50 protein-coding genes and 3 pseudogenes (2 of these 53 running past the window's edge) are annotated in these 57,671 nt (G+C 61.4%); 22 read left to right on the plus strand and 31 right to left on the minus strand.

Annotated features, from left to right (window positions below):
• The 13 genes in view from EI969_RS28235 to EI969_RS28295 are tightly spaced (each overlapping or abutting the next) and all read left to right on the plus strand, a layout consistent with a single transcriptional unit that may run on beyond the window.
• A protein-coding gene (locus tag EI969_RS28235) for a glycosyl transferase (RefSeq protein ID WP_160390594.1) crosses the window boundary here: on the plus strand, positions 1-227 show its end. It extends 718 nt beyond the left edge of the window; the window shows 227 of its 945 coding nt (coding positions 719-945); its start codon lies off the left edge, out of view; the stop codon is at positions 225-227.
• Entirely contained in the window at positions 208-1,752 is a 1,545-nt protein-coding gene (hutH, locus tag EI969_RS28240; protein ID WP_160390595.1) for a histidine ammonia-lyase, read from the plus strand. Before EI969_RS28235 ends, hutH begins: the two co-directional genes overlap by 20 nt.
• Complete coding sequence (locus EI969_RS28245; protein ID WP_160390596.1) at positions 1,745-2,170, plus strand: thioesterase family protein; 426 nt, start codon at positions 1,745-1,747, stop codon at positions 2,168-2,170. The genes hutH and EI969_RS28245 overlap by 8 nt, the downstream gene beginning before the upstream one ends.
• A complete protein-coding gene (locus EI969_RS28250) occupies positions 2,170-2,862 on the plus strand; it encodes an outer membrane lipoprotein carrier protein LolA (protein WP_371926043.1) in 693 nt (230 codons plus the stop codon). Before EI969_RS28245 ends, EI969_RS28250 begins: the two co-directional genes overlap by 1 nt.
• On the plus strand, positions 2,846-5,185 hold the full coding sequence (locus EI969_RS28255) for an MMPL family transporter (protein WP_160390598.1): 2,340 nt from the start codon (positions 2,846-2,848) through the stop codon (positions 5,183-5,185). The genes EI969_RS28250 and EI969_RS28255 overlap by 17 nt, the downstream gene beginning before the upstream one ends.
• Positions 5,182-6,342 carry a sodium:proton antiporter gene (locus tag EI969_RS28260; protein WP_256678375.1) on the plus strand — a complete coding sequence of 387 codons (1,161 nt, stop codon included), beginning with the start codon at positions 5,182-5,184 and terminating at the stop codon, positions 6,340-6,342. The genes EI969_RS28255 and EI969_RS28260 overlap by 4 nt, the downstream gene beginning before the upstream one ends.
• Entirely contained in the window at positions 6,329-7,576 is a 1,248-nt protein-coding gene (locus EI969_RS28265) for an NAD(P)/FAD-dependent oxidoreductase (protein ID WP_160390599.1), read from the plus strand. Before EI969_RS28260 ends, EI969_RS28265 begins: the two co-directional genes overlap by 14 nt.
• Positions 7,573-8,298 carry a class I SAM-dependent methyltransferase gene (locus EI969_RS28270; protein WP_160390600.1) on the plus strand — a complete coding sequence of 242 codons (726 nt, stop codon included), beginning with the start codon at positions 7,573-7,575 and terminating at the stop codon, positions 8,296-8,298. Before EI969_RS28265 ends, EI969_RS28270 begins: the two co-directional genes overlap by 4 nt.
• A complete protein-coding gene (locus EI969_RS28275; RefSeq protein ID WP_160390601.1) occupies positions 8,298-8,828 on the plus strand; it encodes a DUF3261 domain-containing protein in 531 nt (176 codons plus the stop codon). Before EI969_RS28270 ends, EI969_RS28275 begins: the two co-directional genes overlap by 1 nt.
• A complete protein-coding gene (locus tag EI969_RS28280) occupies positions 8,825-10,021 on the plus strand; it encodes a beta-ketoacyl-[acyl-carrier-protein] synthase family protein (protein ID WP_160390602.1) in 1,197 nt (398 codons plus the stop codon). The genes EI969_RS28275 and EI969_RS28280 overlap by 4 nt, the downstream gene beginning before the upstream one ends.
• Complete coding sequence (locus EI969_RS28285; protein WP_160390603.1) at positions 10,018-10,476, plus strand: hotdog family protein; 459 nt, start codon at positions 10,018-10,020, stop codon at positions 10,474-10,476. Before EI969_RS28280 ends, EI969_RS28285 begins: the two co-directional genes overlap by 4 nt.
• Positions 10,476-11,204: a 3-oxoacyl-ACP reductase FabG gene (gene fabG / locus EI969_RS28290; protein ID WP_160390604.1), complete on the plus strand. Its 729-nt coding sequence runs from the start codon at positions 10,476-10,478 to the stop codon at positions 11,202-11,204. Before EI969_RS28285 ends, fabG begins: the two co-directional genes overlap by 1 nt.
• Complete coding sequence (locus tag EI969_RS28295; RefSeq protein WP_160390605.1) at positions 11,204-12,460, plus strand: beta-ketoacyl-ACP synthase; 1,257 nt, start codon at positions 11,204-11,206, stop codon at positions 12,458-12,460. Before fabG ends, EI969_RS28295 begins: the two co-directional genes overlap by 1 nt.
• 420 nt (positions 12,461-12,880) lie before the next feature.
• On the opposite strand, the gene EI969_RS28300 is transcribed toward EI969_RS28295, so the two are convergent.
• Positions 12,881-13,600 carry a DUF4225 domain-containing protein gene (locus tag EI969_RS28300; protein ID WP_160390606.1) on the minus strand — a complete coding sequence of 240 codons (720 nt, stop codon included), beginning with the start codon at positions 13,598-13,600 and terminating at the stop codon, positions 12,881-12,883.
• Positions 13,593-14,093 (minus strand): Hcp family type VI secretion system effector, encoded by a 501-nt coding sequence (locus EI969_RS28305; RefSeq protein ID WP_160390607.1) that lies wholly within the window; start codon positions 14,091-14,093, stop codon positions 13,593-13,595. The genes EI969_RS28300 and EI969_RS28305 overlap by 8 nt, the downstream gene beginning before the upstream one ends.
• Positions 14,094-14,431: 338 nt before the next feature.
• On the opposite strand from EI969_RS28305, the pseudogene EI969_RS28310 reads away from it, so the two are divergent.
• Positions 14,432-14,588: pseudogene (locus EI969_RS28310) on the plus strand (beta-ketoacyl-ACP synthase); the annotation flags it as partial.
• A 64-nt stretch (positions 14,589-14,652) separates the two neighbouring features.
• Here EI969_RS28310 and EI969_RS28315 read toward each other — a convergent pair.
• Together EI969_RS28315 and EI969_RS28320 are read right to left on the minus strand one after the other, a co-directional pair.
• Entirely contained in the window at positions 14,653-14,892 is a 240-nt protein-coding gene (locus EI969_RS28315) for a DNA-binding protein (protein ID WP_160390608.1), read from the minus strand.
• Between the two features lie 67 nt (positions 14,893-14,959).
• A complete protein-coding gene (locus EI969_RS28320; RefSeq protein ID WP_160390609.1) occupies positions 14,960-15,214 on the minus strand; it encodes a DUF6124 family protein in 255 nt (84 codons plus the stop codon).
• 559 nt (positions 15,215-15,773) lie between these two features.
• On the opposite strand from EI969_RS28320, the gene EI969_RS28325 reads away from it, so the two are divergent.
• The gene (locus tag EI969_RS28325) at positions 15,774-16,211 is read left to right on the plus strand and encodes an excinuclease (protein ID WP_160390610.1); all 438 of its coding nucleotides are present in this window, start codon (positions 15,774-15,776) and stop codon (positions 16,209-16,211) included.
• 142 nt (positions 16,212-16,353) lie between these two features.
• Here EI969_RS28325 and EI969_RS28330 read toward each other — a convergent pair whose 3' ends face one another.
• Positions 16,354-17,256 (minus strand): LysR family transcriptional regulator, encoded by a 903-nt coding sequence (locus EI969_RS28330; RefSeq protein WP_160390611.1) that lies wholly within the window; start codon positions 17,254-17,256, stop codon positions 16,354-16,356.
• Between the two features lie 118 nt (positions 17,257-17,374).
• Here EI969_RS28330 and EI969_RS28335 point away from each other — a divergent pair, with 118 nt between their 5' ends.
• Complete coding sequence (locus tag EI969_RS28335) at positions 17,375-18,655, plus strand: MFS transporter (protein ID WP_160390612.1); 1,281 nt, start codon at positions 17,375-17,377, stop codon at positions 18,653-18,655.
• Here EI969_RS28335 and gspM read toward each other — a convergent pair.
• From gspM to EI969_RS28450, 23 genes and pseudogenes are all read right to left on the minus strand, one after another.
• Entirely contained in the window at positions 18,648-19,079 is a 432-nt protein-coding gene (gene gspM / locus EI969_RS28340; protein ID WP_160390613.1) for a type II secretion system protein GspM, read from the minus strand. The two genes, EI969_RS28335 and gspM, sit on opposite strands and share 8 nt — an antisense overlap.
• On the minus strand, positions 19,076-20,182 hold the full coding sequence (gspL, locus tag EI969_RS28345) for a type II secretion system protein GspL (RefSeq protein WP_160390614.1): 1,107 nt from the start codon (positions 20,180-20,182) through the stop codon (positions 19,076-19,078). The genes gspM and gspL overlap by 4 nt, the downstream gene beginning before the upstream one ends.
• Positions 20,179-21,029: pseudogene (locus EI969_RS28350) on the minus strand (type II secretion system protein GspK). Before EI969_RS28350 ends, gspL begins: the two are co-directional and overlap by 4 nt.
• Positions 21,026-21,568, minus strand: a complete 543-nt coding sequence (locus EI969_RS28355) for a type II secretion system protein GspJ (RefSeq protein ID WP_160390615.1) — start codon at positions 21,566-21,568, stop codon at positions 21,026-21,028. The pseudogene EI969_RS28350 and the gene EI969_RS28355 overlap by 4 nt, the downstream one beginning before the upstream one ends.
• Complete coding sequence (gspI, locus tag EI969_RS28360; protein WP_160390616.1) at positions 21,561-21,944, minus strand: type II secretion system minor pseudopilin GspI; 384 nt, start codon at positions 21,942-21,944, stop codon at positions 21,561-21,563. The genes EI969_RS28355 and gspI overlap by 8 nt, the downstream gene beginning before the upstream one ends.
• A complete protein-coding gene (gspH, locus tag EI969_RS28365; RefSeq protein ID WP_160390617.1) occupies positions 21,937-22,404 on the minus strand; it encodes a type II secretion system minor pseudopilin GspH in 468 nt (155 codons plus the stop codon). The genes gspI and gspH overlap by 8 nt, the downstream gene beginning before the upstream one ends.
• A gap of 3 nt (positions 22,405-22,407) precedes the next feature.
• Positions 22,408-22,863, minus strand: a complete 456-nt coding sequence (gspG, locus tag EI969_RS28370; RefSeq protein ID WP_160390618.1) for a type II secretion system major pseudopilin GspG — start codon at positions 22,861-22,863, stop codon at positions 22,408-22,410.
• A gap of 3 nt (positions 22,864-22,866) precedes the next feature.
• Positions 22,867-24,075, minus strand: coding sequence for a type II secretion system inner membrane protein GspF (gene gspF / locus EI969_RS28375; protein ID WP_160390619.1), 1,209 nt, complete (start codon positions 24,073-24,075; stop codon positions 22,867-22,869).
• A 3-nt stretch (positions 24,076-24,078) separates the two neighbouring features.
• Positions 24,079-25,551 (minus strand): type II secretion system ATPase GspE, encoded by a 1,473-nt coding sequence (gene gspE, locus EI969_RS28380; RefSeq protein WP_160390620.1) that lies wholly within the window; start codon positions 25,549-25,551, stop codon positions 24,079-24,081.
• A gap of 4 nt (positions 25,552-25,555) precedes the next feature.
• Entirely contained in the window at positions 25,556-27,475 is a 1,920-nt protein-coding gene (gene gspD, locus EI969_RS28385; protein WP_160390621.1) for a type II secretion system secretin GspD, read from the minus strand.
• 8 nt (positions 27,476-27,483) lie between these two features.
• The gene (locus EI969_RS28390) at positions 27,484-28,020 is read right to left on the minus strand and encodes a type II secretion system protein N (RefSeq protein WP_160390622.1); all 537 of its coding nucleotides are present in this window, start codon (positions 28,018-28,020) and stop codon (positions 27,484-27,486) included.
• Positions 28,021-28,089: 69 nt separating this feature from the next.
• The gene (gene gbpA, locus EI969_RS28395) at positions 28,090-29,556 is read right to left on the minus strand and encodes an N-acetylglucosamine-binding protein GbpA (RefSeq protein WP_160390623.1); all 1,467 of its coding nucleotides are present in this window, start codon (positions 29,554-29,556) and stop codon (positions 28,090-28,092) included.
• A gap of 290 nt (positions 29,557-29,846) precedes the next feature.
• Positions 29,847-30,914, minus strand: coding sequence for a uroporphyrinogen decarboxylase (gene hemE, locus EI969_RS28400; RefSeq protein WP_160390624.1), 1,068 nt, complete (start codon positions 30,912-30,914; stop codon positions 29,847-29,849).
• Positions 30,915-31,161: 247 nt separating this feature from the next.
• Positions 31,162-32,580, minus strand: coding sequence for an FAD-dependent oxidoreductase (locus EI969_RS28405; protein WP_108216250.1), 1,419 nt, complete (start codon positions 32,578-32,580; stop codon positions 31,162-31,164).
• A 32-nt stretch (positions 32,581-32,612) separates the two neighbouring features.
• A complete protein-coding gene (gene gltB, locus EI969_RS28410) occupies positions 32,613-37,058 on the minus strand; it encodes a glutamate synthase large subunit (RefSeq protein ID WP_160390625.1) in 4,446 nt (1,481 codons plus the stop codon).
• 349 nt (positions 37,059-37,407) lie between these two features.
• Positions 37,408-38,994: an AAA family ATPase gene (locus EI969_RS28415; protein ID WP_160390626.1), complete on the minus strand. Its 1,587-nt coding sequence runs from the start codon at positions 38,992-38,994 to the stop codon at positions 37,408-37,410.
• Positions 38,995-39,004: 10 nt separating this feature from the next.
• The gene (gene aroB, locus EI969_RS28420; RefSeq protein ID WP_160390627.1) at positions 39,005-40,105 is read right to left on the minus strand and encodes a 3-dehydroquinate synthase; all 1,101 of its coding nucleotides are present in this window, start codon (positions 40,103-40,105) and stop codon (positions 39,005-39,007) included.
• A gap of 150 nt (positions 40,106-40,255) precedes the next feature.
• Complete coding sequence (gene aroK, locus EI969_RS28425) at positions 40,256-40,774, minus strand: shikimate kinase AroK (RefSeq protein ID WP_015093141.1); 519 nt, start codon at positions 40,772-40,774, stop codon at positions 40,256-40,258.
• A gap of 4 nt (positions 40,775-40,778) precedes the next feature.
• The gene (gene pilQ, locus EI969_RS28430) at positions 40,779-42,848 is read right to left on the minus strand and encodes a type IV pilus secretin PilQ (RefSeq protein ID WP_160390628.1); all 2,070 of its coding nucleotides are present in this window, start codon (positions 42,846-42,848) and stop codon (positions 40,779-40,781) included.
• Between the two features lie 13 nt (positions 42,849-42,861).
• Positions 42,862-43,389, minus strand: coding sequence for a pilus assembly protein PilP (locus EI969_RS28435; RefSeq protein WP_160390629.1), 528 nt, complete (start codon positions 43,387-43,389; stop codon positions 42,862-42,864).
• The gene (locus tag EI969_RS28440) at positions 43,386-44,009 is read right to left on the minus strand and encodes a type 4a pilus biogenesis protein PilO (protein ID WP_160390630.1); all 624 of its coding nucleotides are present in this window, start codon (positions 44,007-44,009) and stop codon (positions 43,386-43,388) included. The genes EI969_RS28435 and EI969_RS28440 overlap by 4 nt, the downstream gene beginning before the upstream one ends.
• Positions 44,006-44,572 carry a PilN domain-containing protein gene (locus EI969_RS28445; RefSeq protein ID WP_160390631.1) on the minus strand — a complete coding sequence of 189 codons (567 nt, stop codon included), beginning with the start codon at positions 44,570-44,572 and terminating at the stop codon, positions 44,006-44,008. Before EI969_RS28445 ends, EI969_RS28440 begins: the two co-directional genes overlap by 4 nt.
• A pseudogene (locus EI969_RS28450) lies at positions 44,572-45,637 on the minus strand (pilus assembly protein PilM). The gene EI969_RS28445 and the pseudogene EI969_RS28450 overlap by 1 nt, the downstream one beginning before the upstream one ends.
• 217 nt (positions 45,638-45,854) lie before the next feature.
• Here EI969_RS28450 and EI969_RS28455 point away from each other — a divergent pair.
• Positions 45,855-48,293 (plus strand): penicillin-binding protein 1A, encoded by a 2,439-nt coding sequence (locus EI969_RS28455; protein WP_371926045.1) that lies wholly within the window; start codon positions 45,855-45,857, stop codon positions 48,291-48,293.
• Between the two features lie 266 nt (positions 48,294-48,559).
• Here the strand turns inward: EI969_RS28455 and EI969_RS28460 are convergent, their stop codons facing one another.
• The 3 genes from EI969_RS28460 to rpmE all read right to left on the minus strand — a co-directional run bounded on the left by EI969_RS28460 (position 48,560) and on the right by rpmE (position 51,062).
• Positions 48,560-49,828: a malic enzyme-like NAD(P)-binding protein gene (locus EI969_RS28460; RefSeq protein ID WP_160390633.1), complete on the minus strand. Its 1,269-nt coding sequence runs from the start codon at positions 49,826-49,828 to the stop codon at positions 48,560-48,562.
• A gap of 179 nt (positions 49,829-50,007) precedes the next feature.
• The gene (locus tag EI969_RS28465; RefSeq protein ID WP_160390634.1) at positions 50,008-50,811 is read right to left on the minus strand and encodes a thermonuclease family protein; all 804 of its coding nucleotides are present in this window, start codon (positions 50,809-50,811) and stop codon (positions 50,008-50,010) included.
• 14 nt (positions 50,812-50,825) lie between these two features.
• The gene (rpmE, locus tag EI969_RS28470) at positions 50,826-51,062 is read right to left on the minus strand and encodes a 50S ribosomal protein L31 (RefSeq protein WP_150714750.1); all 237 of its coding nucleotides are present in this window, start codon (positions 51,060-51,062) and stop codon (positions 50,826-50,828) included.
• A gap of 289 nt (positions 51,063-51,351) precedes the next feature.
• On the opposite strand from rpmE, the gene EI969_RS28475 reads away from it, so the two are divergent.
• From EI969_RS28475 to hslU, 5 genes are all read left to right on the plus strand, one after another.
• A complete protein-coding gene (locus EI969_RS28475; protein WP_160390635.1) occupies positions 51,352-53,571 on the plus strand; it encodes a primosomal protein N' in 2,220 nt (739 codons plus the stop codon).
• Positions 53,572-53,807: 236 nt separating this feature from the next.
• Positions 53,808-55,544 (plus strand): arginine--tRNA ligase, encoded by a 1,737-nt coding sequence (argS, locus tag EI969_RS28480; protein WP_160390636.1) that lies wholly within the window; start codon positions 53,808-53,810, stop codon positions 55,542-55,544.
• Between the two features lies 1 nt (position 55,545).
• Positions 55,546-56,253 (plus strand): SPOR domain-containing protein, encoded by a 708-nt coding sequence (locus tag EI969_RS28485; RefSeq protein ID WP_150714753.1) that lies wholly within the window; start codon positions 55,546-55,548, stop codon positions 56,251-56,253.
• A gap of 231 nt (positions 56,254-56,484) precedes the next feature.
• Positions 56,485-57,015, plus strand: coding sequence for an ATP-dependent protease subunit HslV (hslV, locus tag EI969_RS28490; RefSeq protein WP_007975582.1), 531 nt, complete (start codon positions 56,485-56,487; stop codon positions 57,013-57,015).
• Positions 57,016-57,070: 55 nt separating this feature from the next.
• Positions 57,071-57,671, plus strand: partial view of an HslU--HslV peptidase ATPase subunit gene (gene hslU, locus EI969_RS28495; RefSeq protein WP_160390637.1) — the start only. It continues 737 nt past the right edge of the window; the window shows 601 of its 1,338 coding nt (coding positions 1-601); the start codon lies at positions 57,071-57,073; its stop codon lies beyond the right edge, outside the window.

The raw sequence follows: 57,671 nt of genomic DNA on the forward strand, positions 1-57,671 counted from the left end.
GCCCGGTCAACCTGCTGCTGTGCCTGAAAAAGCCCGACGGCGACTATCGACTGACCATTGAGCCCTTCGCTGACGCCATCACCTGGAAGCGCAGCGACCGCGAACAGGTCATTCATCAGTGGGCCTCCCGCTACGCCGAACGCTTGGGTCACTATTGCCTCGAAGCACCCCGACAATGGTTCAACTTTTACCCTTTCTGGAAGACCGATGACGACGCCAACGCTTGAGCCGGTAACCTTCGGCGAACGCCCTTTGCGCATTGAAGACGTGCTGGCACTGGCCAACCGCAAGGTGCCGACGCAGTTGCAAAGCGATCCCGCCTACCGCGAGCGCATCGCCAAGGGCGCGCGTTTTCTCGACTCGCTGCTGGACAAGGAAGGCGTGATCTACGGCGTGACCACCGGTTACGGCGATTCCTGCGTAGTGGCTGTGCCGCTGCATCACGTCGAGGCGCTGCCCCGTCATCTGTACACCTTCCACGGCTGTGGCCTGGGCAAACTGCTCGACCCCCAGGCCACCCGCGCGGTGCTCGCGGCGCGTTTGCAGTCGCTGTGCCACGGCGTTTCCGGGGTGCGCGTTGAGCTGCTGGAGCGCCTGCAAGCGTTCCTCGAGCACGACATCCTGCCGCTGATCCCGGAGGAGGGTTCGGTGGGTGCCAGCGGGGACCTGACGCCGCTTTCGTACGTGGCCGCCACGCTGTCCGGCGAGCGCGAAGTGATGTTCCGCGGCGAGCGCCGGCAGGCTGCCGATGTACACCGCGAACTCGGTTGGCAGCCGCTGGTGTTGCGTCCGAAAGAAGCCCTGGCACTGATGAACGGCACCGCCGTGATGACCGGCCTGGCCTGCCTGGCCTATGCCCGCGCCGATTACCTGCTGCAACTGGCCACGCGCATCACCGCGCTGAACGTGGTCGCCCTGCAAGGCAACCCGGAGCACTTCGACGAGCGCCTGTTCGCCGCCAAGCCACACCCGGGGCAGATGCAGGTCGCCGCGTGGTTGCGCAAGGACCTGGCCATCGACGCCCCGACCGCGCCCTTGCATCGCCTGCAAGACCGCTATTCCCTGCGCTGCGCGCCCCATGTGCTGGGCGTGCTGGCCGACAGCCTGAACTGGCTGCGCTCGTTCATCGAGATCGAGCTCAACAGCGCCAACGACAACCCGATCATCGACGCCGAGGCCGAGCGCGTGCTGCACGGCGGGCACTTCTACGGCGGCCACATCGCGTTCGCCATGGACAGCCTGAAAAACCTCGTGGCCAATGTCGCCGACCTGCTCGACCGGCAACTCGCGCTGCTGGTGGATGAGCGCTATAACCATGGCTTGCCGAGCAATCTGTCCGGCGCCACGGCTGAGCGCGCCATGCTCAATCACGGCTTCAAGGCCGTGCAGATCGGCACCAGCGCCTGGACCGCCGAAGCGCTGAAGAACACCATGCCGGCCAGCGTTTTTTCACGCTCTACCGAATGCCACAACCAGGACAAAGTCAGCATGGGCACCATCGCCGCGCGAGATGCGATTCGCGTACTGGAGCTCACCGAACAAGTGGCGGCCGCCACCTTGCTGGCGGCCAATCAGGGTGTCTGGCTGCGCGGTCAGGCGGAAGATGCACGAGCATTGCCACCCGCACTGGCCGACATGCACGAAGCCTTGGCCAGGGACTTCCCGCCGGTCATCGAAGACCGCGCTCTGGAAGGCGAGTTGCGCCTGTGCCTGCAACGCATCGCCGAACAACACTGGAGGCTGCATGCGTAGCAAGGGATTCCTGCACACCGACACGGAAATCGTCGTCCCCTTCTTTGACGTCGACAGCATGCACGTGGTCTGGCACGGCCATTACGTCAAATACCTGGAAGTCGCCCGCTGTGCGCTGCTGGACAGGATCGGCCACAACTACACGGCGATGAACGAGTCAGGCTACGCGTGGCCGGTGATCGACCTGCAATTGCGCTACGTGCGCGGCGCGGTGTTCGGTCAAAAACTCAACGTGCGCGCCAACCTGGTGGAGTGGGAGAACCGCTTGAAGATCAACTACCTGATCAGCGACCTGCAAACCGGTGAACGCCTGACCCGGGCCATGACGGTACAGGTCGCCGTCGACCTCACCAGCCGCGAGATGCAACTGGCCTCGCCGAAGGTCTTCACCGACGCTGTCGAGAGGGCCCTGCCATGATGTCCCGTTCCCCTGTAGGAGCGGGCTTGCCCGCGATGGTCGTTAACGATGACGCTGGGCACCTGACACCCCGCGGCGCCCTCAGGTTTTTCGCGAGCAAGCTCGCTCCTACAGTGTTTTGCGTGCTGCTGGGTATTCCAGGGCTGGCCAGCGCCTTCGACCTGCAACAGCTCAGCGATCAACTGGCCAAGCCCGAAGTGGTCCACGGCAACTTCACCCAGGAAAAACACCTGCGCGCCCTGCCCCAGCCGCTGACCAGCAAGGGCACCTTCGTCCTGGCAAAAAACCACGGCCTGTTGTGGCTGCTGAAGTCGCCGTTGCAACAGGACTACCGCATCACCGCCAAAGGCATTGCCCGGCGTGACGGCAGTGTCTGGCAGATGCTGCCGGGCAAAAGTGCCGGTGCCGAGCAGAACCGCTTGTTCCTCGCCGTGCTGCAAGGCGACAGCAGTGGCCTGCAACGGGATTTCGAGTTGTCCCTGAGCGGCGACGCACAGAACTGGAAGCTCACGCTGGTGCCGCGCTCAATGTTGCTCAAGCAGGTGTTCAACCAGATCAACATTACCGGCGCAGGACTGGTGCAGAGCATCGAACTGCTCGAAACCCAAGGTGACAGTACCTTGCTGCGCATGCAGGACAGCACCGACAGCCAACCGTTGAGCGATGCGGAGCAACATGACTTTGCCGAGTGAACGGTGGATGCCGCGCCTGTTTCTGCTCCTGCTGCTGGCAGTACTGGCGCTCGCGGGCTGGCAATGGCGTGATGGTGCACCACTGTCGGCCAACCTGATGGAACTGGTGCCCGGCACGGCCCCCGATGCCCTGGAACTGCGCGCCGAACAACGCATGCAAGAGCCGCTGAATCGCGAAATGCTGGTGCTGGTCGGCCACTCCGATCGCCAGCAGGCCGTCGCCATGGCCCAGACACTCGGCGAGCAATGGCAAGCCAGCGGGCTGTTCGAAAAGGTCCAGTGGACCCTCCAAGCCGACTTGCCGGCGTTGCGCACGCAATTGCTGCAAGGTCGCCTGGCGATGCTCCAGGCGGCAGACCGGAAACTGCTGATCGATCACCCCGACACCTTCATCCAGCAACGGGTGCAGGCCCTGTTCGACCCGTTCAACGGTTACAGCCTGGTGCCGAGCCAGGACGACTGGCTGGGCCTGACCGGGCGTATCCAGAACAGTCAGCCGCAACGCGGTTCGGTGCAACTGGACATCGGCAGCGGCGCCCTGATCGCCGACGCCGACGGCAAGAGCTGGGTGCTGCTGCGCGCGCGCACCACCGGCAACGCCTTCGACATGAACCTGCCGCTGCAAGTGGCCGACCTGCTCAAGCACAGCCGCGAAGAGGCTGCCCGGCACGAGGTGCAACTGCTCGCTGCCAGCGGCTTGCTGTACGCAGCCAACGGGCAGCAGCAGGCCACCCGGGAAATGACCTGGGTCGGTGGTGGTGCCACCGTTGGCATTCTGTTGCTGCTGCTGTTGGCCTTCCGGCGCTGGCGTGTCTTGCTGGCGTTCGTGCCGGTACTGGTCGGGATGCTCTTCGGAGCGGTGGCCTGCGTGGCGTTGTTCGGCCATATGCACGTGATGACGCTGGTGCTGGGCTCGAGCCTGATCGGTGTCGCGGTCGACTACCCCCTGCACTACCTGTCCAAGAGCTGGAGCCTGAAACCCTGGCACAGCTGGCCGGCCCTGCGCCTGACCCTGCCCGGCCTGACCCTGAGCCTGATCACCAGCGCCATCGGTTATCTGGCCCTGGCCTGGACACCCTTCCCGGCGCTGACGCAGATTGCCGCGTTCTCTGCCGCCGGTTTGCTCGGTGCCTATCTGTCCGCCGTGTGCCTGCTGCCGGCCTTGCTCAAGCGTGTAGACCTGCGCCCGGCGCAATGGCCATTGCAGGTGTCCGAGTTTTTACTGGGCTGTCGTGACGCGCTGATCAAACAGGTGAAAACACCGGTGCTGCTGGCACTGCTGATCGCCTTTTGCGTAGGTGGCCTGTTACAGCTCGATAGCAAAAACGACATCCGCCAGTGGATCAGCGCGCCACAACAATTGACCGACGAAGCCCAGGCCATTGCCCGCATCACCGGCTATCAACCCACCAGCCAGTTCTTCCTGATACGCGCTGCCAACCAGCAGCAACTGCTCGAACGCCAGACAGCCCTGAGCGAGCGACTGGATCAATTGATCGGCCTGGAAAAGCTCCAGGGTTATCTGTCACTCAATCAGTTGGTCAGCTCGCCGAGCGAACAGCAGCAGGTGCGCGCAGCGTTGAACAAACTGCCATCTTTCTGGCAACCGTTGCTCGACATCGGCGTACCGGCCGAGGCGCTGCAAGCCGAGCTGACGAAGCTGCAGGCACTGCCGACCGTTGACATCGACGCAGCGCTCGGCGGCCCCTTGGCAGAGCCCTATCGGCCTCTGTGGCTGGGGCCGGCCGATGACGGCGTGGCGGCGATGGTCAGCCTGCAAGGCATCAACAACCCGTCCCTGCTGCGGCTCCAGGGTGAGGATTTGCCTGGCGTGACACTGGTCGATCGACTGGGCGAGTTGAACAACGTCTTCGCGGCCACCCAAATCAGTGCCGCCGAACTGAAACTCGCCTCTTGCGTGTTGATCGTGCTGGTGCTGATCCTGCCGTTCGGCCTCGGCGGCGCGTTGCGAATCGTGTTCCTGCCGCTGCTGGCGGCATTGTGCAGCCTGGCCAGCCTCGGCTGGCTGGGGCAGCCATTGACCCTGTTCAGCCTGTTCGGCCTGCTGCTGGTGACGGCGATCAGCGTCGATTACGCGATCCTGATGCGCGAACAGGTCGGCGGCGCGGCCGTGAGCCTGCTCGGCACCCTGCTGGCGGCATTGACCACCTGGCTGTCGTTCGGCCTGCTGGCGGTGTCGAGCACCCCGGCGGTGAGCAACTTCGGGCTGTCGGTGAGCCTGGGCCTGATCTTCAGCTTCCTGCTCGCGCCGTGGGCCGGTCGCCAGGTGCACGAGCCTGCGGCCGTGGAGCGGGCAGCATGATGGTCGTTCTGTTCTGGGCGATGGCGCTGGCGTTGTTCGCCGTGGCAACCCGCGCCGGCCGGCATTTCGGCCTGATTCCCATTGTCAGCCAGCTGTTGCTGGCGACCCTCGGCTTGCCGCTGTTGATGTATTTCTGGATCGAGCCGCAATGGCAATTGAGCGGTGCGTTGCTGGTGTCGCCGGGCTGGCTGAAGAACCTCTACAGCCTGAGCTTTGCCCTGTTGCTGGGCTACATCCTCAGCGATGTGATCGACCTGCAACTGGATCGCCAGAGCCTGAAAATCGCCCTGCCCAGCTTCTGCATTCCGTTTGCCTGCGGCCTCGCTACGGCCGTCTGCTTGTTGCCGGCGCAACCGTGGATCAGCTCGCTGGCCGTCGGCCTGTTGTTTGCCATCACCGCAATTCCGGTGTTGTACCTGTACCTGCGGCACATCGATTACCCACCCGCCGCCACCCGGCGCCTGGTGCAAACCGCGATCCTCATCGACCTCGCCTGCTGGACCCTGTTCGGCATCGCCCAGGGCAGCCTGCACCTGAGCAGCCTGTTGCTGCCGTTGGCCGGCGCCTGCCTGCCGGTGCTGCTGCGCCTGCTCGGTCTGCGCCAGACGTGGCTGTACAGCCTGGGCTTTTTCGCCCTGCTGGTGGTCGCCGAGCACTACAAGCTCAATGCGCTGATTTTCGGCATCGGTTATGTGTTGATCATGGCCGCGTTGAAAGCTCCACTGGTGCTGCCGTTGCCGGCCATCTGGATGAGCCGCTTGCAGACGTACATCGCCATCCCGCTGATCCTCACGTTCGGCATCGTGCAGATCAACGTACACAGCGCGATCGACAGCCTCGGCTGGGTGCAATTGGCGGCCCTGCTGCTGTTGCCGATGCTGAGCAAACTGCTGGGCAACTGGCTCGGCCTCGGCTGGGCCGGTGCCTCGTTCACTGGCGCCAGCCGCTGGCGGGAAAGCGTGCTGCTGAACATCCGCGGCTTGAGCGAGATCGTTTTTCTCAACCTGCTGCTGCAACAGCAACTGATCAGCCCGCCGCTGTACTTTGCGCTGATGCTGATGGGCCTGATTGCAACACTGCTGCCGGCCCTGGCCGGCATGCACCGAATCCCCGTGAAAACCGCTGCCCAGGCAAGGAGCCCACATGCCAACCGTTGAAATGGAATGTCGCCAGGTCGTGGTCATCGGCGCCGGTCCTTCCGGTGCCATCGCCGCCGCGCTGCTCAAGCGCAAGGGGCACGACGTACTGGTGATCGAGCGCCAGCATTTTCCACGCTTTTCCATTGGTGAAAGCCTGTTGGCCCACTGCCTGGATTTCGTCGAGGAAGCGGGCATGCTCGACGCCGTCAACGCAGCCGGCTTCCAGCTGAAAACCGGTGCCGCGTTTGCCTGGGGCGAGCGCTACAGCGCCTTCGATTTCGGTGAAACGTTCAGCCACGGCAAATCGACGACCTTTCAAGTCCAGCGCGCCGATTTCGATAAGCTGCTGGCCGATCAGGCCACGCTGCAAGGCGTGGAGATCCGCTATGGCGAAACCATCGTCAGCGTCGACATCGAACCCGGAAAACCGCAGCTCGGCGTGCGCCGCGAAGACGGTAGCGAGTACCACATCGAGGCCGCTTTCCTGCTCGATGCCAGTGGCTACGGCCGCGTACTGCCGCGCTTGCTCGATCTCGAAGCACCGTCGAACTTCCCGGTGCGCCAGGCCGTGTTCACTCACGTCGAAGACCGTATCGACTACCCGGGTTTCGATCGCAGCAAGATCCTCGTGACCACTCATCCGACTCAGCGCGACGTGTGGTTCTGGACCATCCCGTTCAGCAACGGGCGCTGCTCGGTCGGCGTGGTCGCCGCCGAGGAGCGTTTCGCCGGCCGCAGCGACAATCTGGACGAGTGCCTGCGCGGCTTCATCGCCGAGACGCCCAGCCTGGCCAGGGTGTTGCAAAATGCGCAGTGGGACACCGAGGCCCGGACCATCGGCGGTTACTCGGCCAACGTGAAAACCCTGCACGGTCCGGGCTTCGCGCTGCTGGGCAATGCCGCGGAATTCCTCGACCCGGTGTTCTCCTCGGGCGTGACCATTGCCATGCGCTCGGCGAGCATGGCCGCCGGTGTGCTGCACCGTCAGTTGCAGGGCGAAGCCGTCGACTGGCAAACCGAGTTCGCCGAACCGCTCAAGCGCGGCGTCGACACCTTCCGTTGCTACGTCGAAGGCTGGTACGCCGGGACCTTCCAGGACGTGATCTTCCATGAGGGCAGCTCGAAGGAGATCCGTGGAATGATCAGCTCCATCCTTGCCGGATACGCCTGGGACCCAAGCAACCCGTTCGTCAGCGAAGCCCGGCGTCGGTTGAAAGTAATATCGGAATTCTGCGCAAGGGATGCGTCATGAACGACTTGAGCGACCACTACGTCGAAGAAACCCGTTTCGGCTTGTGGTTCCTGCGCAGCCGGATCTGGCAACACTATGTGCTGCGGCTGGCAATCGACGATTTGGCTAGCCTGTTCAGCGAAGCGCTGCCTGTCAGCCCGGTGCTGCTGGATGCCGGTTGCGGCCAGGGCAAGTCATTCGCGCTGCTGCGCCAGGCCTTTGCGCCCGGTCGCCTGATCGGCATCGATGCCGACCCGCAGAGCCTGGCCGTGAGCGCTGAAGAGGCGGCCCGCCAAGGCATGGAAGTGGAGCTGATCGGTAGCGACTGCGCCAGTATCAAGCTGCCGGACGCCAGCATCGACCTGCTGTTCTGTCACCAGACCTTCCATCACCTGGTGGAGCAGGAACAGACACTGGCCGAGTTTTACCGCGTGCTCAAGCCCGGCGGTTATCTGCTGTTCGCCGAATCCACCGAGGCTTACATTGATACCTGGGTGATCCGCTGGTTGTTCCGTCACCCCATGCACGTGCAGAAAAGCGCTGCGCAGTACCTGCAAATGATTCGCCGGCAGGGTTTCGAATTTACCGCGAAAAACGTGTCTTATCCGTACCTGTGGTGGAGTCGCGCCAAGGATTTCGGCCTGCTCGAACGCTTGGGTGTGTGCAAGCCAAAACCCTTTGGCCAGCGGGAAGAAACCCTGGTCAATGTGGTGGCGCGCAAACCTTTTGAAGGAACTGTGTGATGTTTATTCCCAGTCGCTCGAAGCACCATACCTGTGGGAGCGACGGTGCTCTGCGATTTCTCCTGCTCACTGCAACCCTGCTGCTGAGCGCCTGCGCCGGCCGGGCGCCGTTGCCCGAGAAATCCCCTGATCTGCCGTTGCCGCTGCAACTGCACATCCAGCTCTTGCAGCCCGACGACCGTCTGGACTGGGTGCTGGTGGTCCAACGTGAAGAGACGGCTATTCGCTGGTCGATGATGGACCTGCTGGGCATTCCCAAGGCCCGCCAGAAACTGATCGATAAAACCTGGGAGTCCGATGGCTTTCTGCCGCCCAATCCGCAAGCCCGCGAACTGTTCGCGGCGCTGCTGTTTGCCCTGACGCCGCAAGATGAACTGGCGGCCAACTATCCCGGTGCCTGGCAGCACGGCAATCAACGATCCCTGCCCGAGCGCTGGGACATTCGCTATGCACAACCGCAGAACTTTGAATTGAAGATTGCAAAAGGTCCGACCTACCAAGTCACGCCCCTGAGCGGTGAAACGCCATGACGGCTTACCTCAATGCCCTCGGATTGGTCTGCGCGTTGGGCCGCGACAAGCAGGAGGTTGCCCGCAACCTGTTTGCCGGCGACTGTGGCGGCATGCGCGAACAGGCCGGGTGGGTGGCGCAACGCTCGCTGCCGGTCGGCGCGGTCCAGGGCCAACTGCCGACCCTTGCGGCCGAGATGTCGCGCCATCACAGTCGCAACAATCAGTTGTTGCTGGCAGCCACGCTGCAAATCCGCCCGGACATCGACAGCGCGATCCAGGCCTACGGCCGCGATCGCATCGGTGTCGTGCTGGGCACCAGCACCTCGGGCATCGACGAAGCCAGCCAGGGCCTGGCGCATTACCTGCGCGAAAAGCAGTTCCCGCCTGAGTACGATTATCAGCAACAGGAACTCGGTGCACCGGCAAATTTCCTCGCCGAGTGGCTGCAATTGAGCGGGCCGGCCTACGTCATTTCCACGGCTTGCACCTCCAGCGCCCGGGCCTTGATGAGCGCCCAGCGCCTGTTGGACCTGGGCATCTGCGACGCGGTGCTGTGCGGCGGTGTCGACACCTTGTGCAAGCTGACCCTCAACGGTTTTTCGGCGCTGGAGGCGGTCTCGGAACAACGCTGCAATCCGTTTTCGGTGAACCGCAACGGCATCAACATTGGCGAAGCCGCGGTGCTGTTCCTGATGACCAGAGATGCCGGCGAAAGCCAGCCGATTGCCTTGCTCGGCAGTGGCGCCAGCTCCGATGCGCATCATATTTCCGCCCCGGAGCCGAGCGGCCGTGGCGCCCTGCAGGCCATGCGCAAAGCCTTGGGACGCGCCAACCTGAAGCCGGAGCAAATCGCCTATCTGAACCTGCACGGCACCGCCACCCAGCACAACGACGCCATGGAAAGCCAGGCCGTGGCGACGCTGTTCCCGGCCGGCGTGCCCTGTTCGTCGAGCAAACCCATGACCGGCCACACCCTTGGTGCCGCCGGGGCGCTGGAAGCGGCGTTCTGCTGGTTGAGCCTGAGCCCGGACAATCGAGAGCATGCCCTGCCGCCGCACGTCTGGGACGGACAGCCCGATCCCGAACTGCCGCCGCTGCAATGGGTGACCCCGGCCACGCGCCTGACGTCCATTGCACCGCGCTTCCTGATGAGCAATTCCTTTGCCTTCGGTGGCAACAACGTCAGCCTGATTATCGGAGACGCCCCATGATTGACTGGCCGCTCGCCGAACTGCTGCCCCACGCCGGCGACATGATCCTTATCGATCAGATCCTGGCGTTCGATGAAGAGCAGATTCACACCCGCCTGACCGTCAAGCCCGATGGCCTGTTCAATCTCCCCGACGGCAGCCTGCCGGCCTGGGTCGGCATCGAGCTGATGGCCCAGAGCGTGGCCGCCTTCGCCGGCTGCCATGCGCGTCAGCGCGGCGATGCGGTGGAACTGGGCTTCCTGCTCGGCAGCCGAAAGTACGAATGCAACGTTGAAAGCTTCCCGGCCGGCACCGAGCTGACCATCCACGGCATTCGCTCCCTGGAAGACGACAACGGCATGGGCGTGTTCGAATGCCACATCAACGCCCCCGGCATTCACGTCAGCGCTCGGCTGAACGTGTACCGCCCACCCCAGGCCGCTCAATATCTCCATGAACCCGAAGGAGTCCAGTGATGACTGAATCCGTACTGGTCACCGGTTCCAGCCGTGGCATCGGCCGCGCCATCGCCTTGCGCCTGGCCCAGGCCGGGCACGACATCGTGCTGCATTGCCGCAGCGGCCTGGCCGACGCCGGAGCCGTCAAGGCCGAAGTCGAGGCCCTTGGCCGTCGTGCGCGCATCCTGCAGTTCGACGTGGCCGACCGCGCCCGCTGCAAGGAAATTCTCGAAGCCGACGTGGAAACCCACGGCGCCTATTACGGCGTGGTGCTCAATGCCGGGCTGACCCGCGACGGTGCCTTTCCGGCCCTGAGCGAGGAGGATTGGGATGTGGTGATGCGCACCAACCTCGACGGTTTCTACAACGTACTGCACCCGGTGATGATGCCGATGATCAGGCGCCGCGCCGCCGGGCGGATTGTTTGCATCACTTCGGTGTCAGGGCTGATCGGCAACCGTGGCCAGGTCAACTACAGCGCCTCCAAGGCCGGTTTGATCGGCGCGGCCAAGGCATTGGCGATCGAGCTCGGCAAGCGCAAAATCACCGTTAACTGTGTTGCACCCGGCCTGATCGACACAGCCATGCTCGACGAAAACGTGCCGGTGGAAGAACTGATGAAAATGATCCCCGCACAACGCATGGGCACCCCTGAAGAGGTGGCCGGCGCAGTGAATTTCCTGATGTCGGCGGAAGCCTCGTACATCACCCGGCAGGTTCTGGCCGTCAACGGAGGCCTGTGCTGATGAAGCGCGTCGTCGTCACCGGCATGGCCGGCATCACCTCGCTGGGCAGCGATTGGGAAACCATCGCCGGCAACTTCGCGGCCAACCGCAGCGGCATCCGCCGGATGGACGAGTGGGACCGCTTTACCGAGCTCAACACACGCCTGGCTGGCCCCATCGATGACTTCAAGGTGCCGAGCCACTGGACCCGCAAGCAACTGCGCAGCATGGGTCGGGTTTCGCGGCTTGCTGTGGGCGCAGCGGAAATGGCACTGGCCGACGCCGGCCTGTTGGGCGACGAGTCGATCAAGGACGGGCGCATGGGCGTTGCCTGCGGCTCCTCCACCGGCAGCACCGACGAGATCAAGGCGTTCGGCAACATGCTGCTCAACTCGGTGGCCGAAGGCCTGAACGCCAACTCCTACGTGCGCATGATGCCGCACACCACCGCAGCCAATATCAGCATATTCTTCGGCCTCACCGGCCGCCTGATCCCGACCTCCAGCGCCTGCACCAGCGGCAGCCAGGGCATCGGCTATGCCTACGAAGCCATCAAGTTCGGCCGCCTGCCGCTGATGCTCGCCGGCGGCGCCGAAGAACTGTGCCCGACCGAAGCCATGGTCTTCGACGCGCTCTACGCCACCAGCCTGAAAAACGACACCCCACAACGCAGCCCGCGCCCTTACGACAGCGCACGCGACGGCCTGGTGATCGGCGAAGGCGGCGGCATGCTGGTGCTCGAAGAACTGGAACACGCCCTGGCCCGTGGCGCCCACATCCATGCCGAAATCGTCGGTTTCGGCAGCAACGCCGACGGCCAGCACACCACCCGCCCCGAACAGATCACCATGCGCCGGGCCATGGAACTGGCCCTGGAAGACGCCGGGCTGAAACCGTCGGACATCGGCTACGTCAACGGCCACGGCACCGCCACCGAACAGGGCGACATCGCCGAGACCCTGGCCACCAGCAGCCTGTTCGGCGAACACATGCCGATCAGCTCGCAAAAAAGCTTCCTCGGCCACACCCTCGGCGCCTGCGGTGCGTTGGAGTCCTGGTTCAGCATCGAAATGATGAACCGCGACCTGTACGCCCACACCTTCAACCTCGACGAAGTCGACCCGCATTGCGGCAAACTCGACTACCTGCGCGGCGAGTTTCGGCAGATGAGCAATCGGTATGTGATGAACAATAATTTTGCGTTTGGCGGGGTGAATACTTCGTTGATATTCAAGCGCTGGTCCATGCAATCGGGAGCTGGCTTGCCACCGGCATAACGGAGGCCATTGTTTCGCTTGCAATCGAGCGCCAGAGGGAGCGTGCAAGTGGTGGACAACTGTTAAATATTGTTGCCGCGATATCGCTCACAGGAAAGAGCATGTTGCGGCAAGGGTAGACCGGGTAAGATTCTCTGTCTTTTATTTCAGTGTTGAACTTATTTTGTGAATTTAGGTTATATTGAACACAATGATCTGCGGATAAGGACTTCTATAATGTATACCATCAGATATTTGGCAAGCTTGGGTTTTGTTGTTATCGGCTGCTCCATGGGATACACAATGATTATTGTGTGGGGAATAACAAAAATCTTTCCCTTAAATGACGCTACTTATTGGATTGTCAATGGCATTGTGTTCACAATAATTGTTACCGCGAGTTTGCGCTTTTATATTCCCAGACTTCGTAAGATCTGGTAATCACCGTCGCTCCTCACGATGCCATTTGCTTTCCATTTCCGACCCGTCCTTTGAAACCATAGAATTAATTGTAATTGAATCAACTAGCGCCTCAAAAAACAAAGCCAACTTACCAGATTGCTGGTAGGCCGACTCGTAATTCAGTGGATCTCGCCTGAAAAGCTGTACAGAATCCACCTTGCGTACTGGCCGCATCATACCGCCAGCAGACAAAATCAAGTCGATTGTTCCATATGCTAAATCCCCATTATAATCATCCCCCATAAATGATGCATAGGCGCGCCTAGTCGGCCCCCTTACTGCTTGGGCGGCAGGACCGTTATAAGTATTCATCCCACCTTCGTAAATATTATTAACTCCATGCGCGACGAAAAATGCACCGAGCGGTGCTGCCAAGCCATATGAAGCCCCCGTAATGGCAACCCCTACTTCAACCTGCATGGCTCCTGCAACAACCCCAACTCCGTTTTGAGCATAAAAAAGAGCCTTGGAAGCAAGGTCGGCATGTTCTCTCCTTATCTCTTGCACGCCATCCCAAGCACTTATCACCCCGTCACTCACATCATTTATAATTTCATTCACATAATTAGATATGATTACGCCAAACTGAAGCTGAGTCGTGCCATCATAGAAATTCGTAGCGCCAACCGTACACCCTAATGCAACTAGATCAGAAGCTGCTTTGGCTACATCATGTACATCACATGGCTGATCACTCATATTCGTTGTCCCAAGAGCTATAGGCACTTGTACTTGCCTTGTGATGCACCCAGGCAATTTCCCGATACCTGATGGCCACAAGTTCCTGTGGCTGCGCGTCACCCATATGAATGGCATGCGGCACCTGAACACTTATATTGGCAACACGTCCACCACTTAGCGATACAGTAAAATATTTTTCGTGACCACCAACGGATGAAGTGCGGTAGAAATTGATTTTACATTCAATTTCTTCGCTTTCATGAAGAGCACTAGCTAATAACGGCGTAGATTTATCAATATTTTTTGTAAGGATGACCGGCATATGTTTCCCACGGCCACCAAAAGTGCTTCCATCATTACCAGCTGCCATATTATGAGAGTAAGCCAGCACCATAATTTCGTCTTCATGGCTGGCCTGACATTTATTCCCAATAGAGTCCTGACTGGAACAGCCAGCGGAAATCAAACCTTGTTTTTTCCCGGTAATAGTCATGTAGCTGAGATTTGCCAAGCCCTTCACTCCTTTGAGTCAGCCGCCCATCCTCTTACAAGGATTTAAAGCAGCCACTCCTAACAAATATACAAATATGTCACACACCCAAGCTCTAAACATTGCCGATACGGGGATCAACCGTCAAACAAATCCTGCCTATAGCCACTGCCCCCCTATAAAATTCAGACAACCCCCACACCACCAAGAGAACATTCCTACAGCAAGCTCCTAAGTTAATTTAACTACACAGACAAACAACTCCATCATTAATAAAAAACAACTGCTACGTAAGAAATTTGCCTATACACCACTTAGATAGAGTTTATACAAAATACCTGCACCCCTACGATTAAGGGCGCGGCGGTCTGGTGATCGGTAAGGTGGCGGCATTCCGGTGCTCGAAGAACTGGAACACGCATTGGTGCAGGCGCCCGTATCCAAGTCGAGCTCGTCGGACTCGGCAGCAATGCCGACGGCCAGTACACTCTCCGCCCGAAACTGATTTGCAAGCGCTGAATGTAAGGCCAGAAACGCCAAAGAGCGCCTTTCGGCGCTCCTTAATAAACAGGTCGGCTTGTCATCGCCCTTTACCTGCCTGGCTCTGTGATGGCTGGTTGCCCAGGATCCTCAGAGTCTCACAAGCTCCTTTCGGAAACGTTGGGTTTGATTCACGAGCACGCGCAATTGTCGCAAGTGCCTTGAAGACGAATTCTGGATCCTCTTCCCCTACTTCCAAACAAGCTTTCAGATAATCAGCCAAGTCCTCTTCGGTCTTTAGGTATTCGGCGGAATCCCAACGGCGAAATTGGCTTGTCATGATCTACTCCGCGTTGCTCAATTTAATTTGATCGTAACCTCGAATTGGAAAATTCAAATTGGGTGGTTCAAGGTGGATCGAGGTTATCCAACACCCGATTCACCGCCAGCTCCCCCAACATGATCGACTGTTGAATCCCCAACAATGTATTGCTCTGCGCTCCGTTCAGATTCCTCGCGAAATCGCTCGCCATGACATTGGCTGATGCCAGTGACACACAGGCGTATTCCAGCAGGGTGTGGTTATCGATATCGGGGGCGATCAAGAAGATATTGCTGGGTTCGCGTGGAGCGTCCGGCGATTGTTTTGCTTTTTTGGTCATGATTCAGCGCCCAGAAAAGTGGAGCCGACACCGTGTCGCTACGAATCAAAAGGGTGGCAGCTGTACGCAGGTTAGCAGACCGGGTCTTCACCAAACCGGCGCGCCCGAAGGCGCCCTGCGCACAGCTACCGTCAAGGGCAGGTACAGGCATACCTGCCTATCAGGAGCGCAAATGCACTTAGCGAAAACACGGGCTGCTAAACCCGATCACTGACAATCAGTGACCCGAATCAAGTTAGCGATGGCCCTCAAAGCGCACAAGCCGGCGGATTCTGGAGTAGTTGAAGGCAACGTCGCAAGGCGCTGTAGCCTTTGCGAAGGATTTCGGAATTGTCCTACAGCAGGTCGTTAAGCCTTCCGAAGGGGACGATACATCCTCGTGCCAGACAGCTGTTTTTATAGTGTTTTTGTAAACGCTTTCGCGAGGGCGCTTGCTCCCTCGCCACAGGGGAATTGGCCGTCACGCAGCACACCCTTTCGCCGACTACACTCGCCAATGCACTCCTTCGCTTAAACGGTATCTCCCACATCCAAGCTCTTTCACGTCAAGGACCTGACCATGCAAGTGAAAGCCGTGATTGCCGCTGTTCTGTTTTGCCTGCTGCCCAGTGTCAGCCAGGCCACCAACCTGATGTACATGCCCTTCGAAACCGTCCTGTCCAACGCCCTGCGTGCCGGGCGGCTGGATGGCAGCGTGAAGTTCTATCTGGCTGGTAACGGCCCGAGCACGAATCTTCAGATGTTGCGCACGAACGTTGTCAGCGACTGGCCCACCAACGTCTCCAACAAGAGTGATTTCGATGCCTGTGAGTGGGCAGTGCAATCGACGTTGATTGAGTTGCAGGAAGAGGCAAAGCGGGTGGAAGCGAATGCGGTGACCAATATCGTCAGTTACTACGATCAGCATGTGCGCAAGGACCTGAACACCTATGAGTGCCGGGCCGGGGTATTTGTGGCGCGGGTGGCGTTGCGGGGGGATTTGGTGCGGGTGCCGTAGGTATCCCCGGAGTTGGTTGGTGTTCTGACGAGAGCCTTCGCGGGCAAGCCCGCTCCCACAGGGTTTTGCAAGATAGCCAATATTGTGTTCACACCGCAGCCCCTTGTGGGAGCGGGCTTGCGCGCGATTGACGGCGCAGCCGTCACGGTTGCAGCGGCTCGACCTTGCGCGTCAGCAGTTCAACAAACGCCTTGGCCATCGCCGACTTCTGATCCTTGCGCTGCACCAGCCACACCGCCGACACCGCTGCCGGATCCAGCAACGGCCGGTAGACCACACCATCAATTCGCATCCGCTGATAAGACGCCGGCAGCACCGAAACGCCTAGCCCCGCCGCTACCAGCCCGATGATGGTCATCGCCTCGCCGGCCTCCTGGGCGAAGTGTGGGCTGAAGCCGGAGTCCCGCGCCAGGCTGAGCAGTTGCGCATACAGGCCACTGCCGTAGCTGCGCGGAAAAAACACAAAGGGCTCAAGGGCCAGGGCTGACAGAAACAGGCCTTCCTCACTGCCCTCGACCAACGGGTGCTTGGAGCTGAGCACCGCGACCAGCGGTTCGCGCATCAGCTCGACCACGCTGAGGCAGTCCGGCAATCCGAGCGGGCGCATGATGCCGACCTCGATCGACTCGTCCACCAGCGCATCGGCCACCTGGGTACTGCTCAATTCCCGCAGGTTCAGGTGCACCGCCGGGAAGCGCTGGCGGAACGAAAAAATCGCCTGGGGAATGGTCGAGTTGAACGGTGCCGACGAGGTGAAGCCGATTTTCAGCTCGCCCAACTCACCCAGTTGCGCTCGTCGCGCGACATCCGCCGCTTTATCGACCTGCGCCAGCACCAGCCGCGCCTCTTCGAGGAACAGCCGACCGGCTTCGCTCAGCTCGACCCGACGATTGGTACGCTCGAACAGGCGTGCGCCGACTTCCTGTTCCAGCGCCTGGATTTGCTGGCTCAGCGGCGGTTGGGAGATGCCCAGCACCTGTGCGGCGCGGCCGAAGTGCAGTTCTTCGGCGACGGCGATGAAGTAGCGCAGATGTCGCAATTCCATGGAAACCCCATTAGGTCGTAAAAGCTATCAAACAGGTCGAACAATATATTGGATTGAATCATTAGCCAGCTATATGCTTTTTTCATTGCCTGACCGGCTGCGTCCTCCGAGGTCCCCCGTGAAAACTGCTGTCGCCCCACTCGCCCATGAAGTTCCTCCCGCAGCACCGGACGCTATCGCCGCTGAGCTGGCGGAAATCTACATCGAAAAAGGCACCCCGGCGTTCATGCGCACGGTGCTGGCGTTGTTCTGCGGCGGCTTCGCGACCTTCGCCCTGCTCTACTGCGTGCAGCCGATGATGCCGTTGCTGTCCCACGAGTACTCCATCAACGCGGCGCAGAGCAGCCTGATCCTGTCTATCGCCACCGGCATGCTTGCCATCGGCCTGCTGATCACTGGCCCGATTTCCGACCGCATCGGACGTAAACCAGTGATGGTGGCCGCACTGTTCGCCGCTGCGCTGTGCACCATGGCCAGTGCGATGATGCCGAGCTGGCACGGTGTGCTGCTGATGCGCGCACTGATTGGATTGTCGTTGAGCGGTCTGGCGGCAGTTGCGATGACTTACCTGAGCGAAGAGATCCACCCACAGCACATCGGCCTCGCCATGGGTCTGTACATCGGTGGCAACGCGATTGGCGGGATGAGCGGACGCTTGATCACCGGGGTATTGATCGACTTCGTCAGCTGGCATACGGCGATGCTGGTGATCGGTGGCCTGGCCCTGATTGCCGCGGCGGTGTTCTGGAAAATCCTCCCTGAGTCACGCAACTTCCGCGCCCGTTCGCTGCACCCGCGCAGCCTGCTCGACGGTTTCACCATGCACTTTCGCGACGCCGGCCTGCCGCTGCTGTTCCTCGAAGCCTTTGTGCTGATGGGCGCGTTCGTCACGCTGTTCAACTACATCGGTTATCGCCTGCTGGCCGAGCCGTACCACATGGAACAGGCGTTCGTCGGGCTGCTGTCGGTGGTGTACCTGTCGGGCATCTACAGTTCGGCGAAAATCGGCGCCATGGCCGACAAACTCGGTCGGCGCAAAATGCTCTGGAGCACAATTGCACTGATGATCGGTGGTCTCGCCTTGACGATGTTCACGCCATTGCCGCTGGTGATCATCGGCATGCTGATCTTTACCTTCGGTTTCTTTGGCGCCCACTCGGTGGCCAGCAGCTGGATCGGTCGCCGCGCCACCAAGGCCAAGGGACAGGCGTCGTCGCTGTATCTGTTCGCCTACTACGCCGGAGGGAGCATCGCCGGTACGGCGGGCGGCGTGTTCTGGCACCTGGGCGGCTGGAACGGCATAGGCTTGTTCATCGGCGCGTTGCTGGGAGTGGCGCTGCTGACGGCGTTGAAACTGGCGAAGTTGCCGTTGCTGCCTCAGCACACCTCGGCTACCTGAGCACCAGCCGCGCCTCCAGGGCCTCGTCACGTTTTTCCAGGGTCAGGCTTTGCAGCGCGACGCCACCGCGCTCCATCGCGTCAAGCCACTGCAGCAACGGCTGCGCACTGCCACTGAGGGTCACGCGCAGCAGATCGCTGTCGCTCTCCATCTGGCGGATTTCCAGCCCCGCTGTAGCGGCGCTTTCGCTGATGCGCAGCGACAGCGGTTGATCGGCGTCGACGGGGACATGGCTGCGCGGTAACGCCCGCTGCAGTTGCGCGGCCAACCCCGCCTGCAGTTGATACTGTCGCTCGACCGTTTCCAGGCGCTGCCGGGTCGGTTGCCAGATCAGGCTGAACGCCACGACCGCCAACAAAAAAGCCCCCGACACCTGCAACAGCCGCTGTTCGCGCACGGAAATGCGTCGCCATATCTGGATCATGCTTCGGCCTCCACGGTGAAGGTAGCGGTCACCCGGTCAGCGGCTTTGCTCGCGCTGTCGAGCCGGATGGGCATGCCTTGTTGTCGTCCGCGCTCACGCAATTGCTCCAGCTCGGCAAAGCCGCTGGCGGTCAGCTGGATTTTCCAGCCCTCACCTGCCCGAAACTCAATGCGCTGGACCTCGACCGGGCTGGCGCCGATCACCTGTTCAATCAACTGGACCAACCCCGCAATGCGGGTCTTTTGCGATTCGGCAGGCTGGTTTTGCAGGGCCTTGAGTTGCCCTGCCATATCGACGATGCGGCTTTGCTCCGGGTATAGCGCCTTGAATCGCTGCTCATTCTGGGTGGCGAGGCGTCGGGCTTCACTGTCGAGGAAGCGAATTCGCGTCTCGCTGGCCCCCCAGGTCATCAGCGCCAGCATCAACATCACCCACCCGCCGGCACGCCAGGGCAGACGCTTGCCGCGCGGTGCGAATGCACCTTGCAGCAGGTTGATGGCCCGGGCAGGACGGTGGGTCAGGCATTGGTCGAGGGCAGCGGGGTCCTCACGGTCGTCCAGCCTTTGCAGGTGCGCGGGCAGTAACGGGGCGAGCAGCGCCAGGTGCTCTTGCGACAACGCCAGGCGCGCCGACAGTTCGCCGCCCAACAACCAACGACCGAACCACCATGCAGCGTATGGCTGATCACCACCCAGCACATCGGCATCGACGAACACCCCACGCACCTCAATGCCCGCCTCGCGCAGCAGATCAAGCACGCTGGCCAAGCGATCCCGGCCGATGACCATGACCGGGTAGCAGCCGTCGCGATCACGCGCGCCAACCCCCAGATGCACAACTTCCAGCGCTTCACTCAGTTGATCTTCCACGGCGAAAGCAACGGCCTGGGCCTCGGGTTTACGCCGCCCCGGCCATGGTTCGCTGCGTAGCCAACTGCACATTTCCATGGGCAGCAGTACATCGACCGACTTTCCCTGCAATGCCGAAGCCGTCTGATTCAGCGGCATCGGCTGGCGTTGGCCGGTTTGCGACCACAGCACGCAAGGCCAGAGTGCGGATGGCGCATTCTGGCCCTCGGCGGTCAGGTAAAGCCAAGTGTTCATCGCGGTCTCTCGTGGCTACTCATGGGAAAAAACGTCGTTGCAGCACCGTCAGCTGTTGAGTCTTCGGATCGTGCCCGACATCCGTGGCCAGGTGCAGTTCGCGACCGCCCCGGTTCACCTGCACGCGGATCCGGTACCAGCGGCTATGGGTGCCAAGTCCGTGACTGCTCAAGCCCTGCCCGGAGAGTAACGGGTCCTGGGTAAACGCCTGGACGCTCGCCCAAGGCGTTGTTGCGGCCTGCAGCGCCAGCGCATCGGCGGTCGCGGCATCCACCTCGCCGAGCGTTCTCAGCACCAGCGCTGGTGTGCTGTTGATGTTCAAGGCGGTGTCGGTGGGCAACAGCGCCACCCAAGGCTCCAGCCGCTGCAGCAGGCGAGCGTCGATGCCGGGCAGCAAACGCAGCTGGCTGAGTTCGCGCAACGGCCCGACCTGGCTGAGTTGCACGGGAGGCAGATCAAGCAGCTCGAGCAGGCGCGCCCATCGGTTGAGGGTGACCTGGTCCACCTGCCCCTGGCGTAACAAAGCATTGAGATTGAAGCGTCCGGCAAGGTCATCGATATCGATAAGGATCTGCGCATCTTCAACGTCGAAACCCGGCGCCATGGCTGTCCAGCCTTGAACCCGCTCGACGGGTTTTTTCGCGTCCTGCAACGCATCGCGCAACAGCATCAACGCCCAGGTTTCCCCGCCTGATGCGAGTTGCCGCAGCTGTATCTGCTGCAACTGTTGGCCGCTGCTTTGCAATGACAGATGGTGGCTGCGCAACAAGCCACCGGTGATCAACAGCGCCAGGCTCAGGACCAGCAATACACTGATCAAGGCAATGCCGCGCTGGTGCCCGTTCATGGCAGTGCACCCGGCATCGACAACACCCGACGAATCGATTCGAAGCGCCCGACCGAGACTTGCACCTCCAGCGCCAAGGGCGGCTTCGCGTCCTGCCCGGTCGCCCAATGAGCGACCCAGCCAGACTGGCTGTCGAACAAGCGCCAGCTCAACTCGCGCACACCTGCCAGCAGCTTTTGCCGCTGCACGAGTTCTGAGCCTTCGCCCTGGCTTTCGCGCCACAGCACATCGCCGTCGAGTCGGTAGGTCAACGTCTGGCGCTCACTGCGCGGTTGATCCAGAGGGTTGCGCCAGTGACTGCGCTGGAACTGCAGAAGCGGCGGTGCGAGCACCATCGGCTGCGCAGTGACATGCAGCAAGTCGCGCTCGATCACCGCCACCGCTCGTTGCAGGCTCCTGAGTTCTCGCTCGTGGGCCGTCACGCCCTGTTGCACCCGCACCACGCTATCGAACAAACCCCAACTGGCCAGCCCGAGCACGGCGAAGATCGCCAGGGCGATGACCAGTTCCAGCAGGGTGAATCCGCGCTGCTTACTCATGGGCGACAGGTATCCAGCCACTGCCACGATACAAGGGGTGCGTACTGTCCGAAGGGCTGACCTGTATGTCGACTTGGAGCAAGCGAGGGTCAGCGGTGGCGCTGATGTGTTGATGCAGCACCCAGTCACGCTGGTCCATCGATACGAGCTGTTGTTGCTGCCCGACCACCAACCCGGCTTGCAGGCGCAACTCGTTCAAGCGGTTGTCCGCCAGCCAGGCCGCGAACAGGCGCGCCTCAACGGCGCCGCGCTGCTTCACCACGTATTGACTGGCCGAGAGCACGGCGGCCGCCAGTGTCGCAAAGACCGCCAGGGCCACCATGATTTCCAATAGCGTGAAACCGCCCATGGCGGATCGCGATCGCGAGCTAGTCATCGATCGCCACTTCACTGAGGCCGTCTCCGGACAGGCTCAGCCAGTTGCGGTTGCTGGACTCAAAAATCAGAGTGAAGACACTGGTTTCATCGTTGCTGAACATCAGCAACTGCGGCGGCCCTCCGTCAGCGTCCAGCTCTACCCAATAGCCCTCCAGTTGCAAACGTAATCGCACGCTCAGGGGCCAGTCAGTCAGCGCTCCCACCGGCTCCCAGCCGCGAACACCCAGGCGCATCACCCGGTGACCATCGGTACTCAACCGCAAGCCATATTCCTGGCCCTCGAACACCGCACGCTCGCGCAATTGATGAATCACCTGCACCATCACCTCGGCTTCCTGCCTGACCTGGCGCGCCGGACTGCCCCCACCGGCATAGCTCACCATGCCCAGCAAAACACCGACCATGACAATCACGATCATCAATTCCAGCAGGGTAAATCCCCGGCAACGGCAGCCCACGATTCAATTACCCCAATTGCCGATTTCGGCTGCAAACCCTTCACCGCCTGCCACGCCATCGGCACCCAGGGAATACAGGTCGTAAGTACCATTGGCCGATCGCACACCCGGGTTGAGGTATTGATATGGTGTGTTCCAAGGGTCGACCGGCATGCTCTTGAGGTAACCCTGAGGGTTCCAGCCACGCGCCGCGGGCAATCCGGAGGGACGTTTGACCAGCGCTTCAAGGCCCTGCTGGGTCGAAGGGTAATGGGCGTTGTCGAGGCGATACATTTCCAGGGCGGTGGCGATGGCCTGGATATCGATCCTGGCGGCGGTGACCTTGGCCTGGTCGGGGCGGCTCATGAACTGCGGCACCACAATGGCCCCAAGCACGCCGATGATGACCACCACCACCATGATTTCGATCAGGGTAAAACCGCGTTGCGCGCGGGGAAGGTTTTTACGGACAGGTTGCATGGGTCAATTCACCAATTGGTTGAGGCTGAGAATCGGGAGCAGGATGGCCATGACGATCAGCAGCACGACGCCGCCCATCAGCACCAGCATGGCCGGCTCGAACAGGCTCACCACCAGCGCAATGCGCGCGGCGAGGCTGCTTTCCTGTTGTTCGGCGGCCCGGGCCAGCATGCGGTCGAGTTCGCCTGCACGTTCGCCGCTGGCGATCATGTGCAGCATCATCGGCGGGATGTCACCGCTCAGTTCCAGACCGCGGGTCAGCGTTCCACCCTCGCGTACGGAACAGGCGACCTCGACCATCCGTGCGCGGATGGTCAGGTTGCCAATGACCGCAGCGGAAATTTCCAGTGCATCCACCAAAGGCACGGCACTTTTGCCGAGGATCGCCAGGGTGCTGGCAAACCGCGCGGCTTCCATGGCGCGCAGCACTTCACCGATGACGGGCGCATTCAGCACCCATCGATGCCAGCGCAGGCGCCACTGCGGTTGCTGCCAGCTCCAGCGCCATAGGCCAGCCAGCGTTGCCAGCACGCCCAGCAACAACAGGAAATGGTTGCGCAGGCCATTGCTCACGCTGATCAGTGCCTGGGTCAACCAGGGCAATGGCTGGCCGCTGTCGACGAAGATCTTCACCACATCCGGCACCACGTAGCCGAGCAGAAAACCGACGATCGCCACGCTGGCCAACATCAGGATCAACGGGTACACCAGGGCCATCTGGATCTTTTGCCGCGAGGCCTGGCGGGCTTGTGTGTAGGCCGCCAATTGCTCCAGCACATGGCCCAAATGCCCGGAGCGTTCGCCGGCGGCCACGGTGGCGCGAAACAGTTCGGGGAAGGCCTTGGGGAATTGCCCCAATGCCGAGGCCAGGGCATGGCCTTCCATCACCCGGCTCCTGACCGCCGAGAGCAGGCCTGCGACCTTGCGTTTTGCGCTCTGTTTCGCCACCGCTTCGAGTGCTTCTTCCAGTGGTAGCCCGGCCTGAACCAGCGTTGACAGTTGCAACGTCAACAACGCCAGATCAGCCGCACTCAGGCGTCCACCGCGAGACTGTTTGCCGGCGCCGCTGCCGGCCCGAACCTCGATCAACACACGCGGCCACACGCCGCGCTCACGCAACAGCTGTCGCGCATGACGAGGGCCATCGGCCTCCAGGCGTCCCTTGCAGGGTCGGCCCTGGGCATCCAGGGCGCGGTAGTCGAAGGTTGGCATCGGTCAGCTCTCCTGGGTCACGCGCAGCAGCTCATCGAGGCTGGTCAAACCTTCCAGCACCCGCTGGCGCCCGTCCTGGAACAAGCTGCGCGAGTACTTGCGCGTTTCATCGACGAGGGCATGCTCACTGGCACCCTGGTGGATCAGCGCCGAGACGGCGGGCGTCACGCTGATCAGTTCGTAAATGCCGATGCGCCCTCGGTAGCCGTGCTGGCACTGTGCACAGCCCGCGGCTTTGAACAGGGTGTGCGGCGTGGCCGTGTCGAGCCCCAGGCGCTGGCAGGCCGCCGCATCGGCGAGGTACGCAACCTTGCAATGAGGACACAGGGTGCGCAGCAGGCGCTGGGCCAGAATGCCCACCAGCGAGGAGGCCAACAGGTAGGCATCGACCCCCATGTCGACCAGCCGCGTGACGGCGCCCACCGCACTGTTGGTGTGCAAGGTCGACAGCACCAGATGCCCGGTCAACGACGCTTGCACAGCGATCTCGGCGGTTTCGCGGTCGCGGATTTCGCCGACCATCACCACGTCCGGGTCCTGACGCAAAATCGCCCGCAGGCCGCGGGCAAAGGTCATGTCGACTTTCGGGTTGACCGGCATCTGGCCGACGCCGGGCAGGTGATACTCGATCGGGTCTTCGACCGTGAGAATGTTGCGGGTCTGGTCATTCAGGCTGCTCAACGCGGCGTACAGGCTGGTGGTCTTGCCGGAGCCGGTCGGCCCGGTGACCAGCAGGATGCCGTGGGGTTTGCCCAACAACTGAAGCAGGGTCGCGAGGGTATCGTCCGGCATGCCCAGCCGCTGCAGGTCCAGGCGCCCGGCCTGTTTGTCGAGCAGGCGCAGCACCACCCGCTCACCGTGAGCCGAAGGCAGCGTCGAGACCCGCACATCGACTTCATGCCCGGCCAGACGCAAGGCCATTCGCCCGTCCTGGGGTACGCGCTTTTCCGCGATGTCCAGGCGCGCCATGACCTTGATCCGCGACACCAGCAGCGTCGCCAGTTCGCGTTTGGGCCTGAGCATTTCACGCAGCTGGCCATCGACCCGCATGCGCACCGACAGGTACTGTTCGAAGGTTTCCAGATGCACGTCCGAGGCGTGCTCGCGCACCGCTTCGCCGAGCAGCGCGTTGATCAGGCGAATGATCGGCGCATCGCCCTGCTGCTCCAACAAGTCGGCGGTTTGCGGCACCTGATCGACCAGGCTGAGCAAGTCCAGCTCTTCGTCCAGCCCCTGGGCTACCTGCTCCACTGCGCTCTGTCCCTCGCGATAGGCTGCCGCCAGACGTGAGGCGTACTCAGCGGCGTCGACGATGACAAACGGCAGGGTCGGCCCGCACACCCGGCGCGCTTCTGACAATGCACTGAGCGGTGCATCGCTGCGCAGGGCAAGCCGCAGGTCGTCGCCGTCACGCTCCAGCAACACACCAAAGCGCCGGGCGAAGCCGAAGGGCAATTGCTCGCAGCGTTCACTCATGGCCTTACTGCGCCTTGCCGCGCAAGTCGAACACCGGTGCATCCGTGGCCGGCTCGAACAACCCGCGCGCCTCGGATGGCAGCAACAGCGAGTTGTTTTCCCCCGCCCCTGATTTGCTCAAGTCACGCAGTGCGTTGTAACGCTGCTGGCTGACCTGGGACAGGTCCTCCTTGCTGCGCACGATGGTCGGGCGCAGGAACACCATCAGGTTGCTTTTGGTCTGGGTGTCGCGGGTCCAGCGGAACAACGCGCCCAGATAAGGAATGTCGCGCAGCAGCGGCACGCCGCTTTTCTGGGTGCGCACGCTGTCGCGGATCAGGCCGCCGATCACGATGATTTCGCCATCGTCGGCGAGGATGGTGCTTTTGAGCGCTCGCTTATTGGTGATCAGGTCCGAGGAGTCGATGCCCGACACCGAAGGCGCGATATCCGACACTTCCTGCTCGACCTCCAGGCGCAAGGTCGAGCCTTCGTTGATGTAAGGCTTGATCTTCAGGCTGATGCCGACGTCCTTGCGTTCCACGGTGGTAAAGGGATTCTCCGCACCGTTGCTGTTGGTGGCGTAGGAACCGGTCTTGAACGGCACGTTCTGGCCGACGATGATTTCCGCTTCCTGATTGTCCAGGGTCAACAGGCTCGGCGTGGACAACAGGTTGCTGTGGGTATTGCTGGCCAGGGCCGAAATCAGCGCACCGAAACGGTCGCTGCCCAGTTGCAGGATCGCCCCTTCCGGCGCCGATCGTTTCTCGTCGAACTTCAGCCCGCCGACAATCGGAATGTCGGTGCCGGGAAAATTGATGAAGCCCTTTGCATCGCCTGTGCGGAGGTTCCACTGCACACCGACGGCTTCGGCGATATCACCGGAAATTTCGACGATGGCGGCATGGATCAACACCTGGGCCCGCGGCTGGTCCAGTTGGCGCACGATGCTTTCAATGGTCCGCAGCTGTGCCGGCTCGGCAATCACCACCAGCGCGTTCTGGCTTTCGTCGGCCTTGATCATGAAGGCTGCAGTGCCGGACATGTCCCGTGTGCCGCCGACGGCGGGCGCCGGTTTTCTGCCCTGCCCCATCGACTCCAGAATCTCGGCCAGTTGCTTGGCATCGCTGTGCCGCAGGCGAATCACCCGCGCATTGTCGAGGGTCGTGGTGGCCGGCGTATCGAGACCACGGGCCAGTTCGATCAGGCGCTGGCGAACGGCAGGCGGGCCAATGAAAATCAGGCGATTGGTCCTGGCGTCAGCCAGCACCTGTATTGCCGACTCGGCACTGCGCTTGCCCATGGAGGCCTCGATCACCGGCGCGACATCGCCGGCCTGGGCATGCTTGAGCTGAACCACCGCGTGCAGGTTGTTCTGACCGGAGTCCAGCTCGCGGATCACCCGGGCAATACGCTTCACATTGGCAGCCGTATCGGTCAGCACCAACGCGTTGGCCGACACCGAAGGGCCGACATAACCATTGGCAGACACCAACGGTCGCACCAGCCCGGCAATATCGGAGGCGCTGCTGGTATTCAGGCCTATGACTTCGGTCACGAACTGCGACGCCGTGGTGGTTTTTACCGTGCCCTGGCCGGCCCGTGTCCTGGCCTCGGCGACCGGAGCGATGAGAATCCGGTCGCCTTCATCGATCACCGTGAAGTTGTGGGCGTCGAGCACCGAATAGAACAGCCGGCGTACCCCTTCACGATCGAGGGCCTGCCGGGACATGACCGTGACACGCCCGGAGACCTTTGGGTCCAGCACTACCGTGGTCCCGAGAATGTTGGAGATCTCTTCGACGATGTCGCGCAGCTCCGCGTTGTTCATCGCCAGTTGCCATTTTTCTTCGGCGCCTTGCAACGTGCCCGGAAAGGCTGCGGCCGCCAAGACGGCAAGCAGAAGCATGGCGCGCAAACACTGCGCACCGGCGAAGCTGTTCATGAGATTGATCACTCTGGTTGCCCGGGGAACGGGCGTAAAAAACGCGTGGTCGTGGTAACGGGTCGAGAGTCGACGGATGATTCGAGTGCCTTCAGAAAACGTGCTTCAGAGGGTGCGAGCGTCAGCAGCTCTTCTCGCCCCTTGTTCCACAGCGCGACCTGACGGGGCTCGATACGACGCAGGACGCTGCCGCCAGGCAATTGCTCACCCACTTGATAGAGTCGTGAGCCTTGAGCATTGGCCAGCAGTGCCTTGGATGATCCGGTGCTGACAAAGCTTGCTTGCAAGGTCAGCGGCTCGGCACTGGGCCGCGGCGTGGCCTGCGTCGTCAGGCCGAACACGATGGCAATCGATGCTGCCTCCAGCGGCTCGCGTGCAGGCACCATCTGCAAGGGGGCGATGTCGTCCGGCGGTGTCGCCAGACGCTCGCGAAACTGCCTTTCCTGCCACACCAGAAACACCGCAACGGCCACTGGCAAGGTGAGCCAGCAAACGCTGCTCAGGCATGCCCGAAAGCGTTGTCGGGAGAGATTAGAAACCTTCATTTTTCAACTCGGTAATCAACCGCCGGGCTTCAGGCGACCTTGATGTCACCTGAAGCCAGCTGCGAGGACTTACAACTTTTCCCACGCCATGTGCGAATGAGCACCGACACCCGGTTCGAAACCGTTGGCGGTAGGGGTGTACTGCTTGCAGTAACCCGACTCAGGGAAAGGCTTGCACTCGAAGACTTCGTCGGTCTTCGGTTGCAGCACCTTGGTGCCGGCGCTGTACTCGCCGAGACCTTCAGGGAACACGAAGTCGTGCTCGACGCCTGCGCCTTCACCGGTCAGTTGGGTGGTCTTGGTGTCCTGACGGGTGGTGCGGCCATCCAGGGTGGTGCCGACCAGAGTCAGTGTGTGCGCGCCAGGATTGCTGCGCACATCCAGCGACAACGAGGTGGAGCCACTGGCCACTTGTGCCGACGTGGCGCCGACCGGTTTGTTGTTCTGATCGAACAACGTCGCTTCGACGTCCATCGAGCGGTTCGCCGTCATGCTGAACTCGACTTTGACCCGACCTTTTTCCAGAACGTATTCGGCTTGCTGAGAGGTCACCGACATGTGTGCAGCGGCATCCTCCTTCATGCCCAACTGCACTTCGTAGCGCACTACGCCGCTTTCTCTTTGCACGTAGAGACGGTTGGTGCCTTTGACCGGGACGACATTGCCGCTCTCGTCACGGATACCGGCGCGAACCAGGGTGTGGGTCTGGTTGATTTTTTCGGCCAGCTTGAACGCCCAGTTCTGCGGTGTGCCCTCTTCAGCGTTATCGATGCTGATTTCAACGCTGTAGTCCGGGCTCTCACCCTTGGCGGTAAACGCACGTGCCTTGACCTTGTCGCCCTCCAGTAACGTGGTCGATGGTGCAATGCTGCCCACTGGGGACCAGCCGCCTGGCAGGTCCGGTTCGGCAAGGATGTTCACGTCTGCGACATTGTAAAACGCAGCGTCGGTGTCACCGACGGTCCAGATGGCCAGGATGACCTGGTGGCCGGACTTGTCAGATGGAAGCGTGCAATTGTGCTTGGCGCCCGACACCGGCAGCTGGTTGCCGCCATCGATGGTGCAGAACGGCGTGCTTTCGAAGGTGGCGCGCTTGAGCGACTCGTTCGGGTTCCAGCCATCGCGGGTGATGAAATACTCGTGTTTGGTAGCCGGGTGGGCAGCGGTGTAACGCCATTGGAAATCGATGTTGCGATCCTTGATTTCCGTCAGCTGCCAGCGGCTGGCGGACTGTGCATCCATGGCGGAAAACAGCGAGTGACCGCCGCTGGCGATCTTGCCATCGACCGGGCCCTGCATGGGAGCACCGCCGACGCCGGCCGGAAAGCCCTTGAAGGTTTCACCGACACTCTGCGGCTCGTACTGGGCGCCGCCGCAGTTGGTGTTCAGGCCTTTCTGACAAGCCAATGCGCGCGAAGGCGGGACTTCCAGATAGCCATGGGCGGAAACGGTTTGAGAGGCCAGCATTGCCGATAACAGGATCATCGATGAAGTGCAGGCCGTTAACGCACTTCTTTTATCAAATGTCATTTTCATGATGTGTTCCAGACTGCTTATCGAAAACAAGGCGCCTTGCGGGCGGCGATGTTTGCTTCGTTGTGTTCAGCCTTTGCCGAACAGGGGTCTGGAACCTTACGGGGATGACCAAGAGTTCTATGTAGGAGTAATCATCGAGTCAGGCGGGAATAGTCTTCTCTTCCGATTTTCCGACAAGAATGGAAAACACTCTTACAGAAGGAAACGCTTTATCCAGGCAGTTTTCTGCAGCCAAAAAAAAGCCTGCCCGGCACGAGGCGGGACAGGCTTCTGGAAAACGGCGTTGACCGTTATTCGTGATATTGCGCCGACAACTCATGCACGGCGCGCAGGAACGCACCGGCGTGTTCCGGGTCGACTTCCGGCGTGATGCCATGGCCGAGGTTGAACACGTGGCCGCTGCCCTTGCCGTAGCTGGCGAGGATGCGCCCGACTTCGGTGCGAATGGCTTCCGGCTTTGCGTAGAGCACGGTCGGGTCCATGTTGCCTTGCAGCGCGACTTTGTCGCCAACACGGCTGCGGGCACTGCCGATGTCGCAGGTCCAGTCCAGGCCCAGTGCGTCGGCGCCAGCATCGGCGATGCTTTCCAGCCACAGGCCGCCGTTCTTGGTGAACAGGATGACCGGAACCTTGCGACCTTCGTGTTCGCGGATCAGGCCGCTGACGATTTTCTTCATGTAGGCCAGGGAGAACTCCTGGTACGCCGCCGCCGAGAGGCTGCCGCCCCAGCTGTCGAAGATCTGCACCGCTTGCGCACCGGCCAGGATCTGGCCGTTGAGGTAGCTGGTGACGGTCTCCGCGAGCTTGTCCAGCAGCAGGTGCAAGGCTTGCGGGTTGTCGTAGAGCATGGTCTTGGTCTTGCGGTAGTCCTTCGACGAGCCGCCTTCGACCATGTAGGTCGCCAGGGTCCACGGGCTGCCGGCAAAGCCGATCAGCGGTACACGGCCGTTCAGTTCACGGCGGATGGTGCTGACCGCGTCCATCACGTAACCCAGGTCTTTCTGCGGATCGGGAATCGGCAGGGCTTCGATGTCGGCCAGGGTGCTGACGACTTTCCTGAAGCGCGGACCTTCGCCGGTTTCGAAGTACAGGCCCTGACCCATGGCATCGGGGATGGTCAGGATGTCGGAAAAGAGGATCGCCGCGTCCAGTTGTGGATAGCGGTCGAGCGGTTGCATCGTGACTTCGCAAGCGAACGCCGGGTTCATGCACAGGCTCATGAAATCGCCGGCCTTGGCACGGCTGGCGCGGTATTCAGGCAGGTAGCGACCGGCCTGACGCATCATCCACACGGGGGTGACGTCCACGGGTTGCTTGAGCAGGGCGCGCAGGAAACGGTCGTTCTTCAGGGCAGTCATGTCGGCATCCGGAAAAAAAGTGCGGACATTTTCTCAGAGCCGGACGCAAAAGGCACGGATGCAGGTCAGCCTTTTGTCTATCGGGTCAATTTGTCGCGGTGGAATGCAGTGTTTGCAGCACCACAAAACACTGTGGGAGCTGGCTTGCCAGCGATGCAGGCACCTCGGTTTGTCAGGTAAACCGAAGTGATGCTATCGCTGGCAAGCCAGCTCCCACAGGTATTGCATTGCAGTCAGCCGGACGGGTTTAGACGCCCAGGTAATCCAGGATCCCTTCGGCGGCATTGCGGCCTTCGAAGATCGCCGTCACCACCAGGTCGGAACCACGCACCATGTCGCCACCGGCGAAGATTTTCGGATTGCTGGTCTGGTGCTTGTACTGACCTTGCTCAGGCGCAACAACGCGGCCCTGGCTGTCGGTCTGGATCTCGAACTGCTCGAACCACGGCGCCGGGCTCGGACGGAAACCGAACGCGATGACCACGGCGTCGGCCGGGATGATCTCTTCGGAGCCCGGGATCGGCTCAGGGCTGCGACGGCCACGGGCGTCCGGCTCGCCGAGACGGGTCTCGACCACCTTCACGCCTTCGACCTTGTCTTCACCAACGATGGCGATCGGCTGGCGGTTGTAGAGGAATTTCACGCCTTCTTCCTTGGCGTTCTTCACCTCTTTGCGCGAGCCCGGCATGTTCGCTTCGTCACGACGATAAGCGCAGGTCACCGACTTGGCGCCCTGGCGAATCGACGTACGGTTGCAGTCCATCGCCGTGTCGCCGCCGCCCAGCACCACGACCTTCTTGCCTTTCATGTCGACGAAATCTTCCGGCGACTTTTCAAAGCCCAGGTTGCGGTTGACGTTGGCGATCAGGAAGTCCAGCGCGTCGTACACGCCCGGCAGGTCTTCCCCGGCAAAGCCGCCCTTCATGTAGGTGTAGGTGCCCATGCCCATGAATACCGCATCGTATTCTTCGAGCAGCTGCTCCATGGTCACGTCCGTGCCCACCTCGGTGTTGAGGCGGAACTCGATGCCCATGCCGGTGAAGACTTCGCGACGATTGCTCAGCACGGTTTTTTCCAGCTTGAACTCCGGGATGCCGAAGGTCAGCAGGCCACCGATTTCCGGGTTCTTGTCGAACACCACCGGGGTCACGCCACCACGCACCAGCACGTCGGCACAGCCCAGGCCCGCAGGCCCGGCACCGATGATCGCGACACGCTTGCCGGTCGGCTTGACCTTGGACATGTCCGGGCGCCAGCCCATGGCGAACGCGGTGTCGGTGATGTACTTCTCCACCGAACCGATGGTCACCGCGCCGAAGCCGTCGTTGAGGGTGCAGGCACCCTCGCACAGACGGTCCTGCGGGCACACCCGGCCGCAGACTTCCGGCAGGGTGTTGGTCTGGTGCGACAGTTCGGCGGCCTGGAGGATGTTGCCCTCGGCCACCAGCTTCAGCCAGTTGGGAATGAAGTTGTGCACCGGGCACTTCCATTCGCAATACGGGTTACCGCAACCCAGGCAGCGGTGGGCCTGGTCGGCCGACTGCTGGGGTTTGAAGGGTTCGTAGATTTCCACGAACTCTTTCTTGCGTTGACGCAACAGTTTCTTCTTCGGATCCTTGCGCCCGACCTCGATGAACTGGAAGTCATTATTCAGACGTTCAGCCATTTTAAAACCTCATCAAACTCTTCAGGCGCATATCACTGCGGGTTGGCACGGGTGCTGGAAAGCAACGATTTCAGGTTGGCAGCCTTGGGCTTGACCAGCCAGAAACGACGCACGTAATCATCGAGGTTCTCGGCGAGTTCACGACCCCACTCGCTGTCGGTTTCCTCGACGTACTCGTTCAGCACGCGTTGCAGGTGGCTGCGGTAGGCTTCCATCGCCTCGCCGCTGATCCGCTGGATTTCCACCAGTTCGTGGTTGACCCGGTCAACGAAACTGTTGTCCTGGTCGAGCACGTAGGCGAAACCGCCGGTCATGCCAGAGCCGAAGTTGTAACCGGTCTTGCCCAATACGCAGACGAAACCACCGGTCATGTACTCGCAGCAGTGATCGCCAGTGCCTTCCACGACGGTGTGGGCACCGGAGTTACGCACGGCGAAACGCTCGCCAGCGGTACCCGCGGCGAACAGCTTGCCGCCGGTGGCGCCGTAGAGGCAGGTGTTGCCGATGATGGCACTGTCCTGGGTACGGTAGACACTGCCCTTCGGCGGAACGATGACCAGCTTGCCGCCGGTCATGCCCTTGCCGACGTAGTCGTTGGCGTCGCCTTCCAGGTACATGTTCAGGCCGCCGGCGTTCCACACGCCGAAGCTCTGCCCGGCCGTGCCTTTGAAGCGGAACGTAATCGGCGCGTGGGCCATGCCCTGGTTGCCGTGCTTGCGCGCGATTTCGCCGGAGATCCGTGCACCGATGGAACGGTCGCAGTTGCAGATTTCCAGGTCGAACTCGGCACCGCTCAGGTCGTTGATCGCCGAGGTGGCCATGTCGACCATTTTTTCGGCCAGCAGGCCCTTGTCGAACGGCGGGTTGCGTTCAACGCCACAGAATTGCGGCTTGTCCGCCGGCACATGGTCGCTGCCCAGCAACGGGGTCAGGTCCAGGTGATGCTGCTTGGCGGTCTGGCCTTCGAGGATTTCCAGCAGATCGGTACGGCCGATCAGCTCTTCGAGGGAGCGCACGCCCAGCTTGGCCAGCCACTCGCGGGTCTCTTCGGCGACGTAGGTGAAGAAGTTCACCACCATGTCGACGGTGCCGATGTAGTGATCCTTGCGCAGCTTCTCGTTCTGGGTCGCAACGCCGGTAGCGCAGTTGTTCAGGTGGCAGATGCGCAGGTATTTGCAGCCCAGGGCGATCATTGGCGCGGTGCCGAAGCCGAAGCTTTCAGCGCCGAGAATAGCCGCCTTGATCACGTCGAGGCCGGTTTTCAGGCCGCCGTCGGTCTGCACCCGGACTTTGCCGCGCAGGTCGTTGCCACGCAGGGTCTGGTGGGTTTCGGCCAGGCCGAGTTCCCACGGAGCGCCCGCGTATTTGATCGAGGTCAGCGGCGATGCACCGGTACCGCCGTCGTAGCCGGAGATGGTGATCAGGTCCGCGTAGGCCTTGGCCACACCGGCGGCAATGGTGCCGACGCCCGCTTCTGCAACCAGCTTCACCGAGACCAGTGCCTTCGGGTTGACTTGTTTCAGGTCGAAAATCAGCTGCGACAAGTCTTCGATCGAGTAGATGTCATGGTGCGGCGGCGGCGAAATCAGGGTCACGCCCGGCACTGCGTAACGCAGCTTGGCGATCAGACCGTTGACCTTGCCGCCTGGCAGTTGACCACCTTCGCCGGGCTTGGCGCCTTGGGCGACCTTGATCTGCAGCACTTCGGCGTTGACCAGGTATTCGGGGGTCACACCGAAACGGCCGGTCGCCACTTGCTTGATTTTCGAGCTCTTGATGGTGCCGTAGCGCGCCGGGTCTTCGCCGCCTTCACCGGAGTTGGAACGCGCACCGAGGCGGTTCATGGCTTCGGCCAGGGCTTCGTGAGCTTCCGGCGACAGGGCGCCCAGCGAGATACCCGCAGAGTCGAAGCGCTTGAGCACCGATTCCAGCGGCTCGATTTCGCTGATATCCAATGGAGTGTCGAGGGTTTTGACTTTCAGCAGGTCGCGGATCATCGACACCGGGCGGTTGTCCACCAGCGACGTGTATTCCTTGAACTTGCTGTAGTCGCCCTGCTGCACAGCGGCTTGCAGGGTGTTGACCACGTCCGGGTTGTACGCGTGATATTCGCCACCGTGGACGAACTTCAGCAGGCCGCCTTGCTGGATCGGCTTGCGTGGGCTCCAGGCTTCGGTAGCGAGGGCTTTCTGCTCGGCTTCGATGTCGACGAAACGCGCACCCTTGATGCGGCTTGGCACGCCACGGAAGCTCAGGTTGCAGACTTCCTCGGACAGGCCGATCGCTTCGAACAGTTGTGCTCCGCGATAGGAGGTAATGGTCGAGATGCCCATCTTCGAGAGGATCTTGAGCAGGCCCTTGGTGATGCCTTTACGGTAGTTCTTGAACACCTCGTAGAGGTCGCCCAAGACTTCACCTGTACGGATCAGGTCGCCCAGCACTTCGTAGGCCAGGAACGGATAAACGGCAGAGGCGCCGAAACCGATCAACACGGCGAAGTGATGCGGATCGCGAGCGGTCGCGGTTTCCACCAGGATGTTGGAATCGCAACGCAGGCCTTTTTCGGTCAGGCGATGGTGCACCGCGCCGGTAGCCAGGGAAGCGTGGATCGGCAGCTTGCCCGGAGCAATGTGACGGTCACTCAGCACGACCTGGGTACGACCGGCGCGCACGGCTTCTTCAGCCTGATCGGCGACGTTGCGGATTGCCGCTTCGAGGCCGACGCTTTCGTCGTAGTTGAGGTCGATGATCGCGCGTTCGAAGCCCGGGCGATCGAGGTTCATCAGCGAGCGCCACTTGGCCGGGGAAATGACCGGCGAGCTGAGGATCACGCGCGAAGCGTGTTCCGGCGACTCCTGGAAAATGTTGCGCTCGGCACCGAGGCAGATTTCCAGCGACATGACGATGGCTTCACGCAGCGGGTCGATCGGCGGGTTGGTGACCTGCGCGAACTGCTGGCGGAAGTAGTCGTACGGCGTGCGCACGCGCTGGGACAGCACGGCCATCGGCGTATCGTCGCCCATCGAGCCCACGGCTTCGTAGCCCTGTTCGCCGAGCGGACGCAGCACCTGGTCGCGCTCTTCGAACGTGACCTGGTACATCTTCATGTATTGCTTGAGCTGGTCGACGTCGTAGAAAGCCGAACCGTGGTCGTTGTCTTCCATGGTCGCCTGGATGCGCAGGGCGTTCTTGCGCAGCCATTGCTTGTACGGATGACGGGACTTCAGGCGGTTGTCGATGGCGTCGGTGTCGAGGATCTGACCGGTTTCGGTGTCCACGGCAAAGATCTGGCCAGGGCCAACGCGGCCCTTGGCGATCACGTCTTCAGGCTGGTAGTTCCAGACACCGATTTCCGAAGCCAGGGTGATGAAACCGTTGGTGGTGGTGACCCAACGCGCCGGACGCAGACCGTTACGGTCGAGCAGGCACACCGCGTAACGACCGTCGGTCATTACCACGCCGGCCGGGCCGTCCCACGGCTCCATGTGCATCGAGTTGTATTCGTAGAACGCACGCAGATCCGGGTCCATGGTCTCGACGTTCTGCCACGCAGGCGGAATGATCATCCGCACGCCACGGAACAGGTCGATGCCGCCGGTGACCATCAGCTCGAGCATGTTGTCCATGCTCGAGGAGTCGGAACCGACGCGGTTGACCAGCGGGCCGAGTTCTTCCAGGTCCATCAGATCGTTGGTGAACTTGGTGCGACGGGCCACGGCCCAGTTGCGGTTGCCGGTGATGGTGTTGATCTCGCCGTTGTGCGCCAGGAAGCGGAACGGTTGAGCCAGCGGCCATTTCGGCAGGGTATTGGTGGAGAAGCGCTGGTGGAACACGCAAATCGAGGTTTGCAGGCGCTCATCGCTCAGGTCCGGATAGAAGGCGGTCAGGTCCGCCGGCATCATCAGGCCTTTGTAAATGATGGTCTTGTGCGAAAAGCTGCACACGTAGTGGTCGGTGTCGGCGGCGTTGGCCACGGACGAGCGACGACGGGAGGTGAACAGCTTGACAGCCATGTCCTGATCGCTCAGGCCTTCACCGCCGATGTACACCTGCTCGATCTGCGGCAGGCGCTCAAGGGCCAGGCGGCCGAGGACGCTGGTGTCGATCGGCACCTTGCGCCAGCCGACCAGCTGCAGGCCGGCGGCGAGGATCTCGCGGTTCATGTTCTCGCGAGCGGCTTCGGCTTTGACCGGGTCCTGGTTGAAGAAGACCATGCCCACGGCATATTGCTTGGGCAGTTCGACGCCGAAGGTTTCCTGGGCGATGGCTCGCAGGAACGCGTCCGGCTTTTGAATCAGCAGACCGCAACCGTCACCGGTCTTGCCGTCGGCATTAATCCCACCGCGGTGGGTCATGCAGGTCAGGGCCTCGATGGCCGTTTGCAAAAGGGTATGACTGGGCTCGCCCTGCATATGGGCTATCAGGCCGAAACCGCAGTTATCCTTGAATTCATCTGGTTGGTACAGACCTGCTTTCATAGACACTTTCTCACCAGGCTGCCTCTTTTCGAGGCAAATTTCTTTTCAATTCAACCACTTGCATTCCGCGCCGAACGTACGCCGGCTTAGCGGGGGCAAAAGGGTGGTCATTGTACACAGCGACACAGAGGCTCACAAATTTGACGACGAAATGTCGCAAATTCATGTCGCATTTGTGAAAGGTTTAAAGCGATCTGCTGTGCTAGTCAAAACTTTTTTAATTTTGACCGCAACGACTCAAAGACTACTGTAACGCAGACACCACAAGGCACGCAGCCTGAAAGGTTGCGCGCACTCGTAGAAATTTTGAGGTGCTTGGAGAGGCGGCCTGGGTAAGGCCGCCGAATCTTCAGCGAGTTGTTGCCAGTTCCTGTTGGACGCTGGCGACAGTGCGAGGCCAAGGTTTACCAGCCTGAACCTTCGCTGGCAAGGCCTTGATGGCGGAAACGGCTGCATCACGATTGGCGAAGTTGCCGTAGGTGATCACGTAGAGCGGCTTGCCGTTGAGGACTTTCTTGAAATAACGGTACTCGCCGCCCTGCTCCTTGACGAAGCTTTGCGCGCTCGCTTCGGAGCTGGTGCCAAGGATCTGCACCACGTAGTTACCCGGCGCCTGGCCGGCGTACCAGGTACCGCCAGCAGCCTTGGCCGCCGGAGCCGGTTTCTCGGCAGGCTTGGTTGCCGCGGCTACGGCTGGCTTGGCTGGCACTGGAGCAGGCTTGGCCACTGGAGCAGGCGCTGGCTTGGCGGTGGCAACCTGAGTCGGCGCAGGGGCCGGCTTGGCGGCTGGCGTCGGCGCAGGACCGGCTGGAACGCCTACAGGCGGTGCTGTAGTCGTCACCGTCGGTGGTGTAGCGCTGGAACCTTCAACCGGCACGCCATCATCGCCTTCGGTGATGCCGCCTGCGGCCTCAGCCAACGGACCACGCATGACCGGTTGCGAGTTGCCGACCAACGGCAATGGCATCGGCTGTGTGTTGCCAGCGAATTCGACGGCCGGAGCACCGCCATTCGCTGTTGGCTGACCCTGGCCCAGCGGCAGTTGCGCCTGTTCGGCCGGCGCACCCGTGGTCGGTGCCTTGTTGCGACCCGGCATCAGCCAGGCGGCGGCTACCGCGACCACGACCACGGCGGAAATCGCCAATACGTGTTTCTTCGGCATATTGAACCCCATTTTTGGACGCTTGACCGCTGAGCGGCTGGCGATCATGGCTTCGATCATTGCATCGCGGGCGACCTGATTGATGCTGCCAGGCCAACCTTCGGAGCTTTCGTGAATATCAGATATCTGATCCGCGGTGAAAAGTTCGATACCACGGCCAGCGCCTTCAAGCCGCTGCTCCAGATATTCGCGGGTTTCTTCCTCGGTGTAAGGCTGCAGCTCGATGACGTGGAAACGCTCTTCTTCGAGATGCAAAGCCTCAAGCTGAGCGATCAGCGAGGTGTCACCGAACAGGAATACATGCGGGCGTCCCTCGGGTGCGCCGGCCGCCAGGACCATCAGGACCTCAAGGGCGGACTCATCGAGTTGCTCGGCGTCATCGACCAGCAGATAGACTTCCTGCCCGGTGAGCGCAAGCTGCACCACCTGGGCCAGAATGGCGCTGGCATCAGCCTGGGCGACATTCAGGGCCTGGGCCACCTGTCGCAACACCCCGGCCCCATCGCCGGCGCCACGGGCGGACACCACCACACTCTGTACCGACTGCTTGTTGGTGCTGGCGACCAGGGCCTGGCGCAACAGGGTCTTGCCACTGCCCTCCGGGCCTGTGACGACCAGCAGCAGCTGGCTGTAGCGGGCCAGGTGATGCAGTTGCCCCAGCACGGGCTTGCGCTGGGCCGGGAAAAATTTGAAGCCAGGCACCCGTGGAGCAAAAGGGTCATGACTCAACTGGTAATGGCCGAGGAAAGCCTCGTCGGCATGCAAACTAGTCATCGCGTTCTTATTAACCTTTAAGCTGAGCCAGGGCGCGGTAGTCTGCCCCCAGCGTGGCCTGTAGAACCTCTTTCGGATAATCGTCGGTCACCACCGCTTCGCCCATGCGGCGCAGCAGCACCAGGCGCAAACGACCGTCGATCACTTTTTTATCAATGGACATGTGTTCGAGGAAATCGGCTTCTGTCATCTCTTGCGGCGGAATGACCGGCAGCCCCGCCCGCTGGAACAGGCGAATGCCGCGATCGCGCTCCTGTTCGCTGATCCAGCCGAGTCGCGCGGACATTTCCAGCGCCATTACCGTGCCAGCAGCCACGGCTTCACCATGAAGCCACACACCATAGCCCATGTGGGTTTCGATGGCGTGGCCAAACGTGTGGCCCAGGTTCAAGGTGGCACGAACGCCCGTCTCTTTCTCATCGGCACCGACCACTGCGGCCTTGGCCGCGCAGGAGCGCTCGATGGCATAGGTCAGGGCTTGCTGGTCGAGGTTGCGCAGGCGGTCGACGTTGTCTTCGAGCCAGGTCAGGAACGGCTCATCACAGATCAGCCCGTACTTGATGACTTCGGCCAGACCGGCGGACAGCTCGCGCGCCGGCAGGGTATTGAGGCTGGCGGTATCGATCAGCACCACGTTCGGCTGATAGAAAGCGCCGACCATGTTCTTGCCCAGCGGATGGTTGATCCCGGTCTTGCCGCCCACCGAGGAGTCGACCTGCGACAGCAGTGTGGTCGGAACCTGGATGAAATCGACGCCGCGCTGGTAGCAGGCGGCGGCAAAGCCGGCCATGTCACCGATCACACCGCCACCGAGGGCGATCACTGTGGTGCGGCGGTCATGCCGCGCGGTCAACAGGCCGTCGAAAATCAGCTGCAGGGTTTCCCAGGTCTTGAAGGCTTCGCCGTCGGGCAGCACCACGGAAATCACCGAAAACTGCGCCAGGCTGCGGGTCAGACGCTCGAGATAGAGCGGCGCAACAGTCTCGTTGGAGATAATCGCTACTTGCCGTCCGCGAATGTGCGGGGCCAGCAGCTCAGGCTGATCCAACAAACCTTCGCCAATATGAATCGGGTAGCTGCGCTCGCCTAGATCGACCTTGAGTGTCTGCATGTGTCCCCACAGTGAAGATGAATCAGGCGTCCTGCCTTGAATTAACGAATGCCCACGGCCTCTGCTGGTGTGACGCCGTTCGGTAGCCATCCGCCACAACCTTGAGCGGTCATGGCGCGACGCCGAGGATAGCGCATTTCGCGCGGCGCTTTAACGGGGCGGCAACTGCTGCAGGCGCTCCAGAATGTCGAGCACGACCATTCGTGGTGGCCGCTCATCGGTTTCGACCACCAGGTCGGCGATTTCCCGATAGAGCGGATCGCGGATCGCCAACAGATCCCGCAGGGTCTTGGCCGGATCGGCAGTACGCAACAACGGCCGATTGCGGTCGCGGGCCGTGCGGCCGACCTGCTGCTCGACCGACGCATGCAGATAAACCACCCGCCCACCGGCATGCAGTGCCCGACGATTGGCTTCGCGCATGACCGCGCCCCCACCTGTCGCCAGCACCACACCGTCGTAATCGCACAGTTCGGCAATCATTGCCTGCTCGCGATCACGAAAGCCCGGTTCGCCTTCTTTATCGAAGATCCAAGGGATATTGGCGCCCGTGCGCAATTCAATTTCCTTATCGGAATCTTTGAATGGCAGGCGCAGCTCTTTGGCCAGCAACCGGCCGATGGTGCTTTTTCCAGCACCCATCGGTCCAACAAGAATCAAATTTCGCACAGAATCAATGACTCACAGCAATCGCCTGGTTATTCATGATACGCGGAGTGAGGAATACCAACAGCTCGGATTTTTTCTCCGAAACCACATCACGCCGGAAAAGGCGGCCAAGATACGGCACATCGCCAAGAAATGGCACCTTATCTACGACCTTGCTCTGAGTATTTGAGAAAACGCCGCCAATGACGATGGTCTCGCCATCGTTGACCAGGACCTTGGCGTTGACTTCGTTTTTCTTGATGGGCGGTACATCCTGGACCTTGTTGAGGTAGTCAGGTTCGTCCTTGGTCACCTTGACCTCCATGATGATCCGGTTGTCGGGCGTGATCTGCGGCGTCACCTCCAGCGACAGCGAAGCCTCCTTGAACGACACCGAAGTCGCGCCGCTGGAGCTGGCCTCCTGGTAGGGAATCTCGGTGCCCTTGAGGATTTTCGCGGTTTCCTTGTCGGACGTGACCACCTTGGGCTGCGAGACGATTTCCCCGTTGCCGGTTTTCTCCATGGCCGTCAGCTCCAGGTCCAGCAAGACGTTATCGGTGATGAACGCGATGCCGATGCCCGAGGTGTTATTGACCGCGCCCATGTCGACGAACGGTGAATTGGTGCCGGTACTGCCTGGCGTGCCAATGGTCGACGAGCCATTGACCCCGTTGCTGACGCCGGAAGCGTTCCAGTTACCCCTGTTCTGTATCGAACCGCCCCAGCGCACCCCGAGGCTTTTGTCATAGTCGACGTTGGCTTCGACAATGCGCGCCTCGATCATGACCTGACGCACGGGGATATCCAGCTGCGTGACAATTCTGCGCAGCTCGTCGAGCCGGTCCTGGGTCTGGTAGGCAATGATGTTGTTGGTGCGCTCGTCGACGGTGATGGATCCCCGTTCGTCGGGCTTCGCTTCGGCACTGGTCACCGACTGGAAGAGTTTGGCGATGTCCGCCGCCTTCGCGTAGTTCACCTGCAACAGCTCCCGACGCAATGGCGCCAGGTCGGCAATCTGCTTTTGTGATTCCAGTTCCTGACGCTCACGGGCAGCTATTTCATCGGCCGGCGCGACAAGCAGGACATTGCCGACCTTGCGCTTGTCCAATCCCTTGGTTTTGAGCACCAGATCCAGCGCCTGGTCCCAAGGCACGTTCTGCAGGCGCAACGTGATGCCACCCTGCACCGTGTCGCTGGCCACCAGGTTGAGGTTGGTGAAATCGGCGATCAGTTGCAGCACCGAACGCACATCGATGTTCTGGAAGTTCAGCGAAAGTTTCTCGCCGCTGTAGGCCTGTTGCCCGGCATTGCGCTTTTGCAGGTCGTCGACCGCCGCCGGGCGAACACTGATCGTAAGCTTGCTGTCGGTCTGATAGGTCGAGTAATCGAACCTGCCACCGGGCTCGATGCTGATGATGGCTCTATCGCCACTCGCACTGGCATTGACGAACTGCACTGGCGTGGCGAAATCCTTCACGTCCAGCCGCACGCGCAATGGCTCAGGCAATCGGGTCCTGGCAAACCCCACGATGATCTTGCCGTCGCGCTGTTGTATGTCGGGCGCCATCGAGGGGTCCGACAAGTCGATCACCACGTTGCCCTCACCCTGTGTGCCGCGCTGGAAATCCACACCGCGAATGGCCTTGCCTGCCGGCGTCGCGGCGCTTGCCGAAAGCGGCGTTGCCATGGCCGCCGGCCTGGCTGTCGACGGTTTGACACCCCGCCCGACAACCACCAGCAAATTGTTGCCTTCAATTCGCGAGTCGTACGGCACCGGCTGAGCGAGGTTGATGATCAATCGCGTACGGTCCCCGGCCTCCACCACCGTTGCGCTGCGGGCATTTCCACCGCCGAGATCGTGAGTCTTGCTGGCCAGCTGACTGGCGACACCCGGCAAATCCAGGGCAATCCGGGCCGGCGACTGCGTTGTGTAACCCTGGGGCACCGGGGGCGGTTCATCGAACGACAACTTCAACTCGACACGGTCTCCCGGCAGCGCAGTGACATCCAGCGCCTTGAGATTGGCCGCTTGTGCCATCGACGACAACATCGCTATCCATAGCGAAAGGCCGAAGGCGGAAAAAATCCTGTTCATTGTTCGAGTTCCACTATGAGTGCTCTTTCAAAGGGATGGTCCGGGGACGCTCCAGCCAAGCGCCCTGGCCATCAGGGACAATTTCAACCACATCGACCTGCGAGCCGCTGATCGCGACGATCCTTCCGTCGTTACGCCCCAGGTAATCGCCGACTTTCAACCGGTGCACCCCGCCTGCCCCGCGCAGCAGGGCATAGGAGCCCGCTGCATTGGATAGGGTGCCGACCATTTCAAACTGTTCGATGTTGAAACCTTCGAGGTACTGCCTGACCCGCCCGGGGTCGGGTTTGACGTTGCGAGATCCGCGTCGCCGGGCCGCCGGATCGGCACCGATTTGCGCTGAAAACGGGCTGCGCAGATTCGCCGCGTCATAGGTGAATGCCGGGTAAGACCGAAATACCGGCGATGGTTCAATCCTGCCCGGCCCTTGCAGGCGCACTTCGTTCATGTAGGCGTCCAGATCGTCGTAGTCATCGCCTGCGCCACAACCGGACAAGGCAGACAGCAACAGCACCAGCGAAAAACAACGTGCCGGGCTCATTGAGGCTGCCCCTTGTCGTTGTAACGGTAGGTCTTGGCGAGAATACTCAAGCGCAGTTTCGGAGCCCCCTCGGGGCTGACGGGGGCAAGGTCGAAATCGTGCAAGGTGACGATTCGCGGCAACCCGGCCACACCACTGATGAAGGTGGCCAGTTCGTGGTACCCCCCGGTGACCGTGATCTGGATCGGCAACTCGATGTAGAACGGCTGGGCGACCTCCGGCAGCAGCTTGATCTCTTCGAACTCCAGGCCACTGCCCAGACCGGTGCGCGTGATGTCTTCCAGCAAGCCGGGCACCTCGGTGTCGCCGGGCAGTTGCCGCAACAGCACGCCGAAAGCGCTCTGCATCTCCGTCAACTGCCGGGTGTAGAGATCCAGGTTCGCCGCCATGCGGGCTTTGTCGGCGAACTGTTCCTTGAGCATCGACTCTTCCTCACGCTTGAGATCGAGTTGGCTCTCAAGGTCGCGAGTGGAAAAGCTGTAGCCCATGGCCAGCACCAGAAGCATGAGCAAACCGGCCAGCAGACACTTGATCGCCGGCGGCCAGGAACCCATGTTGCCGGTGTTCAGGTCATTGATGTCGATCTTGCGCAGCCCTTCGAACCATTCGGACAGGCTCATTCGCCACCCTCCGGTGCGGCGGGTTGAGTCTGGCGAACGGTCAACTGGAAGACGTTGGCCTGCGCCACCTGACCGGCAGCTGTGGCCCTGACTTCGGTCAGGCTCGGTGTATCGAACCAGTCTGACGCCTCGAGGTTGCGCATCAAGTCTGAAACACGGTTGTTGGATTGCGCAGCGCCGGTGATGGACAGCGTCTTTGCAGTCATTTTCACTTCGGTGAAATACACGCCCTCGGGCAGGGCCCGCACCAACTGGTCAAATATTCGCCCGCTGATTTGGCGGTTGCCTTGCAGGTCCTGGATGATGTGCATGCGCTCCACCAGTTGCTGACGGCGATCCTTGAGATCATTGATCTGTGTGATCCGCTCATCGACCATGGCGATTTGCCTGTTGATGTAATCGTTACGGGCAACTTGCCGGTCGATGGCGCCGCCGATGACCTGGTTGGCAACCAGCACCGCGCCCGTCGCACCCACCATTGTGGCCACCAGGATCAGCAGGAAACGCTTGCGACGGACTTCACGCCGCTCCTCGCGCCAGGGAAGAAGATTGATCCGGGCCATCAGTCAAAGCTCCTGAGGGCAAGACCACAGGCGATCATCAACGCCGGAGCATCACTCGCCAGGGCAGCACCGTTGACCTTGCTACCCAGCGTCATATCGGAAAAAGGGTTCGCGACCCGGGTCGGCACAACCAATTGCTGCTCGATCAAACGCTCCAGCCCCGGCACCGATGCGGTACCGCCGGCCAGCAGGATATGGTCGACGGCGCTGTACTGGCCGCCGGCAAGGAAAAACTGCAGCGAGCGCGACACCTGCTGCACCAGTGCCTGTTGAAAGGGCTGCAAGACCTCACCGGCATAGTCATCCGGCAGACCGCCCTTGCGTTGCGCCAGCCCCGCCTGCTCCAGCGTCAGGCCATAGCGACGCTGGATTTCTTCAGTCAGCTGGCGCCCCCCCGAACAGCTGTTCGCGGGTGTAGATAAGCCGCCCGTCGTGCAGCACGCTCAGGGTGGTCATGGTGGCGCCGATGTCCACCACCGCGACCGTCAAAGGCTTGCCGGAGGCCGCGAGCTGATTGACCAGCAACCCGAACGAACGCTCCAGCGCGTAGGCTTCGACATCGACCACGCGAGCGGTCAGCCCCGCGAGGCTCAGGGCGGCCTCGCGAACTTCGACGTTTTCCTTGCGGCAAGCGGCGAGCAGCACATTGACGCGCTCCGGATTACGCGCCGAGGAGCCCTGGACTTCAAAGTCGATCGCGACTTCATCCAGAGGATATGGAATGTACTGGTCAGCCTCGATCTTCAGCTGGCTTTCCATCTCATCCTCGGAAAGTCCAGCCTCCATCTCGATGGTCTTGGTGATCACCGCCGAGCCTGCCACGGCCACGGCCACGTTCTTGAGGCCGGTTCTGGCCCTGGCCAGCGCGCGGGCGAGGGCCAGCCCCACGCCTTCTAGTTCGGCGATGTTCTTTTCGATCACCGCGCCGACCGGCAACGGCTCCACGGCATAAGCCTCGACCCGATAGCGCTCGCCCTGGCGGCTCAATTCCACAAGCTTTACCGAGGTAGAGCTGATATCGATTCCAAGGAGCGTACTGGATTTTTTGTTGAAGAGTCCTGGCACTACCAATTCCCTATGACTTTCCGTGAGTTACGGACTCTGCAATGTCCATTGCGTTCAATCCACCCGTCTTGACAGCAGCGCCAACCACGCTCCCGATCAGAAAAATGCTTATAATGCCCAGCGTTTTTTTCCGCATTTGTTCAAGCGCGGGTCGTTCTCATTTAGCTTGAACCCTGTTGCCCAATTCATTTTTTGCCCTGGATATCCAAAAGCCTTGATTCGTCTGCTGAAGTTTTTCGGTTGGTCCATCGTCGCGGTTTTCTGCGGACTCCTCCTGGGTCTGAGCGGGGCGTACCTCTACCTTAGTCCCGGGCTGCCGTCCGTGGAGGCGCTGAGAAGCATCCAGTTGCAGATCCCTTTGCGGGTCTACAGCAGCGATAACAAGTTGATCGCAGAATTCGGCGAAATGCGCCGCACACCGATCCGTTTCGCCGACATTCCCCCCAACTTCATCAATGCGTTACTAAGTGCTGAAGACGACAACTTCGCCAACCATTACGGCGTTGACCCGAGCAGCCTGATGCGCGCTGCGACCCAACTGGTAAAAAGCGGACACATTCAGTCCGGCGGCAGCACGATCACCATGCAGGTGGCGAAGAACTTCTTCCTGTCCAGCGAACGCAGCTTTTCGCGCAAGACCACCGAGATCCTGCTGGCCCTGCAGATCGAACGACAGCTGACCAAGGACGAGATCCTCGAGCTGTACGTCAACAAGATCTACCTGGGTAACCGTGCGTACGGCATCGAGGCGGCGGCGCAGGTCTATTACGGCAAGTCGATCCGCGATGTCAGCCTGGCGCAGATGGCGATGATCGCCGGCCTGCCCAAGGCGCCGTCGCGCTTCAACCCGCTGGCCAACCCGGCGCGCAGCAAGGAGCGTCGCGACTGGATCCTGGGGCGCATGTACAAGCTCGGGAAAATCAGCGAGGCCGACTACACCACTGCAGTCAACGAGCCGCTGAACGCCAGCTATCACGTGCCGACGCCGGAAGTGAACGCTCCGTACATCGCCGAAATGGCCCGCGCCGAAATGGTCGGGCGTTATGGCAGCGACGCCTATACCGAGGGCTTCCGCGTCACCACCACGGTGCCGAGCGACCTCCAGGAACTGGCCAACACCGCGGTCCACGAAGGCCTGATGACCTACGATCAGCGCCACGGCTATCGCGGCCCCGAGTCGCGGCTGCCGGGCAAGACTCGCGAGGCCTGGGCGGCCGAACTGACCAAACAACGCACCATCAGCAGCCTGGAACCGGCCATCGTCACCCAGGTCGACAAGAGCGGCCTGCAAGTGCTGACCCGCACCGGCCAGGAGCACGTGAACTGGGACACCATGAAATGGGCCCGGCCGTTCCTCAATACCAACAGTATGGGTGCCAACCCGAAACAGCCCTCGGACGTGGCCCAGGTCGGCGATCTGATACGCGTGCAGCGTCAGCCGGACAATTCGCTGAAGTTCAGCCAGATCCCGCAGGCCCAGGGCGCGCTGGTGTCCCTGGACCCGCAGAACGGCGCCATTCGCTCGCTGGTCGGCGGTTTCGCCTTCGAACAGAGCAACTACAACCGCGCCATGCAGGCCAAGCGCCAGCCGGGTTCGAGCTTCAAGCCGTTCGTCTATGCCGCCGCACTGGATAACGGCTACACCGCCTCCAGCCTGGTGAACGATGCACCGATCGTGTTCGTCGACGAGTACCTGGACAAGGTCTGGCGCCCGAAGAACGACACCAACACCTTCCTCGGCCCGATTCGCCTGCGTGAAGCGCTGTACAAGTCGCGCAACCTCGTGTCGATCCGCTTGCTGCAAGCGATGGGCGTCGGCAAGACCATCGACTACATCACTCGCTTCGGCTTCAACAAGCAGGACCTGCCGCCCAACCTGTCCCTGGCGCTGGGCACCGCGACCCTGACGCCAATGGAGATCGCCACCGGCTGGAGCACCTTCGCCAACGGCGGCTACAAGATCACCCCGTACATCATCGACAAGATCGAAAGCCGCAACGGCGACACGCTGTTCGTCGCCAACCCGCCGAGCGTGCCTCAGGGCGGCGCTGCCAGCGATGGCATTGCCGTGCCAGCCGCTCAGGCGTTCACGGTCAATGCAACGCCTGACGAGGCCGCAGGTGCTACGCCAACGCCGCAGACATCCGCCGTGGCCGAACGCATCGTTGACGGGCGCACCACCTACATCCTCAACAGCATGCTTGAGGACGTGATCAAGCTCGGAACCGGCCGCCGCGCGCTGGCGCTGGGCCGCCCCGACATTGCCGGCAAGACCGGTACGACCAACGAATCCAAGGACGCCTGGTTCTCCGGCTACAACGCCGACTACGTGACCACCGTATGGACCGGTTTCGACCAACCGGAAAGCCTGGGCCGCAAGGAATTCGGCGGCACCGTCGCGCTGCCGATCTGGATGAACTACATGGGCGCCGCGCTCAAAGGCAAGCCGCCGCATACGCAGGCAGAGCCGGAAGGCATCCTCAGCCTGCGGGTCGACCCGATCAGCGGCCGCGCGGCCAGCCCGGGCACGCCAGGAGCCTACTTCGAGCTGTTCAAGGCCGAAGATACGCCTCCGTCGGTCAACGAGCTGGGCAACGGCAATGCGCCAGGCAGCCCGCTGCCGGCGGATGAAGCGGCGCCGATCGATTTGTTCTGATAGTAACAATGGTGAAAAGCTCCGCCTTCGGAAGAAGCGCGGGGCTTTTTTTGCCTGCCGGTTTTGATGTTGTCTGGTCCGCCCTCTTCGCGGGCAAGCCCGCTCCCACAGTGGGCGATGGTGTACATCGAATTTATGTACGCCGCTGACTCCTGTGGGAGCGGGCTTGCCCGCGAAGAGGCCCTGACAGGCGGTACAAAACCCTCAGGCACAAAAAAGCCCCGACTCTCGCAAGCCGGGGCTTTCTGTTGAAGCGCTACAACGGCTTAGCCGTTGAACACGTCATCCACGCTTTTGAGCGGGTAGTTCTTCGGATACGGCAGGGTCGCCACACCGGTCTCGATGGCGGCTTTGGCAACGGCATCGGAGATCAGGGTGATCAGACGGGCATCCATTGGCTTCGGAATGATGTACTCACGACCGAATTCCAGCTTGATGCCGCCATAGGCGTCGCACACTTCCTGAGGTACCGGCAGCTTGGCCAGTTCACGCAGGGCGTTGGCCGCAGCCACTTTCATTTCTTCGTTGATGCGCTTGGCGCGAACGTCCAGGGCACCACGGAAGATGAACGGGAAGCCCAGTACGTTGTTGACCTGGTTCGGGTAGTCGGAACGACCGGTGGCCATGATCACGTCGCTACGGGTGGCGTGGGCCAGCTCCGGGGAGATTTCCGGATCAGGGTTCGAGCACGCGAACACGATCGGGTTGGCCGCCATGGACAGCAGGCCTTCAGGGCTCAGCAGGTTCGGGCCGGACAGGCCTACGAACACGTCAGCGCCTTGCAGGGCATCAGCCAGGCTGCGCTTTTCGGTCGCGTGGGCGAACACAGCCTTGTACTGGTTCAGGTCGTCACGGCCGGAGTGGATCACGCCGGTACGGTCGACCATGTAGATGTTTTCGATGTTGGCACCCATGCTCACCAGCAACTTCATGCAGGAGATGGCGGCAGCGCCGGCACCCAGGCAGACGATCTTGGCGTCAGCGAGGGTTTTGCCAGCGATTTCCAGGGCGTTGATCATGCCGGCGGCGGTCACGATAGCGGTGCCGTGCTGGTCATCGTGGAATACCGGGATATCGCACTGCTCGATCAGGGCGCGTTCGATTTCAAAGCACTCAGGTGCCTTGATGTCTTCCAGGTTGATGCCACCGAAGGTGATGGAGATGCGCTTGACGGTGTCGATGAAGGCTTGCGGGCTTTCGGAGTCGACTTCGATGTCGAAAACGTCGATGCCGGCGAAGCGCTTGAACAGTACGCCTTTACCTTCCATCACTGGCTTGGAAGCCAATGGGCCGAGGTTACCCAGGCCGAGAATCGCGGTGCCATCGGAAATGACTGCAACCAGGTTGCCTTTGCCGGTGTATTTGTAGGCCAGTTCAGGATCGCGGGCGATTTCGCGTACTGGTTCGGCTACGCCGGGGCTGTAGGCCAGCGACAGATCGCGGGCGGTAGCGGTGGCCTTGGTGAGCTCGACACTCAGCTTCCCTGGACGAGGATGGGCGTGATATTCGAGAGCGGCAGTTTTCAGATCAGACATTTTGGCATTCCGCTTTTACTGTTGGACAGACTGGTCAGCGAGGATACGCGCCTCGCAAAGTCCCCACAAGACTGACTGGTCACCCCTGTCAAGCGCCCGCCCCTACGACTTTGGGCCAAGAGCCACGGCACACAAGGGCTAGACTGTTCACAATCGCCAGAAAAAATGTCTACAATTTTTTATCGCTGTGCAGCTTGAAGCATCGCCGGATCGGTCAAGGGCAACATCCAGCGCGCCTGGCCATTCTTCAGTCCGCCCTTGCGCGAGCGATCCAACACCCAGCCGCGCGCCTCGACCTGCTTGCCCTTGAGGCTTTCCAGTGAATTCACATCGAAACGCCCCAGCAGATTGGGCGCAACGCGCAATACAACCGAGTCCTGCAATTCGATCCAAACCCCACCGCGATTTCGCTGCACCCTGCTCACCCGACCGCTGAGCACGGCAAAACCGGAAGTGCTGATCTGCTCCGCTTTCAGTACAGGTGACTGGCGCCACAATCCCAGGCCAGCCTGCCGCGCACTGTGTTCGGCGGCTTGCTGACAGTCGACCAGATCGACGTTCGGTGCCACGGCCACCAGAAAACCCAGGCCCTCGGCGAGCATCTGAGCTTCGAGATTGGCGCCATTGGCACCGTAGACATGGGCCAGGGTGCGGCCGTAACGGTCCTTGCTTTCCTTGCCCGGCAGCAAGCCAACCTGACCGTCGCTCGCCGCCACCAGGGCTTCGAGGCGTTTGCGCGCAGCCACGGCGAACGGCTCGTCGGAACGGCCCTTCTTGCCCAACTCAGGCGTGTTCAAGCCGATCATGCGTACATTGCGGCCATCGTTCAGGCGCAAGGTGTCGCCGTCCACCACCCGCTGCACCGCGACGGGCGCCAGGCCGCTGGGTGCCGGGCAAAACGCCTGGGCGCCGGATAGCCAAATCGCGGACATAAAAAAGGCGCCCGCGAGGGACGCCTTTTTCAACAGCAAGGAAAAGCCCATCAGGCTTTTCTGCCTTACTCTGCAGCAGCAGGAGCAGGAGCTTTCTTGCCGAATTGACCGAAACGGTCTGCGAAACGCTGTACACGGCCGCCGGTATCCAGAGTCTTCTGCTTACCGGTGTAGAACGGGTGGCATTCGTTGCAAACGTCGATCGCCAGGGCTTTGCCGAAGGTCGAACGAGTTTCGAACTTGTTGCCGCAGCTGCAAGTAACAGCAATGGCTGGGTATTCTGGATGGATATCAGCTTTCATGGTGTCTTCCTCGGGCTAGCGTGCCGCCACCCAACACTATTGTTGAATACCGCACGTAATTAGGCCGCGGATTCTACCAGACAATCCCGATCACGCAAGCTGTCGCTCAAACCGGTCGTCTGCTAGGCTCCCGCCCCAGTACACATCCCCTGTGGGAGCGAGCTTGCTCGCGATGAGGGTGTGTCATTCTGCATATATGTTGCCTGACATGGCGCTATCGCGAGCAAGCTCGCTCCCACCGGGGAACATACGACCCCACTTTTATCTTCCTTTGATCGAGACCCCCCGCGTGCCCGACGCCATTCTGCGCCTCGCCCTGCCTTCGCCGCTGCGCCGCCTGTTCGACTACCGTGCTCCGGCCGGCGTCCTGCGCGCCCAGTTGCACCCCGGCATGCGCCTGCGTGTGCCGTTCGGCCGACGCGAGATGATCGGGATCCTGGTGGAAGTCACCGACACCAGCGAAGTGCCAGTCGAGAAACTCAAGCCAGCCCTGGCCCTGCTCGACGCTACCCCACCGCTGCCGCCGGCGCTGTTCAAGCTGTGCCTGTGGACGTCGCAGTACTACCAGCACAGCCTCGGCGACACCTTGAGCTGGGCGCTGCCGGTGTTGCTGCGCCAGGGCGAGCTGGCCGAAGCGCGCCAGGAACGCTTCTGGTCCGCCGCGCCGGGCGCCAGCCTCGATGATCCGCGCATCGCCCGTGCGCCGCGCCAGCGCGAAGCCCTGGCCACGCTGGCCCAGCATCCCCACGGCGTCGCCCATCAATTGCTGAGCAAACTGATGCTGAGCAAGGACAGCCTGGATCTGCTGCTGGCCAAGGATCTGGTGCAGGTCGAGATCCGCCGCCACGCTCCCGGTGCACGCCACGAACACTGGCTGGCGCAACCGGAGCTGCCGCTGAACCCGGAGCAGCGCGCCGCCTATGAGGCGATTCGCGCCGGCTTCGACAGTTATCACGCGTTCCTGCTGGCCGGCGTTACCGGCAGCGGCAAGACCGAAGTCTATCTGCAGTTGATCCGCGAAACCCTCGAGGCCGGCAAGCAAGCGCTGGTGCTGATCCCGGAGATCAACCTCGGCCCGCAGACCCTGGCGCGCTTCGAGCAGCGTTTCAATGCCCGCATCGCGCTGATCCATTCGGCGGTCAATGACCGCGAACGCCTCGAGGCCTGGCTGGCCGCCCGGGACGGTGAGGCCGACATCATTATCGGCACCCGTTCGGCCCTGTTCACGCCGATGAAGAACCCCGGCCTGATCATCATCGACGAAGAGCACGACGGCTCTTATAAGCAGCAGGAAGGCTTGCGCTATCACGCCCGCGATCTGGCATTGGTGCGGGCTCGCCAGGAAAACATCCCGATTGTCCTCGGTTCAGCCACTCCCTCGCTGGAAAGCCTGCACAACGCCTACACCGGCCGCTACGGGCTGCTGCGCCTGAACGAGCGTGCCGGCGGTGCCAAGCAGCCGCGCTTCCTGCGCCTGGATGTCAAAAGCCGGCCGCTGGACAGCGGTATTTCCGGGCCTATGCAACAAGCCATCGGCCAGACCCTGGCTGCCGGCCAGCAGGTGCTGGTGTTCCTCAACCGGCGCGGCTTCGCCCCGACCCTGCTGTGTCACGATTGCGGCTGGATGTCCGAGTGCCAGCGCTGCGACGCGCGCATGACCGTGCATCAGCGTTACGGTGAGTTGCGCTGCCACCATTGCGGCTACGTCGAACGCGTTCCGCGCCAGTGCCCGAAATGCAACAAGGTCGATCTGCGCCCCGTCGGCGCAGGCACCGAACGGGCCGAGGAGCGCCTGTCGATTCTGTTCCCGGACTATCCGGTGCTGCGGGTCGACCGTGACAGCACATCGCGCAAGGACGCGATGAACCAGTTGTTCGCGACCATTCAAAAAGGCCAGCCGTGCATTTTGATCGGCACGCAGATGCTTGCCAAAGGTCACCACTTTCCACGGGTGACGCTGGTGTCGATCCTCGACGCCGATGGCGGCCTGTTTTCCGGTGACTTCCGCGCCAGCGAGCGCATGGCGCAACTGATCGTCCAGGTCGCCGGCCGTGCAGGCCGCGCCGAAGAGCCGGGCAAAGTGATTATCCAGACGCACCTGGCCGACCATCCGCTGCTGGTGCAATTGACCGAGCAAGGTTACTTCGCCTTTGCCGAACAGGCCTTGAGCGAGCGCCGTGCGGCCGGCTTGCCGCCGTTTGCGCACCTGGCGCTGCTGCGGGCCGAGGCGCATAAACCGGGTCAGGCCGAAGGTTTCCTGGATGAGGCGTGCAGCGAGGCGGAGCGTTTGCTGACCGAGCAGAATCTGACCGGGATCGAGCTACTGGGACCGGTCCCGGCACCAATGGAGCGCCGTGCCGGTCGTTATCGGGCGCAACTGTTGCTGCAGGCTACGGCGCGGGCACCGCTGCATCGGTTGCTGGCCAGTTGGCTGTTGGTGCTGGAACAGATGCCGAGCGGGCGAGCGGTGCGCTGGTCCCTGGATGTTGATCCCGTCGATTTGTATTGATAGATAGACCGCCATCGCTGGCAAGCCAGCTCCCACAAGGTTTGGTGGCGGGCACATAATCTGTGGACACCCGGGCTCCCTGTGGGAGCTGGCTTGCCAGCGATAGCGGTCGAATTGTCACCACACATCCACAACCTGCCTGCTAAGGTTGGCAAGCCCGTCTTCGCAACGGATAATGCCCAGTTTTTCCACCAGCGCATGATGCGCCGCCGCGCCTGCGGTCGAAAGAGAAGACCATGAAAGACACCATTCGCCAGCTGATCCAACAAGCCATCACCCAACTCGTCAACGAAGGTGTGTTGCCTGAAGGCCTGTCGCCGGCGATCCAGGTGGAAAACTCGCGCGACAAGAAGAACGGCGATTTCGCCAGCAACATCGCCATGATGCTGGCCAAGCCGGCCGGCATGAAGCCCCGCGATCTGGCGGAAAAAATCATCGCCGCGCTGCCGGCTGACGAAAACGTCGCCAAGACCGAAATCGCCGGCCCGGGCTTCCTTAACTTCTTCCAGAACACCGACGCCCTGGCCGCTCGCCTGGACGCCGCCCTGGCCGATGACCACATCGGCGTGCGCAAGGCCGGCCCGGTGCAGCGCACCGTGGTCGACCTGTCGGCGCCGAACCTGGCCAAGGAGATGCATGTCGGCCACCTGCGCTCGACCATCATCGGCGACGGCGTGGCCCGTGTACTGGAATTCCTCGGCGACACCGTGATCCGTCAGAACCACGTCGGCGACTGGGGCACCCAGTTCGGCATGCTGATGGCTTACCTGCAGGAAAACCCTATCACCAGCGACGAACTGTCGGACCTGGAGAACTTCTACCGTGCCGCCAAGCAGCGCTTCGACGAATCCGAAGAGTTCGCCGACCGCGCCCGTGGCCTGGTGGTCAAGTTGCAGGCTGGCGATCCGGACTGCCTGGCGCTGTGGACCAAGTTCAAGGACATCTCGCTGTCGCACTGCCAGAAGATCTATGAACTGCTCAACGTCAAACTGACCATGGCCGACGTGATGGGCGAAAGTGCCTACAACGACGACCTGATCAACGTGGTCAACGATTTGAAGGCCGCAGGCATGCTGGTCGAGAGCAACGGCGCGCAGTGCGTGTTCCTCGACGAGTTCAAGAACGCCGACGGCGATCCACTGCCGGTGATCATCGTCAAGGCTGACGGCGGCTATCTGTACGCCACCACCGACCTGGCGGCCGTGCGCTACCGCAGCGGCAAGCTCAAGGCCGATCGAGCGCTGTATTTCGTCGACCAGCGTCAGGCCCTGCACTTCCAGCAAGTGTTCGCCGTGGCGCGCAAGGCCGGTTTCGTGACCCATCCGATGGAAATGGAACACATGGGCTTCGGCACCATGAACGGCGCTGATGGCCGTCCGTTCAAGACCCGTGATGGCGGCACCGTGAAGCTGATCGACCTGCTGACCGAAGCCCAGGAACGCGCCTACACCCTGGTCAAGGACAAGAACCCGGAGTTGGCCGAGGCCGAGTTGCGCAACATCGCCAAGGTGGTGGGCATCGGCGCGGTTAAATACGCCGACCTTTCCAAACACCGCACCAGCGACTACAGCTTCAACTTCGACCTGATGCTCAACTTCGAAGGCAACACCGCGCCGTACCTGCTGTACGCCTACACCCGCGTGGCCGGTGTATTCCGCAAGCTCGGCAAGGACTTCAGCGAAGTCGACGGCCAGATCGTCCTCGAAGCGGCGCACGAACACGAACTGGCGGCGAAGCTCGCGCAGTTCGGCGAGATCCTGAACAACGTGTCCGAAAAAGGCACCCCGCACATCCTCTGCACTTACCTGTACGACGTCGCCGGCCTGTTCTCCAGCTTCTACGAGAACTGCCCGATCCTCGCCGCCGACACCCCGGCACAAATGCAGAGCCGTCTGCGCCTCGCCGCGCTGACCGGACGCACTCTCAAGCAAGGCCTGGAACTCTTGGGCCTGGAAACTCTGGAGCGTATGTAAGTTGGCTGCCAAGAAAAAACCTGCACCCAAGCGTGGCGCCAGCCGTTACCAAGCTCCTGCAAAGCAACCGATCCCGGGCTGGCTGTGGATGGCCATCGGCCTGACGGTCGGCGCGTTCATCGTGTTCCTGATGAAACTGGAACCGGGCAAGGGCAGCGACACGGTCAAGCGTGAAAAGGTCGAGCAACAGCAGAAAGCGACAAAAATCGCCGAAGCCAACAAGACCCCGCCGAGCCCGACGCAACCGGTGAAGCCGAAATACGACTTCTACACCTTGCTGCCGGAATCGGAAGTCATCGTGCCGCCGGATGCCGTGCCGGAAAAAACCCTGCCGACACCGCAAGTGCCGGCTATTCCGACCACACCGGTGACCCCGGCCGAAGCGGCGAAGATCGACACGGCTCGTGCCCAGGCCGCCTTGGCCGGGATCACGCCACCACCCGCGCCGCCGGTCAAGGCGGCACCGGTGACCAGGTTCTTCCTGCAGGCGGGCTCGTTCCGCAAAGAAGCTGACGCGGACAAGGTTCGCGCGCAGATCATCTTGCTGGGCCAGGCTGTGGCGGTTGAGTCCGGCACGGTAAAGGACGAAACCTGGTATCGGGTGTTGGTCGGTCCGTTCAGCAACCGCGAGCAACTGACCACGGCCCAGAAACAATTGGCCGGAGCGGGCTTCAGCAATCTGTTGTTACAACAACGCCAGAGCCGCTGAGTCCTTCAGAAACACCGCGTCATCGTTCATCGCCAGCAAGCCGGCTCCTACAGGATTTACACAATTACCTGTAGGAGCCGGCTTGCTGGCGATGGCGCCAGACCAGGCAACACAACCTTTCCCGCGAAACACCACTCGTCCCCTCTCCCTTCCTACAGTTGAAATCCCCTCCAGCACCCCCATATGAATGGGCATAAGGCATTTTCGCCCCGCTGCGTGGAGACTCTTCCCTTGACCACCATCGTTTCAGTTCGCCGCCACGGCAAAGTCGTCATGGGCGGCGACGGCCAGGTTTCCCTTGGTAATACCGTGATGAAAGGCAACGCGAAAAAAGTTCGCCGCCTGTACCACGGCCAGGTCATCGCCGGGTTTGCCGGCGCCACCGCCGACGCCTTTACCCTCTTCGAACGTTTCGAAGGCCAGTTGGAGAAGCATCAGGGTCACCTGGTACGCGCCGCTGTCGAGCTCGCCAAAGAATGGCGCACCGACCGCTCCCTGAGCCGCCTCGAAGCCATGCTCGCCGTCGCGAACAAAGACGCCTCCCTGATCATCACCGGCAACGGCGATGTGGTTGAACCCGAAGACGGCCTGATCGCCATGGGTTCCGGCGGCGCCTACGCCCAGGCCGCTGCCAGCGCACTGCTGAAAAAGACCGATCTGTCGGCCCGGGAAATCGTCGAAACCGCCCTCGGCATCGCCGGCGACATCTGTGTATTCACCAACCACACCCAGACCATCGAGGAGCAGGACTGCGCCGAGTAAGCCCGTGCAGCCCACCGCACCACGGCTCATTCTTGCTTGAGGTCCACTGAATATTATGTCCATGACTCCCCGCGAAATCGTCCACGAACTCAACCGCCACATCATCGGCCAGGACGATGCCAAGCGCGCCGTCGCCATTGCCCTGCGCAACCGCTGGCGCCGCATGCAGCTGCCTGAAGAGCTGCGCGTTGAAGTAACGCCGAAGAACATCCTGATGATCGGCCCGACCGGTGTCGGTAAAACCGAGATCGCCCGTCGCCTGGCAAAACTGGCCAATGCGCCGTTCATCAAGGTCGAAGCGACCAAGTTCACCGAAGTCGGTTATGTCGGCCGCGACGTCGAATCGATCATTCGTGACCTCGCCGATGCCGCAATCAAGCTGTTGCGCGAGCAGGAAATCATCAAGGTTCGCCACCGTGCCGAGGACGCTGCCGAAGAGCGCATCCTCGACGCCCTGCTGCCACCGGCACGCATGGGCTTCAGCAGCGATGACGCCCCGACTGCCGATTCCAACACCCGTCAGCTGTTCCGCAAGCGCCTGCGCGAAGGCCAGCTGGATGACAAGGAGATCGAAATCGAAGTCGCCGAAATGGCCGGCGTCGACATCTCCGCGCCACCGGGCATGGAAGAAATGACCAACCAGTTGCAGAGCCTGT

It is taken from the genome of Pseudomonas sp. PB101, from assembly GCF_009764265.1.
Lineage (GTDB): Bacteria > Pseudomonadota > Gammaproteobacteria > Pseudomonadales > Pseudomonadaceae > Aquipseudomonas.

What these genes read in the sequence shown, in the direction of transcription:
- EI969_RS28250 (WP_371926043.1), top strand. Translation starts at nt 2,170, where the DNA reads ATGTCCCGTTCCCCTGTAGGAGCGGGCTTGCCCGCGATGGTCGTTAAC.
- EI969_RS28260 (WP_256678375.1), top strand. Translation starts at nt 5,182, where the DNA reads ATGATGGTCGTTCTGTTCTGGGCGATGGCGCTGGCGTTGTTCGCCGTG.
- EI969_RS28325 (WP_160390610.1), top strand. Translation starts at nt 15,774, where the DNA reads ATGCAAGTGAAAGCCGTGATTGCCGCTGTTCTGTTTTGCCTGCTGCCC.
- EI969_RS28265 (WP_160390599.1), top strand. Translation starts at nt 6,329, where the DNA reads ATGCCAACCGTTGAAATGGAATGTCGCCAGGTCGTGGTCATCGGCGCC.
- hutH (WP_160390595.1), top strand. Translation starts at nt 208, where the DNA reads ATGACGACGCCAACGCTTGAGCCGGTAACCTTCGGCGAACGCCCTTTG.
- gspE (WP_160390620.1), bottom strand. Translation starts at nt 25,551, where the DNA reads ATGAGTGAACGCTGCGAGCAATTGCCCTTCGGCTTCGCCCGGCGCTTT.
- pilQ (WP_160390628.1), bottom strand. Translation starts at nt 42,848, where the DNA reads ATGAACAGGATTTTTTCCGCCTTCGGCCTTTCGCTATGGATAGCGATG.
- EI969_RS28330 (WP_160390611.1), bottom strand. Translation starts at nt 17,256, where the DNA reads ATGGAATTGCGACATCTGCGCTACTTCATCGCCGTCGCCGAAGAACTG.
- EI969_RS28445 (WP_160390631.1), bottom strand. Translation starts at nt 44,572, where the DNA reads ATGGCCCGGATCAATCTTCTTCCCTGGCGCGAGGAGCGGCGTGAAGTC.
- rpmE (WP_150714750.1), bottom strand. Translation starts at nt 51,062, where the DNA reads ATGAAAGCTGATATCCATCCAGAATACCCAGCCATTGCTGTTACTTGC.
- gbpA (WP_160390623.1), bottom strand. Translation starts at nt 29,556, where the DNA reads ATGAAAATGACATTTGATAAAAGAAGTGCGTTAACGGCCTGCACTTCA.
- EI969_RS28315 (WP_160390608.1), bottom strand. Translation starts at nt 14,892, where the DNA reads ATGACAAGCCAATTTCGCCGTTGGGATTCCGCCGAATACCTAAAGACC.
- EI969_RS28300 (WP_160390606.1), bottom strand. Translation starts at nt 13,600, where the DNA reads ATGAGTGATCAGCCATGTGATGTACATGATGTAGCCAAAGCAGCTTCT.
- aroB (WP_160390627.1), bottom strand. Translation starts at nt 40,105, where the DNA reads ATGCAGACACTCAAGGTCGATCTAGGCGAGCGCAGCTACCCGATTCAT.
- EI969_RS28355 (WP_160390615.1), bottom strand. Translation starts at nt 21,568, where the DNA reads ATGAGTAAGCAGCGCGGATTCACCCTGCTGGAACTGGTCATCGCCCTG.
- EI969_RS28280 (WP_160390602.1), top strand. Translation starts at nt 8,825, where the DNA reads ATGACGGCTTACCTCAATGCCCTCGGATTGGTCTGCGCGTTGGGCCGC.
- gspI (WP_160390616.1), bottom strand. Translation starts at nt 21,944, where the DNA reads ATGACTAGCTCGCGATCGCGATCCGCCATGGGCGGTTTCACGCTATTG.
- EI969_RS28460 (WP_160390633.1), bottom strand. Translation starts at nt 49,828, where the DNA reads ATGTCTGATCTGAAAACTGCCGCTCTCGAATATCACGCCCATCCTCGT.
- fabG (WP_160390604.1), top strand. Translation starts at nt 10,476, where the DNA reads ATGACTGAATCCGTACTGGTCACCGGTTCCAGCCGTGGCATCGGCCGC.
- EI969_RS28270 (WP_160390600.1), top strand. Translation starts at nt 7,573, where the DNA reads ATGAACGACTTGAGCGACCACTACGTCGAAGAAACCCGTTTCGGCTTG.
- EI969_RS28255 (WP_160390598.1), top strand. Translation starts at nt 2,846, where the DNA reads ATGACTTTGCCGAGTGAACGGTGGATGCCGCGCCTGTTTCTGCTCCTG.
- EI969_RS28320 (WP_160390609.1), bottom strand. Translation starts at nt 15,214, where the DNA reads ATGACCAAAAAAGCAAAACAATCGCCGGACGCTCCACGCGAACCCAGC.
- gspD (WP_160390621.1), bottom strand. Translation starts at nt 27,475, where the DNA reads ATGAACAGCTTCGCCGGTGCGCAGTGTTTGCGCGCCATGCTTCTGCTT.
- argS (WP_160390636.1), top strand. Translation starts at nt 53,808, where the DNA reads ATGAAAGACACCATTCGCCAGCTGATCCAACAAGCCATCACCCAACTC.
- hemE (WP_160390624.1), bottom strand. Translation starts at nt 30,914, where the DNA reads ATGACTGCCCTGAAGAACGACCGTTTCCTGCGCGCCCTGCTCAAGCAA.
- gspM (WP_160390613.1), bottom strand. Translation starts at nt 19,079, where the DNA reads ATGATCCAGATATGGCGACGCATTTCCGTGCGCGAACAGCGGCTGTTG.
- EI969_RS28435 (WP_160390629.1), bottom strand. Translation starts at nt 43,389, where the DNA reads ATGAGCCCGGCACGTTGTTTTTCGCTGGTGCTGTTGCTGTCTGCCTTG.
- gspG (WP_160390618.1), bottom strand. Translation starts at nt 22,863, where the DNA reads ATGCAACCTGTCCGTAAAAACCTTCCCCGCGCGCAACGCGGTTTTACC.
- EI969_RS28275 (WP_160390601.1), top strand. Translation starts at nt 8,298, where the DNA reads ATGTTTATTCCCAGTCGCTCGAAGCACCATACCTGTGGGAGCGACGGT.
- EI969_RS28405 (WP_108216250.1), bottom strand. Translation starts at nt 32,580, where the DNA reads ATGGCTGAACGTCTGAATAATGACTTCCAGTTCATCGAGGTCGGGCGC.
- EI969_RS28390 (WP_160390622.1), bottom strand. Translation starts at nt 28,020, where the DNA reads ATGAAGGTTTCTAATCTCTCCCGACAACGCTTTCGGGCATGCCTGAGC.
- gspF (WP_160390619.1), bottom strand. Translation starts at nt 24,075, where the DNA reads ATGCCAACCTTCGACTACCGCGCCCTGGATGCCCAGGGCCGACCCTGC.
- gltB (WP_160390625.1), bottom strand. Translation starts at nt 37,058, where the DNA reads ATGAAAGCAGGTCTGTACCAACCAGATGAATTCAAGGATAACTGCGGT.
- EI969_RS28440 (WP_160390630.1), bottom strand. Translation starts at nt 44,009, where the DNA reads ATGAGCCTGTCCGAATGGTTCGAAGGGCTGCGCAAGATCGACATCAAT.
- EI969_RS28285 (WP_160390603.1), top strand. Translation starts at nt 10,018, where the DNA reads ATGATTGACTGGCCGCTCGCCGAACTGCTGCCCCACGCCGGCGACATG.
- EI969_RS28415 (WP_160390626.1), bottom strand. Translation starts at nt 38,994, where the DNA reads ATGACTAGTTTGCATGCCGACGAGGCTTTCCTCGGCCATTACCAGTTG.
- EI969_RS28245 (WP_160390596.1), top strand. Translation starts at nt 1,745, where the DNA reads ATGCGTAGCAAGGGATTCCTGCACACCGACACGGAAATCGTCGTCCCC.
- EI969_RS28465 (WP_160390634.1), bottom strand. Translation starts at nt 50,811, where the DNA reads ATGGGCTTTTCCTTGCTGTTGAAAAAGGCGTCCCTCGCGGGCGCCTTT.
- EI969_RS28295 (WP_160390605.1), top strand. Translation starts at nt 11,204, where the DNA reads ATGAAGCGCGTCGTCGTCACCGGCATGGCCGGCATCACCTCGCTGGGC.
- gspL (WP_160390614.1), bottom strand. Translation starts at nt 20,182, where the DNA reads ATGAACACTTGGCTTTACCTGACCGCCGAGGGCCAGAATGCGCCATCC.